At 63.1% G+C, this 56853-nt stretch carries 54 protein-coding genes, 1 tRNA gene, 1 other RNA gene and 3 pseudogenes (1 of these 59 only partly in view); 40 read left to right on the top strand and 19 right to left on the bottom strand.

Going from position 1 to position 56853, the window contains the following annotated elements:
• Positions 1–205, top strand: a pseudogene (locus tag X738_RS86675) (hypothetical protein); the annotation flags it as partial.
• Here the strand turns inward: X738_RS86675 and X738_RS85215 are convergent.
• The 4 genes from X738_RS85215 to X738_RS70965 all read right to left on the bottom strand — a co-directional run bounded on the left by X738_RS85215 (position 195) and on the right by X738_RS70965 (position 2064).
• The gene (locus X738_RS85215) at positions 195–380 is read right to left on the bottom strand and encodes a hypothetical protein (RefSeq protein ID WP_156942673.1); all 186 of its coding nucleotides are present in this window, start codon (positions 378–380) and stop codon (positions 195–197) included. The pseudogene X738_RS86675 and the gene X738_RS85215 sit on opposite strands and share 11 nt — an antisense overlap.
• Positions 367–600, bottom strand: a complete 234-nt coding sequence (locus X738_RS0143195; protein ID WP_031256126.1) for a helix-turn-helix domain-containing protein — start codon at positions 598–600, stop codon at positions 367–369. Before X738_RS0143195 ends, X738_RS85215 begins: the two co-directional genes overlap by 14 nt.
• A gap of 665 nt (positions 601–1265) precedes the next feature.
• Positions 1266–1355, bottom strand: a complete 90-nt coding sequence (locus tag X738_RS89270; RefSeq protein WP_128181921.1) for an excalibur calcium-binding domain-containing protein — start codon at positions 1353–1355, stop codon at positions 1266–1268.
• Between the two features lie 633 nt (positions 1356–1988).
• Positions 1989–2064, bottom strand: a tRNA-Thr gene (locus X738_RS70965).
• 339 nt (positions 2065–2403) lie between these two features.
• Between X738_RS70965 and X738_RS70970 the strand changes: the two genes are divergently transcribed.
• A complete protein-coding gene (locus tag X738_RS70970; RefSeq protein ID WP_023802065.1) occupies positions 2404–3534 on the top strand; it encodes a hypothetical protein in 1131 nt (376 codons plus the stop codon).
• Between the two features lie 106 nt (positions 3535–3640).
• Here the strand turns inward: X738_RS70970 and X738_RS70975 are convergent, their stop codons facing one another.
• The gene (locus X738_RS70975) at positions 3641–5242 is read right to left on the bottom strand and encodes a cisplatin damage response ATP-dependent DNA ligase (protein WP_023802066.1); all 1602 of its coding nucleotides are present in this window, start codon (positions 5240–5242) and stop codon (positions 3641–3643) included.
• A 76-nt stretch (positions 5243–5318) separates the two neighbouring features.
• Positions 5319–6329 (bottom strand): ligase-associated DNA damage response exonuclease, encoded by a 1011-nt coding sequence (locus X738_RS70980; RefSeq protein ID WP_023802067.1) that lies wholly within the window; start codon positions 6327–6329, stop codon positions 5319–5321.
• A 216-nt stretch (positions 6330–6545) separates the two neighbouring features.
• Here X738_RS70980 and X738_RS70985 point away from each other — a divergent pair, with 216 nt between their 5' ends.
• A complete protein-coding gene (locus X738_RS70985) occupies positions 6546–6878 on the top strand; it encodes a hypothetical protein (protein WP_023802068.1) in 333 nt (110 codons plus the stop codon).
• Here X738_RS70985 and X738_RS70990 read toward each other — a convergent pair.
• From X738_RS70990 to X738_RS71020, 7 genes and pseudogenes are all read right to left on the bottom strand, one after another.
• Positions 6875–7816, bottom strand: a complete 942-nt coding sequence (locus X738_RS70990; protein ID WP_023802069.1) for a 2-hydroxyacid dehydrogenase — start codon at positions 7814–7816, stop codon at positions 6875–6877. The genes X738_RS70985 and X738_RS70990 overlap by 4 nt on opposite strands.
• A gap of 32 nt (positions 7817–7848) precedes the next feature.
• Positions 7849–9480 carry an ABC transporter ATP-binding protein gene (locus tag X738_RS70995; protein WP_023802070.1) on the bottom strand — a complete coding sequence of 544 codons (1632 nt, stop codon included), beginning with the start codon at positions 9478–9480 and terminating at the stop codon, positions 7849–7851.
• Positions 9477–10616 carry an ABC transporter permease gene (locus tag X738_RS71000; protein WP_031256127.1) on the bottom strand — a complete coding sequence of 380 codons (1140 nt, stop codon included), beginning with the start codon at positions 10614–10616 and terminating at the stop codon, positions 9477–9479. The genes X738_RS70995 and X738_RS71000 overlap by 4 nt, the downstream gene beginning before the upstream one ends.
• A pseudogene (locus X738_RS83345) lies at positions 10616–11717 on the bottom strand (microcin C ABC transporter permease YejB). Before X738_RS83345 ends, X738_RS71000 begins: the two are co-directional and overlap by 1 nt.
• A gap of 252 nt (positions 11718–11969) precedes the next feature.
• On the bottom strand, positions 11970–13856 hold the full coding sequence (locus tag X738_RS71010) for an extracellular solute-binding protein (RefSeq protein WP_023802073.1): 1887 nt from the start codon (positions 13854–13856) through the stop codon (positions 11970–11972).
• Complete coding sequence (locus X738_RS71015; protein ID WP_023802074.1) at positions 13856–15733, bottom strand: extracellular solute-binding protein; 1878 nt, start codon at positions 15731–15733, stop codon at positions 13856–13858. The genes X738_RS71010 and X738_RS71015 overlap by 1 nt, the downstream gene beginning before the upstream one ends.
• A gap of 158 nt (positions 15734–15891) precedes the next feature.
• On the bottom strand, positions 15892–16566 hold the full coding sequence (locus X738_RS71020; RefSeq protein WP_023802075.1) for a c-type cytochrome: 675 nt from the start codon (positions 16564–16566) through the stop codon (positions 15892–15894).
• 193 nt (positions 16567–16759) lie between these two features.
• Between X738_RS71020 and X738_RS71025 the strand changes: the two genes are divergently transcribed.
• From X738_RS71025 to X738_RS71040, 4 genes are all read left to right on the top strand, one after another.
• The gene (locus X738_RS71025) at positions 16760–17488 is read left to right on the top strand and encodes a 3-deoxy-manno-octulosonate cytidylyltransferase (RefSeq protein ID WP_023802076.1); all 729 of its coding nucleotides are present in this window, start codon (positions 16760–16762) and stop codon (positions 17486–17488) included.
• A gap of 27 nt (positions 17489–17515) precedes the next feature.
• Positions 17516–18379: a prephenate dehydratase gene (locus X738_RS71030; protein WP_023802077.1), complete on the top strand. Its 864-nt coding sequence runs from the start codon at positions 17516–17518 to the stop codon at positions 18377–18379.
• Positions 18380–18423: 44 nt separating this feature from the next.
• On the top strand, positions 18424–19227 hold the full coding sequence (locus tag X738_RS81140) for an alpha/beta hydrolase (RefSeq protein ID WP_051407923.1): 804 nt from the start codon (positions 18424–18426) through the stop codon (positions 19225–19227).
• Positions 19228–19319: 92 nt separating this feature from the next.
• On the top strand, positions 19320–19970 hold the full coding sequence (locus tag X738_RS71040) for a glutathione S-transferase family protein (protein WP_023802079.1): 651 nt from the start codon (positions 19320–19322) through the stop codon (positions 19968–19970).
• A gap of 38 nt (positions 19971–20008) precedes the next feature.
• Here the strand turns inward: X738_RS71040 and X738_RS71045 are convergent, their stop codons facing one another.
• From X738_RS71045 to X738_RS71055, 3 genes are read right to left on the bottom strand one after another with little or no spacing between them, the layout of a single operon-like run.
• Positions 20009–20260, bottom strand: coding sequence for a Dabb family protein (locus X738_RS71045; protein ID WP_051407924.1), 252 nt, complete (start codon positions 20258–20260; stop codon positions 20009–20011).
• 18 nt (positions 20261–20278) lie between these two features.
• Positions 20279–21220, bottom strand: a complete 942-nt coding sequence (gene nudC / locus X738_RS71050) for an NAD(+) diphosphatase (RefSeq protein WP_023802080.1) — start codon at positions 21218–21220, stop codon at positions 20279–20281.
• 34 nt (positions 21221–21254) lie between these two features.
• Positions 21255–21674, bottom strand: coding sequence for an HIT domain-containing protein (locus tag X738_RS71055; RefSeq protein WP_023802081.1), 420 nt, complete (start codon positions 21672–21674; stop codon positions 21255–21257).
• A gap of 365 nt (positions 21675–22039) precedes the next feature.
• Between X738_RS71055 and ffs the strand changes: the two genes are divergently transcribed.
• The 12 genes from ffs (at position 22040) to X738_RS71110 (ending at position 34907) form a co-directional block, all read left to right on the top strand.
• An RNA gene (gene ffs, locus X738_RS81830) (signal recognition particle sRNA small type) lies at positions 22040–22136 on the top strand.
• A gap of 105 nt (positions 22137–22241) precedes the next feature.
• A complete protein-coding gene (locus X738_RS71060; protein ID WP_023802082.1) occupies positions 22242–24083 on the top strand; it encodes a DNA polymerase III subunit gamma/tau in 1842 nt (613 codons plus the stop codon).
• Between the two features lie 94 nt (positions 24084–24177).
• On the top strand, positions 24178–24501 hold the full coding sequence (locus tag X738_RS71065; RefSeq protein ID WP_023802083.1) for a YbaB/EbfC family nucleoid-associated protein: 324 nt from the start codon (positions 24178–24180) through the stop codon (positions 24499–24501).
• Positions 24502–24746: 245 nt separating this feature from the next.
• Positions 24747–25634 (top strand): cell wall hydrolase, encoded by an 888-nt coding sequence (locus X738_RS71070; RefSeq protein ID WP_023802084.1) that lies wholly within the window; start codon positions 24747–24749, stop codon positions 25632–25634.
• 103 nt (positions 25635–25737) lie between these two features.
• Positions 25738–26343 carry a recombination mediator RecR gene (recR, locus tag X738_RS71075; protein WP_023802085.1) on the top strand — a complete coding sequence of 202 codons (606 nt, stop codon included), beginning with the start codon at positions 25738–25740 and terminating at the stop codon, positions 26341–26343.
• Positions 26344–26700: 357 nt separating this feature from the next.
• The gene (locus X738_RS71080) at positions 26701–27927 is read left to right on the top strand and encodes a lytic murein transglycosylase (RefSeq protein ID WP_023802087.1); all 1227 of its coding nucleotides are present in this window, start codon (positions 26701–26703) and stop codon (positions 27925–27927) included.
• A gap of 320 nt (positions 27928–28247) precedes the next feature.
• Positions 28248–29891, top strand: coding sequence for an ABC transporter substrate-binding protein (locus X738_RS71085; protein WP_023802088.1), 1644 nt, complete (start codon positions 28248–28250; stop codon positions 29889–29891).
• Positions 29892–29909: 18 nt separating this feature from the next.
• On the top strand, positions 29910–30977 hold the full coding sequence (locus X738_RS71090) for an ABC transporter permease (RefSeq protein WP_023802089.1): 1068 nt from the start codon (positions 29910–29912) through the stop codon (positions 30975–30977).
• Positions 30974–31894, top strand: coding sequence for a nickel transporter permease (gene nikC, locus X738_RS71095; protein ID WP_023802090.1), 921 nt, complete (start codon positions 30974–30976; stop codon positions 31892–31894). Before X738_RS71090 ends, nikC begins: the two co-directional genes overlap by 4 nt.
• Positions 31891–32724, top strand: a complete 834-nt coding sequence (locus X738_RS71100; protein WP_023802091.1) for an ABC transporter ATP-binding protein — start codon at positions 31891–31893, stop codon at positions 32722–32724. The genes nikC and X738_RS71100 overlap by 4 nt, the downstream gene beginning before the upstream one ends.
• The gene (locus X738_RS71105; RefSeq protein ID WP_023802092.1) at positions 32721–33470 is read left to right on the top strand and encodes an ABC transporter ATP-binding protein; all 750 of its coding nucleotides are present in this window, start codon (positions 32721–32723) and stop codon (positions 33468–33470) included. Before X738_RS71100 ends, X738_RS71105 begins: the two co-directional genes overlap by 4 nt.
• A 159-nt stretch (positions 33471–33629) precedes the next feature.
• Positions 33630–34907, top strand: coding sequence for a 4-aminobutyrate--2-oxoglutarate transaminase (locus tag X738_RS71110; RefSeq protein ID WP_023802093.1), 1278 nt, complete (start codon positions 33630–33632; stop codon positions 34905–34907).
• Positions 34908–34976: 69 nt separating this feature from the next.
• Here X738_RS71110 and X738_RS71115 read toward each other — a convergent pair whose 3' ends face one another.
• Positions 34977–36230, bottom strand: a complete 1254-nt coding sequence (locus X738_RS71115) for an NAD(P)/FAD-dependent oxidoreductase (RefSeq protein WP_023802094.1) — start codon at positions 36228–36230, stop codon at positions 34977–34979.
• Between the two features lie 471 nt (positions 36231–36701).
• On the opposite strand from X738_RS71115, the gene X738_RS71120 reads away from it, so the two are divergent.
• The 17 genes and pseudogenes from X738_RS71120 to X738_RS71200 all read left to right on the top strand — a co-directional run bounded on the left by X738_RS71120 (position 36702) and on the right by X738_RS71200 (position 52911).
• A complete protein-coding gene (locus tag X738_RS71120) occupies positions 36702–37994 on the top strand; it encodes an imelysin family protein (protein ID WP_051407929.1) in 1293 nt (430 codons plus the stop codon).
• A gap of 98 nt (positions 37995–38092) precedes the next feature.
• Positions 38093–38404 carry a (2Fe-2S)-binding protein gene (locus X738_RS71125; protein ID WP_023802096.1) on the top strand — a complete coding sequence of 104 codons (312 nt, stop codon included), beginning with the start codon at positions 38093–38095 and terminating at the stop codon, positions 38402–38404.
• Positions 38370–38855 carry a bacterioferritin gene (gene bfr, locus X738_RS71130; RefSeq protein WP_023802097.1) on the top strand — a complete coding sequence of 162 codons (486 nt, stop codon included), beginning with the start codon at positions 38370–38372 and terminating at the stop codon, positions 38853–38855. Before X738_RS71125 ends, bfr begins: the two co-directional genes overlap by 35 nt.
• Before the next feature lie 12 nt (positions 38856–38867).
• Positions 38868–40475, top strand: a complete 1608-nt coding sequence (locus tag X738_RS71135) for a di-heme oxidoreductase family protein (RefSeq protein ID WP_023802098.1) — start codon at positions 38868–38870, stop codon at positions 40473–40475.
• Complete coding sequence (locus tag X738_RS71140; protein WP_023802099.1) at positions 40475–41554, top strand: imelysin family protein; 1080 nt, start codon at positions 40475–40477, stop codon at positions 41552–41554. Before X738_RS71135 ends, X738_RS71140 begins: the two co-directional genes overlap by 1 nt.
• A 2-nt stretch (positions 41555–41556) precedes the next feature.
• Positions 41557–42663 (top strand): DUF1513 domain-containing protein, encoded by a 1107-nt coding sequence (locus tag X738_RS71145; protein ID WP_023802100.1) that lies wholly within the window; start codon positions 41557–41559, stop codon positions 42661–42663.
• 181 nt (positions 42664–42844) lie between these two features.
• Entirely contained in the window at positions 42845–43534 is a 690-nt protein-coding gene (tsaB, locus tag X738_RS71150) for a tRNA (adenosine(37)-N6)-threonylcarbamoyltransferase complex dimerization subunit type 1 TsaB (RefSeq protein ID WP_023802101.1), read from the top strand.
• On the top strand, positions 43534–44028 hold the full coding sequence (rimI, locus tag X738_RS71155; RefSeq protein WP_023802102.1) for a ribosomal protein S18-alanine N-acetyltransferase: 495 nt from the start codon (positions 43534–43536) through the stop codon (positions 44026–44028). Before tsaB ends, rimI begins: the two co-directional genes overlap by 1 nt.
• A 143-nt stretch (positions 44029–44171) precedes the next feature.
• Positions 44172–44972, top strand: coding sequence for a lysophospholipid acyltransferase family protein (locus X738_RS71160; protein WP_023802103.1), 801 nt, complete (start codon positions 44172–44174; stop codon positions 44970–44972).
• 99 nt (positions 44973–45071) lie between these two features.
• On the top strand, positions 45072–46493 hold the full coding sequence (gene miaB / locus X738_RS71165; protein ID WP_023802104.1) for a tRNA (N6-isopentenyl adenosine(37)-C2)-methylthiotransferase MiaB: 1422 nt from the start codon (positions 45072–45074) through the stop codon (positions 46491–46493).
• An 83-nt stretch (positions 46494–46576) separates the two neighbouring features.
• Positions 46577–47569, top strand: a complete 993-nt coding sequence (locus X738_RS71170; RefSeq protein ID WP_031256135.1) for a PhoH family protein — start codon at positions 46577–46579, stop codon at positions 47567–47569.
• 12 nt (positions 47570–47581) lie between these two features.
• Positions 47582–48088 (top strand): rRNA maturation RNase YbeY, encoded by a 507-nt coding sequence (ybeY, locus tag X738_RS71175; RefSeq protein WP_023802106.1) that lies wholly within the window; start codon positions 47582–47584, stop codon positions 48086–48088.
• Between the two features lie 27 nt (positions 48089–48115).
• The gene (locus X738_RS71180; RefSeq protein ID WP_023802107.1) at positions 48116–49189 is read left to right on the top strand and encodes a hemolysin family protein; all 1074 of its coding nucleotides are present in this window, start codon (positions 48116–48118) and stop codon (positions 49187–49189) included.
• A 17-nt stretch (positions 49190–49206) separates the two neighbouring features.
• Positions 49207–49667: pseudogene (locus tag X738_RS71185) on the top strand (VOC family protein).
• An 86-nt stretch (positions 49668–49753) separates the two neighbouring features.
• Positions 49754–50578 carry an alpha/beta fold hydrolase gene (locus X738_RS71190; protein ID WP_023802108.1) on the top strand — a complete coding sequence of 275 codons (825 nt, stop codon included), beginning with the start codon at positions 49754–49756 and terminating at the stop codon, positions 50576–50578.
• A gap of 180 nt (positions 50579–50758) precedes the next feature.
• A complete protein-coding gene (gene lnt, locus X738_RS71195) occupies positions 50759–52351 on the top strand; it encodes an apolipoprotein N-acyltransferase (RefSeq protein ID WP_023802109.1) in 1593 nt (530 codons plus the stop codon).
• 140 nt (positions 52352–52491) lie between these two features.
• The gene (locus X738_RS71200; RefSeq protein WP_023802110.1) at positions 52492–52911 is read left to right on the top strand and encodes a helix-turn-helix domain-containing protein; all 420 of its coding nucleotides are present in this window, start codon (positions 52492–52494) and stop codon (positions 52909–52911) included.
• Here the strand turns inward: X738_RS71200 and X738_RS71205 are convergent, their stop codons facing one another.
• Entirely contained in the window at positions 52912–53214 is a 303-nt protein-coding gene (locus X738_RS71205; RefSeq protein WP_156942674.1) for a hypothetical protein, read from the bottom strand. It abuts the gene before it with no gap.
• Positions 53215–53240: 26 nt separating this feature from the next.
• Here X738_RS71205 and metK point away from each other — a divergent pair, with 26 nt between their 5' ends.
• Complete coding sequence (gene metK, locus X738_RS71210) at positions 53241–54554, top strand: methionine adenosyltransferase (protein WP_210163894.1); 1314 nt, start codon at positions 53241–53243, stop codon at positions 54552–54554.
• 26 nt (positions 54555–54580) lie between these two features.
• The gene (gene trmB, locus X738_RS71215; RefSeq protein WP_023802113.1) at positions 54581–55282 is read left to right on the top strand and encodes a tRNA (guanine(46)-N(7))-methyltransferase TrmB; all 702 of its coding nucleotides are present in this window, start codon (positions 54581–54583) and stop codon (positions 55280–55282) included.
• Between the two features lie 82 nt (positions 55283–55364).
• Here trmB and X738_RS83355 read toward each other — a convergent pair whose 3' ends face one another.
• Positions 55365–55529, bottom strand: a complete 165-nt coding sequence (locus tag X738_RS83355) for a hypothetical protein (protein WP_023802114.1) — start codon at positions 55527–55529, stop codon at positions 55365–55367.
• Positions 55530–55850: 321 nt separating this feature from the next.
• Here X738_RS83355 and rimP point away from each other — a divergent pair, with 321 nt between their 5' ends.
• Together rimP and nusA are read left to right on the top strand one after the other, a co-directional pair.
• Positions 55851–56507 (top strand): ribosome maturation factor RimP, encoded by a 657-nt coding sequence (rimP, locus tag X738_RS71220; protein WP_023802115.1) that lies wholly within the window; start codon positions 55851–55853, stop codon positions 56505–56507.
• 48 nt (positions 56508–56555) lie between these two features.
• Positions 56556–56853: the beginning of a transcription termination factor NusA gene (gene nusA, locus X738_RS71225; RefSeq protein WP_023802116.1), read on the top strand. The gene runs 1298 nt beyond the window's last position; only the first 298 of its 1596 coding nucleotides appear in the window; the start codon lies at positions 56556–56558; the stop codon falls past the right edge of the window.

Raw genomic sequence — 56853 nt, forward strand, 5'->3', positions numbered from 1 at the left:
CTTCCTGCTGGAAGGACGGGCTCGCGTGACACTGGTTTCAGCGGACGGCAGGGAGATAGCGTATCGCGATGTCGATGGCGCGAACGGGAGGGTGCCCACAAAGGACGAAGCGGTCTTTGGCGTCGAGCGAGCCTATACCCGCCGCGTCGTCAAAGCGGACTGGCGCCCGGCCGGCGCCGCGGGATGGCACCCGTTTAGAGATTAAGATTGATCCCAGAAACGTGGTTTCCGATCCAAATGGGCTGCACTGGGTCGATCTGCTTGGCTCCAAGCGCAGCCATGAGCGCGTCGATGATTTCTTTATCAGTTGGTGCAGGAGCGCGCCTCAGAGACGCATGCATGAAGCGACCGTTGGTCCAGTCCCGATTATCGTTCGGCATTTCCATCCTCCATCATCTCTTTCGCCCCAGGCTTTGCGAGTCGCACGCCGGCGCCGCCGCCATTCTCGGGGATGAATACCACGCCAAGACGCTCTATGGCCTGCACCATAGCTGTGAGATTGTTGGCCACGGGGACGGATCGCCCAGCTTCAAAGTTTCGAACCGTTGATAATCCGACTCTTGCAGCCTTGGCGAGGTCGTCTTGCGAAATATTGGCCAGCCCTCGGGCCTCCGCTGCCCGATGCCGTCCTCATCGACACGCACCACAATCAGCTCGTGCGTCAGGCGCGGCGCCTCCCTTGGCGCAAGGCTGATGCTATCACCAGCCTGACAAGAGCGGAAACGGATTACTGGTTCGCGAAAAGCATTCACGCGAAGTACGTCCTAGAGGACGAGGATCGATCTAGCGTCTATTCTCACAAGCTCATTGCGGCGGACGAGGCGTTTCTTGCAGCGCATCCGATTACGAAGCAACCCCGTAAAAAACGCGCGTTGGGCGACCATCACTGACCCCGGCAAAAACTGCCTAAGCCCGCTGCCTCACGGTGGCGGGCTTTTTGCTGGGGCGGACAGTCCGGCGCAATTAAGGTTCTCTGCGATTTCCAAAACTGAGTCGATCGCGTCTTTAGTAGCCGCCACCGCCAGAACCGCCGGCACTGCCACTACTGCCGCTGCTCCCGCTCGATGTAGACGCGGTTGGCCGTGCGGGTGGAGCCTCGCCGCGTGGGGCTGTCATGCAGGCAGTCAAAAGTAATACCGAAAACAGGATGAAAAGGCGCATATCGATTCTCCCTATGGTAGGTAGAGTGTTCTCTATCGACAACGTCTCAGGTCCATCATTATTCCGCGAAGTTTGATCGGAAGACCCGCTGGTTGCTGGCTCCGCTAACACAGCGTTTCGCACGGGGTCCCGTCGCCATCGCGATCCAGCTTGGAAATGTGCGGAACCGTACGAAGCGGATTGCACGCAACCAACGCGGTGGCCGGGCATTAATTTAGCAAAGCATCAAATAGGAAAGCATCGGGAGGAAGACCATGCTGCACCTTAACATGCCTGGCGAATTTGAGGTCGGCGATGAGGTTGCGCTAGCAGGTACCCTCATCACCATTCTCCCTAGCGGCCGAGCTAGAGTGAGCATTCCATCCTATGATCATCCTTACACGCTAGAGCCGCCACCCAAAGCCCGGGCCGGCGACCGAGTAGTTCTTGTTGGGGACGTCACCCGCATCGATCGCGGAGCGGACAAACTCACCGTGCGGATTGACTGCGGCGGCGTGATTACGGTCGACAGGTCGGCAATCACTCGGCTGAGAAAGCACCGCCGGGCTTCAGCCGGTTGACGCTACGGCGACACAACGGCTGCGCTCGTCGGCATACGGTGACGTTGCTCTTCCTCGCCGTAGGCGTGCCCATGGCCAAGGTTTTGGTGATGTCACATCGCGCGCGAAAGGATCTGAACTTTCCGCAAGTCAGGGCCTGGGGGCAAGAATATTATTTTCGGGGCTGAAAATGCGTCTGGGGGTGCCCCTGCGGTGCCCCGGAATGATTTTCGCGGATGCGGCGAAAACCGGCCATCAACTAAGCAATTGATTTTCCGAAGAGAAAACTGGTGCCGCTTAGGTGACTCGAACACCTGACCCCATCATTACGAATGATGTGCTCTACCAACTGAGCTAAAGCGGCCCGGGAAGCCAAGGCCTCCAAGATGCGCTGGGTGATAGACGCAACCCGCCACAAATTCAAGATGGGACTTGGCAATTCGTGCCGGCTCATCCCGGGCCTATAAGCGACCGCCGCACCGATCGGCCATGCGGTTGTGCGAAGCCTCAACGCCAGGTTGTGCGACGTCGCGTTGGCGCTGCATCGGGAAACCGGCGAAAAATGTTGATTCCTTTACCGAAAACCGTCGAAATCGGCATTGGACGCATCGCCAAGGCAGAATGCGGCCGCTGGCCCGTTGATTGATCGGTCGCCTGCGGCTAACGATCATGACAATGTGACCATACGTGCAGGGGGTCCCCGTTGGACGCGATCGAAAAAGCGATCCGGAATGCCTTCGAGAAAGGCAATGCCGAAGACCGCGCGTTTCGCGAGCGGGTCTACCGATCGGCCTTCGCCGCACTTGACCGTGCCCTGCAGGCCAACCCGAACGTGACGGTGGAAGTCGCCATCAAGCGCCGCCATCGCACGGCCGCTTTCAAGCGTCGTCACCAGNCCGAGGCCGATGCCGAACCGGATGCCGGCGCCGACGCTGAACCGGCGCCGCCGCCTGAGGTCATTGTCGACGGTCCGGCGGGGTCTCCTGCATCGGTCGCGCCTCCTGCTTCCGACGCACCCCCAGCTTCCGATGCGCCGCGCTCGCGTGTCTTGCCGGTCGTTCCCGACATCATGCCCGAAGCGGCTTTTCCCGATGCGCCGGAGATCGACTTGTCGTCCCCCCAATCGGCCGGGGACGGCGACGCAGAGGTGATGCCCGACCGCGACGACAGGCGGGTGAGAGGTCCCCGCCTGCCTCTCACCGCGATCTTCCTCGGCGTGACGCTGCTTGCAGCCGCCGGCATCGGCCTCTATTTCGCTGCCCAGACCGGCGTCTTCAAGTCGGCGGCCGAACTCGACACCGCCCCGCCGCAAACGCCACCGACGGTGGAAGACGATGATTTCACGCCGCCAGGCGACACGGCCCCGCCGCTGAACGCCGGCGAGGCGGATGAGGCGCGCGACTGGATCAATGTGTTTTCACCGAGCGACCCGACGCTTGTCAGCGCGCCTTCGGATGCCAAGGCCGAAGTCATGCAGGACGACAGCGGTTCTTTCCTGCGCATCCGGTCGGGCGCCTCCGGTTCGGCGATCAGCTTCGACGTCGAGCAAGGCGTCTTGGACAAACTCGCCGGCAAGCACGCCACGTTCGACATCATCGCCCGCTCCGAGGAGGGCCAGGAGACGCAGATCTCCGTCGACTGCAATTTCGGCGAACTCGGCGACTGCGGCCGCAAGCGCTACGCGGTCGGCCACGAGCGCAACGAATACCTCTTCGATGTGCGGTTTCCCGACAAGCGTCCGGGCGCTGCAGGCACCATCGCCCTCAATTCCGACTTCGACAAGCAGGGCAAGTCGGTCGACATCTACGAGATCCGCGTCGCGATTGTTCCTTGAGCCTCAACGCATCGGCCCGAAAATCGGAATCGATTTTCGGAAAGCACGATGCGTAGATTATAACGGTTAGAGCGTACTTTGTGCGTCCAATTGGACGCACGTCGCTCTAACTATCGAGCAGCGCCTGCAGCGTCTCGATGCGGTCGGCTTCGGCCGCAGGCTTGTCCCAGCGCAGCCGTGAAATGCGCGGAAAGCGCATGGCGACACCGGATTTGTGCCGTGTCGAGCGGTTAAGCCCTTCGAACGCCACCTCCAGCACTAGGCCTTGTCTGCGGTCGGCCCGCACCGAGCGGACCGGGCCGAAGCGCTCGATCGTGTTGTCGCGGACATATTTGTCGATCTGCCTCAGTTCCTCGTCGGTGAAGCCGAAATAGGCTTTCCCCACCGGCACCAGTTCCTCCGATCCTTCCGGGCCGGACCAGACGCCGAACGTGTAATCGGAATAGAAACTCGAACGCTTGCCATGGCCGCGCTGGGCATACATCAGCACGGCGTCGATTGTGTGCGGATCGCGCTTCCATTTGAACCATGGGCCTTTCGGCCGGCCGGTGAGATAGGGCGAATCCCAGCGCTTCAGCATCACGCCTTCGATGACCGGATGCAGCGGCTTGCGGCGCAATTCCTCCAGCGCCTGCCAGTCGTTGAATTCGACCAGCGGCGAGAGATCGAAGCGGCTCGGATCGAGCGTCTGCACGAAGCCTTCGAGGTGGCCGCGCCGCTCGCGGAAAGCGCGGGTGCGCAAGTCCTCGTCGCCGATCTGAAGCATGTCGTAGCAGCGCATGAAGGCCGGGTATTGCTGCTGGATCTTCGGTGTCACGCTCTTGCGGTTCAGCCGTTGCTGCAGGTCCGAGAACGTGCCGGTCGCCTGCCGGGGATCACCGACCAGAAGCTCGCCGTCGAGGGTGGCGGAGAAATCCATCGCCTCTGCGAGGTCAGGAAAAGCCCCGGAAACATCGTCGCCAGTGCGCGAATAGAGCCGGCGAATGCCGCCTTCCGATACCGCCTGGACGCGGATACCGTCCCACTTCCACTCGGCGGCATAGTCGGCCGGGTCGAGCTTTTCGAGGTCGCCGTCACCGATCGGGTTGGACAGCATCACCGGCCGGAACAGCGCCAGCGCTGTCTTTTTGGGTTTTTCTGCCTTGCCTTCCAGCCACGCGAACAGCTCGGCATAGGGCGGTGTCAGCCCATGCCAGAGTTCTTCGATCTCGGCGACGTCGACCTTGCCGAGATCGGCCAGCGCCTGCTTGGCCAATCGCGCCGAAACGCCGATGCGCAGGCCGCCGGTGACCAGCTTGATGATGGCGAAGCGCGCCGAGATGCTGGCGCTGTCGAGCAGCCGGGCCAGCACCTTCGGCCCGTCGGAACGGCTCGCCGCCTGCAATTTCGCGACGACCTCGGCGAGCGTCGGCTCATGGTTGGCGATATCCGCCGGCGATTGCGGCCAGACCAGCGACACCGTCTCCGCCAGGTCGCCGACATAGTCGTAGGAATAGCCGAACAGCACCGGGTCCATGCGCTCCATGACCAGCGCGCGCAGCATCGCCGGCTTGACCGCCGCGATGGTCAGGTCGCCGGTGATGGCAGCCAGCGCCAGACCGCGATCCGGATCCTCGACGCTGCGGAAATAATCGCTCAACAGCTTCAGCTTGCCGTTGCGCGACGGCGTCAGCACGAGGCGGTCGAGGAGTTCGGCGAAGCGGTTCATAATGCGGGCCGCGCCAATGGGCCAGCCTTGCGTTCTGTCGCGCCGCCGTGAAGCGCTACATCGGCCGTGACCACCATCAATCGCCCTCATCCTCATAGCCGACGAGATGCAGCGGCCTGGCAGCGATGCCTTCGAGTTCGCACCAGCGCACCAGGGCTTCCTCGCGGCCATGCGTCACCCAGATTTCCTCCGCGCCGGTTTCCCTTATCGTGGCGGTCAGTTCGTCCCAGTCGGCATGGTCGGAAACGATCAGCGGCAGCTCGACGCCGCCCTGCTTGGCGCGCTGGCGGATGCGCATCCAGCCGGAGGCAAAGCACGAGATCGGATCGGGAAAGCGCCGCGCCCAGCGGTCGGCGAACGCCGATGGCGGGCCGACGACGATGGCGCCGGTGAAATCCTCCTTGCCACTGCTTTCGACGGTCGCCGGCTCCAGCGCCCCGAGCTCGATGCCCTGGCTCTGATAGTAGTCGCTGAGCTTGGCCAGCGCGCCGTGGATATAGATCGGCCTGTCGTAGCCGGCGTCGCGCAGCAAGCGCATGACGCGCTGCGCCTTGCCGAGCGCATAGGCGCCGACCAGATGCGCGCGTTCGGGAAACTGCGCCGTCGATTTCAGCAGGCGGGCGATCTCTTCGGTATCGGTCGGATGACGGAACACCGGCAGGCCGAAAGTCGCCTCGGTGATGAACACGTCGCACTTGACCGGTTCGAACGGCTCGCAAGTCGCGTCCCTCTGGCGCTTGTAGTCGCCCGAAGCGACGATGCATGAGCCCTGATGCACGACCTCGATCTGCGCCGAGCCCAGTACATGGCCGGCCGGATGGAAGGTTACGGTGACGCCGTTCAGCGCAATCGCCTCGCCAAGTGCTGCCGCTTGCGTCGTCCCGGCAAAACCCTCGCCGTAGCGCAGCCGCATGATGTCCAGCGTCTGTTGTGTAGCCAGCACCGAGCGGTGGCCGGAACGGGCATGGTCGGAATGGCCGTGTGTGATCAGCGCCCGGCTGACCGGCCGCACCGGATCGATGAAGAAATCGCCGGGCGGGCAATAAAGGCCCTCGGGCCGAGGGTGAAGCAGGTCGCTGGCGCGCATGGCTCCAAGATAGTTGCTAATTCCGGCGCGGGAAGCCTGTTGCAAGTGACTGCTGACTCGGCATACAGGCAACTGTCGGCGGGATCTCCATCACGAAATCGCATCAGGCCTTGTCCGGCGACCCTTTTCGTTCACCTGCGCCACACGTGGCGGCGGCTGCGAAAAAGTCCGATTCGCATGCCCGAAAGGGCAGGACACCGACAAGGAGGACGTTGCATGCGCTGGAACTTGGTGGTCTTGGCATCTTGCCTGGCAATAGCCGGTTGCGTCGGCACCTCGATCGCCGAGCGACAGGACGCGAATGTCCAGTCCTCGCTGCAATATGACAGCGTGCCTTGCGATCAATTGGTGGCGCAACGAAACCGGCTGGCGCAGCAATACCGCCTTCCGCAGGATGCCAAGCCGTCCTTCTCCGATCCCGGGGTGGGCCTCGGCCCGTTCACGCCGGATGCCCGTTCCAAGGCCCAGCGCGACGTCGAACAGGCAAGTGGCCGGATCGACGCCATGAACCGGTCGATCGCCCGCCGCGAATGTGGCAAGCCGGGTTAATACCCCGCGTTGCGATCGACGACGTTCTCGAGCTTCTCGCCGCGCTCGAAGGCGGCCATCTGGCGCAGCATGATCGGCACCAGATGCACGGGATCGGAGGTCGCCGCCGCATGCGGCGTCACGAAGACCTTTGGGTGGCTCCATAGCCGGCTGGTCTTCGGCAGCGGCTCGACCTCGAACACGTCGAGGCTTGCTTCCTTGAGTGTGCCGTCCTCCAGCGCACGCAGAATGTCGGCGTCCTTCTGCAACTTGCCGCGCCCGGCATTGATCAGCACCGAGCCGCCTAGGCCGTTGCGTTTCCTCAACTCCTTCAGCACGCCATAGTTGATGATGCCATGCGTCTGCGCAGTGAGTGGCAAAAGCACCACCAGAATGTCGGTGGCGTTGAGGAAGGGGATCAATCCGGCCTCACCCGCATAGGTTGCAACGCCGTCCATCGGCCGCTCGCTGCGCGACCAGCCATTGACCGCAAAGCCGAGCGACAAAAGCACCGACGCTGCCGCGCGGCCAAGCGTGCCGAGCCCCATGATGCCGACGGAGATGTCGCCGGCCGGCCGCTGCGGCGGCTCGTGCCAGATCTTCTTTTGCTGCTGCGACCGGTAGAGCATGCCCTGGCGATGGTGATCGAGCACCCGCCAGACGACATATTCGGTCATGTAGTGGGTCAAATTGTCGGCCACGACCTTGACGATCGGCACGTCGGGCAAGGTGGGATCGGCGAAGATGTGGTCGACGCCGGCGCCGATCGAAAAGACAACGCGCAGATTGGGCAGGGACGACAGAAGGTTCGGCCGCTGCTTCCAAACCACCGCATAGGTGATTGAAGGATCGCTGGCGCCTTCCGGCTCGAGCGCCACCTCGCGTTCGGTCGATAAGAGTTCGCGCCAACGGCCTGGATGGATACCGGTGAGGGCAAGCAGGACGCGGCCTTTTTCCATGGCGGGTTCGTTTTCCTTTATGCGGGTACAGGCTACTCGCTGACGATGCCGACCGGCGCCGTTTCGATCCTGAATGCGGCCGAGATCAGCGCCTTGGTATAGTCGGTCTGCGGCCGTTCGAAAATCTGTTCGGACGGGCCGGCTTCGACGATCCTGCCATTGCGCATGACGATGACGTCGTTGGCAAGCGCACGGATGACCTTCAGATCGTGGCTGATGAACAGATAGGCGAGGTCGTGCTTCGCCTGCAGGCTGCGCAGGAGGTCGACCACCTGCGCCTGGACGCTCATGTCGAGCGCCGAGGTCGGCTCGTCCAGCATGACGAAGCGCGGGTTGAGCACCATGGCGCGGGCGATGGCGATACGCTGGCGCTGGCCGCCGGAAAACTCGTGCGGATAGCGATTGCGCGTGGCGGGATCGAGGCCGACTTCCCCGAGCACATCGACGATGCGCTTGTCGCGCTCATCGGGCGACAGTTTTGGCTCGTGGATCTTCAGCCCTTCCTCGATGATCTCGGAGACCGACATGCGCGGGCTCAACGACCCGAACGGATCCTGGAAGACGATCTGCAGCTCGCGCCGCAGCGGCCGCATGGCGTTGAATGACAGTTCGTTGATATCGCGCCCGTTGAACTGAATGGTCCCGGTCGACGAGATCATCCTGGCCAGCGCCAGACCGAGCGTCGTCTTGCCAGAGCCGGATTCGCCGACGACGCCGAGCGTCTGGCCGGCGCGCACGGTGACGTCGATGCCGTCGACCGCCTTCACATTGTCGACGGTGCGCCGGAAGAAGCCTTTCTTGATAGGAAACCAGACCTTGACGTCCCGGCCCGTCATCACAGGTTTGGCGGCAGCGTTGGCGGCGGGCGGCTTGCCCTTCGGTTCGGCAGCAAGCAGATGCCGCGTATAGCTGTGCTGCGGCTTGGCGAAGATTTCCTTCGTCGGCCCGGTCTCGACGATCTTGCCCTTGGTCATCACGCAGACCCGGTCGGCGATCTTTCTGACGATGCCGAGATCGTGGGTGATGAACAGCATCGACATGCCCTTGCGGCTCTTCAGCTCCGCAAGCAGTTCGAGGATCTGCGCCTGCACGGTGACGTCGAGTGCCGTCGTCGGCTCGTCGGCGATCAGCAGTTCCGGCTCGTTGGCCAGCGCCATGGCGATCATGACGCGCTGGCGCTGGCCGCCGGAAAGCTGGTGCGGATAAGCGTCGAGCCGCTTCTCCGGCTCGCGGATGCCGACCTCGTTGAGCAGTTCCAGCGTGCGCGCCTTGGCTTGGCGGTCACCCAGGCCCTGGTGCAGCGTCAGCACCTCGACGATCTGCTGCTCGATCGTGTGCAGCGGGTTGAGCGAGGTCATCGGCTCCTGGAAGATCATGGTGATCTTGTTGCCGCGCACCCGGCGCAATGCCTTCTCGTCGGCAGCGAGCAGATCGGCGCCTTGGAACAGGATCTTTCCCGACGGATGGCTGGCGGCCGGATAGGGCAGCAGCTTCAGCACCGACAGCGCCGAGACCGACTTGCCGGAGCCGGATTCGCCGACCAGCGCCACCGTTTCGCCCTTGGCGATGTGGAAGGAGATGTGGTCGACGGCCATCGACTGGCGGCCTTCCTGCGCGAAGGCGACGCTGAGATCGCGGACGGAGAGGAGAGGGGCTTGGCTCATCTGAACGTCTTGCGCGGATCGAAGGCGTCGCGGGTCGCCTCGCCGACGAAGACCAGCAGCGACAGCATCAGCGAGATGACGACGAAGCCGGAGATGCCTAGCCACGGTGCGTTGAGGTTGCGCTGCGCCTGCTTGAGGAGCTCGCCCAGCGAGGCCGAGCCGGGCGGCAGGCCGAAGCCAAGGTAGTCGAGCGAGGTCAGCGTCGAGATCGAGCCGCTGAGCAGGAAGGGCAGGAAGGTCAGCGTCGCCACCATGGCGTTGGGCAACAGATGCCGGAACATGATAGTACCGTTGGGTACGCCCAGCGCGCGCGCGGCGTTGACATATTCGAAGTTGCGGGCGCGCAGGAACTCGGCCCGCACCACGCCGACCAGCGCTACCCAGGAGAACAGCAGCATCAGCCCGAGCAGGATGAAGAAGCCGGGCGGCAGGATGGCGGCGACGATGAGGAGCAGATAAAGCACCGGGATCGCCGACCAGATTTCTATGAAGCGCTGGAACAGAAGGTCGGTCCAGCCGCCGAAATAACCCTGCAATGCGCCGGCCGTCACGCCGATCACCGCCGAGCCGGCGGTGAGGATAAGGCCGAACAGCACCGAGACCCTGAATCCGTAGACGACGCGCGCCAGCACGTCGCGGGCCTGGTCGTCGGTTCCCAGCCAGTTCCAGTTGCCGATGACGCAATTGGGGTCGGCGGCACCTTGCGGATACTGGTTGCAACGTGTCTGGACGTCATAGAGCCAGGACGGCTTGGTCGGCGCCGCCTCCGGGATGGCGTTGTTGACGGTCCGGTAGGAGTAGCGGACCGGTGGCCAGATCATCCAGCCATGGGCATTGATCTCGTCCTGGATGACCGGGTCGCGGTAGTCGGTGACCGCATAAAAGCCGCCGAACTTCTCCTCGGGATAAGCGACCACGACCGGAAACAGGATTTCGCCCTTGTAGGAGACGAGGACCGGCTTGTCGTTGGCGATCCATTCGGAAAACAGCGACAGCACGAAAAGCACGAGGAATATCCACAACGACCAGTAGCCGCGCCGGTTGGCCTTGAAATTCTGCTGCCGCCGCTGGTTGAGCGGCGACAGCCAGGGCCGTGCGATCCGCTCCGGCGCCGTTTCGGCTGCGGCCCCGGCCATCAGACGTCCCTCCGCTCGAAGTCGATGCGCGGGTCGACCCAGGTATAGATCAGGTCGGACAGCAGCCCGACGATCAGGCCAAGCAGCGAGAAGATGTAGAGATTGGCGAACACCACCGGATAGTCGCGCTCGACCACCGACCTGAAACCGAGCAGGCCGAGGCCATCGAGCGAAAAGATGTTCTCGATCAGCAGCGAGCCGGTGAAGAAGGCCGAGATGAAGGCGCCGGGAAAGCCGGCGACGACGATCAGCATGGCGTTGCGGAAGACGTGGCCGTAGAGAACCCGCCGTTCCGACAGGCCCTTGGCGCGCGCGGTCACCACATACTGCTTGCGGATTTCCTCGAGGAACGAATTCTTGGTCAGCAGCGTCGTGGTGGCGAAGGCCGACAGCACCAGCGCCGTCNGCCGTCAGCGGCAAGGTCATGTGCCAGAGATAGTCGACGATCCGCGCCGGCCAGGACAACTGGTCCCAATTGTCGGAGGTGATGCCGCGCAGCGGGAACCAGTCGTAGAACGATCCGCCGGCAAACAGCACCATCAGCAGGATGCCAAACAGGAAGCCCGGAATGGCGTAGCCGACAATGACGACGCCGCTGGTCCATACGTCGAATGCCGAGCCGTCCTTGACTGCCTTGCGGATGCCGAGCGGGATCGAGATCAGGTAGGACAGCAGCGTGATCCACAACCCGATCGAGATCGACACCGGCATCTTCTCCAGGATCAGATCGATCACTGAAATGTCGCGGAAATAGCTGTCGCCGAAATCGAACCGGAAATAGTTCCACAGCATCATGCCGAAGCGCTCGAGCGGCGGCTTGTCGAAGCCGAACTGCTTTTCCAGCTTGGCGATGAATTCGGGGTCGAGCCCTTGCGCGCCGCGATATCTCGAACCGGCATCGCCGGCCACGTCGAAATTGCTGGCGCCGGCGTCACCGCCGCCGCCGCCAAGGCGATCGCTGCCGCCCTGGTTGGTCAGCCTGGCGATGACCTGCTCCACCGGCCCGCCCGGCGCGAACTGGATGACGGCGAACGACACCGCCATGATGCCGAACAAGGTCGGGATCATCAGCAGGATGCGGCGCAGGATATAGGCGCCCATCAGAAATGGTCCTCCGTGAGGGAGAGCACCGCTTCAGGCCAATTGTCGACGCCAGCGCCGCCCCTCATTGTCCTACCGGACATTTCTCCCCGTATAGTGACGGGGAGAAAGGGGCCGGCCGCAATCTCGGCGCTTTTACTGCCACGCTTGTGATTGGCGAAACCATCGATGAAAGCGCCCCTCTCCCCGTCGCTATACGGGGAGAGGATGCCGGCAGGCAGGTGAGGGGCGGCGCCGGCGCCCGCAAAAAATTCACCCTTTGCCAATCTTTGCCGCCTTGTCCTTGTCGAACCACCACAGCGCCTCGACCGGAAAGCCGAAATCGGGCTTCTGCTCGGGAAAGCCGAACATGTCCCAATAGGCGACTCGGTGATTCGCGAGATAATATGTTGGAATCCAGTCTAGCCGCGCGCGCAAGACCCGATCGAGCGCTTTGAGCCCCGTGATCAGTTCGACCCGGCTCTGCGCCTTGCCGGCTGCCTCGATCAGTGCATCGATGGCCTTGCTTTCCGTGCCGGGATAATTTCGCATCCCCGGCGTTTTCGACATCCGCGAGTCGTAGAGTATCTCCAGGCCGTCGGCAGTCGGCGTCGCCCCGATCGACCAGGCGAGCAGGGTGAAATCGAAATCGAAATTGCTCTGCCGCTGTTCATATTGCGTCGAATCGACCTGCCGGATCGAAGCGTCGACGCCGATCGTTTTCATGTTCTCGGCCCACGGCGACAAAAGCCGAACGATGCCGTCGTCCTCGGCCAGCATTTCCACCCGCAGTGGCTCGCTCTTTTCATTGACAACGAAATTGCCCGCCCGCTTCCAGCCGGCTTCGGCAAGCAGTCTCGAAGCCGCGCGCAGCAGCTTGCGGTCGTGGCCCGAACCGTCGGAGACAGGCTGCATCACCGCTTCGCCGAAGGTTTCCGGCGGCAACTCGGCTCGGAACGGCTCCAGCAGGGCCAATTCCTCGGGCGAGGGCAGGCCCTCGGCCTTGTAATCCGACCGCTCGAAATTCGATTGCGAGCGCTCGTAGGCGCCGTAAAACAGAACCCGCTTGGTCCATTCGAAATCGAAGCAATTGGCGATCGCGCGTCTGACGCGCACATCGCGGAATTGAGCACGACGCTGGTTCAGCGCGACAGCCTGCATGGATGGCGTTTTCTCGCCGGGAAATTCGCGTTTGACGACCCGGCCGTCCTTCAGTGCCGGAAAGTCGTAACCGGTTGCCCATACCCGCGAGGTAAATTCTTCGCGAAAATGCGTGTCCCCCTTCTTCAGGGCTTCAAACGCTGCCTGGCGATTGATGTAAAAATCGATGCGGATGCGGTCGAAATTATAGACGCCGCGGTTCACGGCCAGATCCCTGCCCCAATAGTCGGCGACGCGCTCATATTCGACGGTCTGTCCGGCCGCCACGCGCCCTATTTTGTAAGGTCCGGAGCCGAGCGGCGGTGTCATCGTCGAGGCATCGAAATCATTGACCGTATAAAAGGCTTTGGACACGATCGGCATGGCGACGATCGCAAGGATGTTCTGCGCGGATTGTTTGCCGTTGAAGGTGAGGTCCACGGTAACCGGATCGGCCGCAACCGCTTCCGTCATATGCCGCAACGCCTGGGAGAGGTTCGGATGGCCCTTGTCCTTGTAAAGCTTCAATGCGAAGGCGACGTCCTCCGCGGTCATTGGCGAGCCGTCGTGGAAGCGTGCTTGCGGTCGCAGGCTGAAGCGGAAGCCATTGCGGTCCGGCGACAAGGTAACCGACTCGGCAAGCCGGCCATAGACCGCATCCGGCTCATCGAGTGCGCTAGCCATCAGCGAATCGAAACAGAGTTCGGTGCGCGGCGGCGATTCCCCTCTCAACACCAGCGAATTCAGCGTGTTGAACGTCAGGAAGCTCTGATTGAAGGTGGAGTTCGGCGGTGCGAAATTCATCTGGCCGCCCTTGGGCGCGTCCGGATTGACATAGTCGAAATGCGTGAAACCTGGGGAATATTTGAGGTCGCCGAAGGCCGACAGACCATGCAGCTTGACCCCCGTCGGGATGGCGGCGAAGGCGCGGCCGGGCAACAGCGCTGCCGTCGTGGCCGCGACGCCCAAGGCCAGAAAGTCGCGGCGGGCCAGCGAGACGCGGCGGGGGAGCGCCGCCATCAATTGCCACTCTTGTATTTTGCCGCCAGCGCCTTTTCCTTGTCCGCATCGATCCACCAGGAATTCTGGTCGACGCCGCTATAGGCCGGCTGCTTTTCCGGGATGCCGAACTTGTTCCAGTACGCTATCCAGACCGCCGACCGATGGTGTTGCGGCACGACATAGTAATTCCACAGCAGCACCCGGTCGAGCGCATGGGTGGCAGCAACCAGATCGTCACGGTCGGTCGCGAAGATGACGCGGTCGACCAGCGCATCGACGACCGGATTCTTGATCCCGGCGTAGTTGCGCGATCCAGGCGTGTCTGCGGACTTGGAACTCCAGAAGTCACGCTGCTCGTTGCCAGGCGAATCCGACTGCCCCAACTGCGATATGGTGACGTCGAAATCGAAATTGTTGAGGCGGTTGATGTATTGGGTCTGGTCGATCAGCCGCAACGTGGCGTCGACGCCGATCTTGCGCAGATTGGCGATGTAGGGACTGGAAAGGACCTGGTCGGTGTCGTTCCAGCCGAGGATTTCGAATTTGAAAGGCTCGCCCGTCTTGGCATTGACCATCTTGCCGCCCTTGATCACCCAGCCCGCCTTGGCGAAGAGATCGACCGCAGTCTTGAGATACTTGCGTTCCGCCTGCGGCGAATCGTAGACCGGCAGCTTGAATTCCTCGGTGAAGACTTCGGGCGGCAGCTTGTCGCGATATGGCTCGAGGATTTCCAGCTCCTTGCCTTGCGGCAGGCCGCTCGATGCCAGTTCGGTGCCTTGGAAGTAACTGCTGGTACGGGTGTTGGAACCGAAGAACAAGGTACGATTCATGGTCTCGAAGTCGAGCGGGTAAGTCAGCGCGGCGCGCACCAGACGATCCCCAAACAGCGGACGCCTTGTGTTGAGCATGAAGGCCTGCATCGGTTCGGGTGAGGCGGTCTTGAATTCCTGCTTGATGACGTCGCCTGCCTGGACCGCCGGGAAATTATAGGCGGTGTTCCAGCGCCTCGAACTGTTTTCCGACCTGATGTCATGCAGTCCGCCCTTGGTGAAGGCCTGCCAGGCGGCATTGTCGTCGAGAAAGTAGCTGAAACGCTGCCTGTCGAAATTTTCTCGGCCGATCTTCACCGGCAGCTTGGCACCCCAGTAGTCCGGAACCCTCTGCCAGATGATTTCAGAGCCCGGCTTGAAGCTGGCGATCTTGTACGCGGCCGACCCCAGCGGCGGCTCCTGCGTCGGCCTGGTGATGTCGCGCTTCTTGCCGGTGGCGTCGGTACCTTCCCACCAGTGCTTTGGCAGCACGACGAGATCGCCGAGAATCTTGGGCAGTTCCCGGTTGCCCTTCTGGTCGAAATGGAATTCCACCTCGCGGTCGGAAACCGCGACCGCATCGGTGACATTCTCGAAATAGCGGCTGTACATCGGGCTATTGGCCTTCAGCACCTGAAACGACCAGATTACATCGTCGGTGGTGATCGGCTTGCCGTCATGCCATTTGGCCCGCGGATCAAGTCGGTAGGTCGCCGACGAATAGTCGTCGGGATGTTTGTAGGCGTCGGCGATCAGCGGATGGCTGACGCTGCCTTCGTCAGTCGCCTGCTCCATCAGCGTGTCGTAGAGCAATCCGCCGCCGAACGGGGCGAAGCCAGCCGCGGCGGAACCCTGGACGATATAGGGATTGAAGCTGTCGAACGTGCCAAGCACCACCGAATTCAGCGAGCCGCCCTTCGGCGCGTTCGGATTGACGTAATCATAGTGCTGGAAGTTGTCGCCATATTTGGAGTCGCCGATCAGCGACGAGGTGGTGCGCCATTCATCCGCCAAGGCTGCCTGCGGGCCGCCGGCAAAAGCCGCCACAACCAGCATCGATCTGAGAAACGTTCGGCCAACCGTCATGCCTTCTCCTCTGTGCGATAGCTGTTAGCGGACAATCTAGTTCATTTGACGCTCATGAAAACCGCGACAGGCCGGCTTTGTCGCCGCACATGCGCTTTTCCAATTGAAAAAGCCGGGCTGAACCCGGCTTTTCTAAGAGTTTGTCCATGACAATTGCGTTATTGCGCTGGAGCTGGTGCGGGAGCAGCAGCGGCCGGAGCTGGTGCGGCCGGTGCCGCACCCTCTGCCGGCTTGGCCGGCGCCGCGCCTTCAGCAGGCGCGGCTGCATTCTCGGCCGAAGCGCCGGGTGTCGGCAGCGGCTTCGGATTGTCCGACAGCGTGCGCAGATAGGCGATGACGTTGGCGCGGTCCTCGTCCTTCGGCAGGCCGGCGAAGCCCATCGCCGTGCCCTTCACCAGCTTCTTCGGCGAAAGCAGAAAGCTATTGAGGTGGTCGTACGTCCATTTTTCCGCGCCGCCCTTGGAAAACTCTTTCATGCCGGCCGAATAGGCGAAGCCCGCATGCTCGGCGATGGGACGGTCGACGATATCCCAGAGATCAGGGCCGACCTTGTTCGGTCCACCTTTTTCGCCGGTGTGGCAGGCCTGGCACTTCTTGAACACGGACGCACCCGCCTCGACATTGGCGTTGGCCAGGAGGTCGGCGATCGGCTTGGCTTCGGCGGGGGCTGCCGGGCCGCCCTCGGCAGGCTCCTCGGTCGCCTCGATGGCGTAGCCGGGTTTTTCCGGTGCTGGGGAGGCGAACAGCGCGTCGGATATGATGCCGACCGAGAAGACGACGAACACGGTTCCGAGCAGGCCGCCGATCAGCTTGTTGATTTCGAAAGAGTCCATACGCCCCAGGCTCCCTTTTCCGGCGGACCGATCCGTCCACTCCGTCCGTCGGTAATCGTGAACCACCCCGCGAGGCGGTCAAATCGGGCGGAAACTAGGTCTTTTGCTCTGGCGTTGCAACACCTATAAGGGCGCTTCCAGTGAGACCTTTTGCCACTTTTCCCTTCCTCTTTTTCGGATGCTTCATCACCCGATGTCCACGCTCATCCTCATCCCGGCCCGCATGGCCTCGACCCGCCTGCCGGGCAAGCCGCTGGCCGACATCGCCGGCGTTCCGATGATCGTCCATGTCGCCCGCCGCGCCGCAGAGGCCGGGCTCGGCCGGGTGGTGGTCGCCACTGATACCCAGAGCGTGGCGGCGGCGGTGCGCACGCACGGTTTCGAGGCGGTGATGACGCGCGTCGGCCATGAATCGGGCTCCGACCGCATCTTCGAGGCGCTAGCCACGCTGGATCCCGGGCGCAAGGTCGAAACGATCGTCAATGTGCAGGGCGACCTGCCGACCATCGATCCCGACATCATCAAGGCCGCGCTAAGGCCTTTCGAGGATGCGACGATCGACATCGCCACGCTTGGCATCGAGATCGTCCGCGACGAGGAAAAGACCAATCCGAATGTCGTCAAGATCGTCGGCTCGCCGCAGTCGGAGACACGGCTGCGGGCGCTCTATTTCACCCGCGCCACCGCACCTTGGGGCGATGGGCCGCTCTATCATCACATCGGCCTCTATGCCTATCGCCGCTCAGCGCTCGAGCGCTTTGTCGCGCTGCAGCCGTCGCCGCTGGAACGGCGCGAGAAGCTCGAGCAGTTGCGGGCGCTGGAGGCCGGCATGCGCATCGACGCCGAGATCGTGCAGTCGGCGCCGTTCGGCGTCGACACGCCGGACGATCTCGAACGCGCCAGAACCATCCTTTCAACCTGAGACATCTGGACACCTGAGACATTTGGCATGCCTGAAAAAACCAACAGAATAGCCTTCCAGGGCGAGCCGGGCGCCAATTCCGACACCGCCTGCCGCAACATGTTCCCTGATATGGAGCCGTTGCCGTGTCCGACCTTCGAGGATGCTTTCAACGCGGTCGAGACCGGCAAGGCCGACCTCGCCATGATCCCGATCGAGAACACGATTGCCGGGCGCGTCGCCGACATCCACCATCTCCTGCCGGAATCGAAGCTGCACATCGTCGGCGAATATTTCCTGCCGATCCATTTCCAGCTGATGGTTCTGCCGGGCGTCAGGCGCGACCAGATCAAGACCGTGCACAGCCACATCCATGCGCTCGGCCAGTGCCGCAAATATATCCGCAAGAACGGCTGGAAGCCGGTGGTCGCCGGCGACACGGCGGGCGCCGCCAAGCTGGTCGCAGAGCTGAAGGACCGCACCATGGCGGCGCTGGCGCCGGCTCTGGCCTCGACGCTCTATGGGCTCGACATCATCGAGCAGAATGTCGAGGACACCGACAGCAACGTCACCCGCTTCGTCGTGCTGACCAGGAACAGGCAGTGGGCCGAACGTCCCTCGGCCGATGCCAGGATGATGACGACGTTCATCTTCCGCGTCCGCAACGTGCCGGCCGCGCTCTACAAGGCGATGGGCGGCTTCGCCACCAACGGCATCAACATGACAAAGCTCGAGAGTTACCAGCTCGGCGCGTTCACCGCGACCCTGTTCTACGCTGATATCGAGGGCCATCCCGACGATCCGCTGGTAAAACTGGCGCTCGACGAGCTTGCCTTCTTCTCGCGCGAAATGCGGATTCTGGGCGTCTACCCGGCCAGCCAGTCGCGTGAGCAGTGGAAGGTGGCGGACTAGCTCAGCGCCTTGCCAGGTGACGAGCATCGGGCGACATTGCTGCGATGTGGCTTCTGAAACTGACGCTCGCGGTCGCTGGATTGTATGCGGTGATTGTTGCGGTCGTTTATGTGCTCCAGTCCTGGCTGATCTTTCCGGCCGGCCTTGCGGCTTTCGGACCCGATCTGCCGGCTGGGGCACGCCATGTCGAACTGGCGACTGAGGATGGCGAGCGCGTCGTTCTGGTCCGCCTGCCGGCAAGGCAGGCGCCGGCCGAGCCGCGCCCCCTGCTGCTGGGGTTCGCCGGCAACGCCTGGAACGCCGACGCACTTGCCTTCATGCTGCACCAGCTATTTCCCGACCATGAGGTCGCTGCGCTGCACTACCGTGGCTATGCGCCGAGCAGCGGCAGCCCATCGGCCGCCGCCCTGCTCGAGGACGCCCGACGCGCCCATGACCAGCTGGCCAGCGATGCCAAAGCAGGCATCCTCGCCATCGGCCTTAGCATCGGCGCTGCGGTTGCGGCCGATCTGGCGACGTCCCGGCCGTTGCGCGGCATCGTCATGGTGACCCCCTTCGATTCGCTGAGAGAACTCGCCGCTCACCACTATCCCTGGCTGCCGGTGCGCCTCTTGCTGCGGCACCGCATGGAGGCAGCGGAATCTCTGCGCGACCTCGATGTGCCCACGGCCGTCATCACCGCCGAGAACGACACCATCGTACCTGCGGCGCGTTCGGCGCCCCTGCGCGAGGCTGCCCGCGACCTGCGCAGCCACATCGCCATAGCGGCTGGCCACAACGACCTCTATGACCATCCCGACTTCGCCGGAGCGCTACGTGCCTCCGTGGCGGCGGTCATGAGCGATTGAAAAACAATTCGCAGATGTCGGAATTCCGGCGCGACATTCGTCCTTTGCTTGCCGCAATCGAAGAAGGGAGACGACGAGATGAAGGCCTGCCCATGACCCCCACCATCACTGCCTTTGAACAGTCGCCCGATCGCGGCAGGGGACTGGCGCGTGACATGCGCGTTCGCTGGGCGCTTGAAGAAGTCGGCCAGCCCTACAGGGTTCGTCTTGTTTCGTTCAAGGCGATGAAGGAATCCGCGCATCTCGCGCTTCATCCTTTCGGGCAGATTCCGACCTTTGAAGAAGGCGATCTCGCGCTGTTCGAGTCGGGGGCGATCGTGTTCCATATCGCCGAGCGCCATGCGGGCCTGCTGCCAGACGAGGCGAATGCCAGGGCGCGCGCAATCTCATGGATGTTTGCCGCGCTAAACACCGTGGAGCCGCCGATCCTTGAACGCCAAACCGCCGTGCTCCTGGAGCGCGACGAGACCTGGCACGAACAGCGCCTGCCTATGGTCGAAGATCGCATCCGTGACCGGCTGGGCGAGCTTTCCGGTCGTCTTGGCGATGCCGACTGGCTCGATGGCGCGTTCAGCGCCGGGGACCTGATGATGGTGCACGTGCTGCTAAGGTTGAGCGGGTCGGGTATACTGGACGAATATCCGAACCTCTCCGCCTATGTCGCCCGCGGCGAAGCCCGGCCCGCCTACAAGCGTTCTTTCGCCGCTCAACTGGCGGTTTTCACCGGCAAGTCACCAACTTAACTCAGCGGCGCGTAGTCGATCTCCAAAAACGCCGCGACTTACGGGATCCATCGGTCGCGGACGAAGGCGACGTGGTCGGGATGGTCGTTGTAGCCGGAATAGGCAGCCTGGTCGGCGAACTCCATCGAGAAGCCGAAGCGATAATCGTTCTTCGGGCTGACCTGCCGCAACTGCTCGAATTTCTCGACGCCCGGTATCGCCGCCAGTATTTTGGCGTCTGCCAGAAATTTTGCCTCCTCGGCCGAGTTCTCCTTGTGCTTCAGCCTGAACACCACTGTATGACGGATCATTTTTGCTTCCCCTGCAGGCTATGCGCTGTCGGCCCAGGCGCGGATGAGGTTGGAGGCGATCGCCCCCTTCGGCGGCGTGACCAAGCCGCCCGGATGCTCGCGGGCCAGCATCGACAGCACCTCGTCGCGAAAGAACCAGCGGCAGTCTTCCAACTCGTTGAGGTCGGCCTGGATGTCGTCGTTGAGCGGCTCGCCGAAGCAGCCGATCATCAGCGAATAGGGAAACGGCCAGGGCTGGCTGGCGTGATAGACGACGCGGCCAAGCCGGATACCGGCTTCCTCCAGCGTTTCACGGCGCACCGCCGCCTCGATCGTCTCGCCCGGCTCGATGAAGCCGGCAAGCGCCGAATACATGCCGGGCGCGAAATGCCGGCCGCGGCCGAGCAGGCATTTTTCACGCGTCGCCGTCAGCATGATCGCCACCGGGTCGGTTCGCGGAAAATGCTCGGTGGCGCAGGCCGGGCAAAGCCGCTTGTAGCCGCCGGCCCGCATCGCGGCTTCAGCGCCGCATTTGCTGCAGAAGCGGTGGCTGGCATGCCAGGCGAGCAGCGCTGCTCCTTGCGCCATCGCGCCGGCCGCCGCCTCGTCGATCAGCCCCTGCATGTAGACCGAGCGATAGTCGATAGCCTTGATCGTATCGGGCAGCTGTTCGGGGTCGATGCCGGCCGGTACGGCGAGCACCGGGCCGCTGTCGGAAAAACCGAGCAGGACGCCACGGTCGAGCGACGCCTCGAGCGGCCGGCTTTCCTCGGCGCCGAACCAGGGGTCGAAGCCGCCACCAATGAGCTTCAGGTAGAGCCGCCCGCCATGCATCAGCAAAAGCCTGGCTGAAGGATCGGCGAGCGCCTTTTCGACGGAATCGTCGGCGCGGTTTTCCGATTGCCGGTCGATCATGTTGCCGGCAAAGCCGACGAACTGGCTCGGCTCGCGCAAGGGCGCGTCAAACAGGCGGAAGCTCATCGAGACTCAACTTCAGGATGGACACGGGACAGGCTTATAGCGCCGCCTTTATCTTCTGCGCAAACCGGCGGAGGTCCGAGCGCTCGTAGGGCTCGCGCATACCGTGCCCCCACACCGGGCCCGGCCAGCCGGGATCGCCTTCCGACCGCGCGATGACATGGACATGCAACTGGCGGACGATGTTGCCAAGTGCACCGCTGTTTATCTTGGTGCAGCCGGTCACGCTTTTCAGCGCCTGCGCCACCATATTGGTCTCGAAGGTCAGCATCGCCTGGTCGAGCGGCGTCAAATCATGGATTTCCTCCGCGCCCGGCCGCTGCGGCACCAGAAGCAGCCACGGCCAGCGGCGGTCGTTCATCACGCGCAACTCGCACAGGCCGAGCCACATCAACTGCTCGCTGTCGGCCTCCAGACGAGCATCCAGCGTGAATCCGGCCTCGAGGCCCGGCGACATCGGCGTTTCCTTCACTTTTGTAGTATTTTTTTACTCCATGGACGCTAGAGCGGCGGCCGTTAGCCCGCAAGAGGGCGGCAAGCGAATCAAGGCCTATCGTGGCGATGATGGTCCGGCGAAGGACTCAGGGTATGGCCTGCCAAGACTTTGGGCTGGAATGAAGTCACCATCTCGCCCCCTCTGGTCTGCCGGCCATGGCTTTCGTTCATCTGTTCTTGCTTTGTGCCGGCCGCTATGCCAGTAGTTTCAGCATGGTGCTTATTCGCGCCAGCGATCCGCCTCCGAGGCGGTTTTTTTATTTTCTGGTTTCGCCGCCTGTCACTGCGCCCTTGCATTTCATCGCCGGATTGCCGATATGGAAAGCGGGAGGTTGGTGGTGGACGGTCCACTCGCCAACCGGGTCAGGTCTGGAAGGAAGCAGCCCTAACGAGCCCGGAACGGGTCATTGTTCCAGCCTCCCACCTCTTCGCCTTTCTCCCGCGACATTGACGGCGCCAAGCCCTGCGGGCGAAACTATGCGCAGGAATCGGCCGCCTTGAGCCGCGGCCCTTGGAGCTTTACGGGCGAATGAGCGAAGCCGGAAATTCGGGAACGGAAAAAGCCGCCGCCTATCGCGTTCTGGCGCGCAAATACCGTCCTGCCAATTTCTCCGAACTGATCGGCCAGGAGCCGATGGTCCGCACCCTCACCAACGCTTTCGCCACCGGCCGCATCGCCCAGGCCTGGATGCTGACCGGCGTGCGCGGTGTCGGCAAGACGACGACGGCGCGCATACTCGCGCGGGCCCTGAACTACAAAACATCGACCGTCGACCAGCCTTCGGTCGATCTTGCCGTGCCGGGCGAGCATTGCCAGGCGATCATGGAAGGCCGCCATGTCGACGTCATCGAGATGGACGCCGCCTCGCACACCGGCATCGACGACATCAGGGACATCATCGAGCGCGTGCGTTACGCGCCGGTGTCGGCGCGCTACAAGGTCTATATCATCGACGAAGTGCACATGCTCTCGACGCAGGCCTTCAACGGCCTGCTGAAGACGCTGGAAGAGCCGCCGCCGCACGTCAAATTCATCTTCGCCACCACCGAAATCAGAAAAGTTCCGATCACCGTTCTGTCGCGCTGCCAGCGCTTCGATCTCAGGCGTATCGATGCCGGCACGTTGGTCGCGCACCTCTCCTCGATCGCCGGAAAAGAAGGCATCGCGGTCGATGACGACGCGCTGGCGATGATCGCCCGTGCGGCCGAGGGCTCGGCGCGCGATTCGCTGTCCATTCTCGACCAGGCGATCGCCCATGGCAGCGGCGCGGTCAGCGCCGAAGCGGTGCGCGCCATGCTCGGGCTGGCCGACCGCGCCCGCATCGTCGACCTGTTCGAACATGTGATGAAGGGCGATGTGGCGGCCGCACTGGCCGAATTCCGCAACCAGTACGACACCGGCGCCGATCCGGCCGCTGTGCTGACCGACCTGGCCGAGTTCAACCATGTCGTCACCCGGCTGCGCTTTGTGCCGACAGCCCTCGAGGACGCCTCGCTGTCAGAGGACGAGCGACGGCGCGGCGCCGATTTCGCCAAGGCGCTGTCGGTCAGGGTGCTGTCGCGGACCTGGCAGATGCTGTTGAAAGGCATTCCCGAGGTGCAGTCCTCCAACCGGCCGGTCAGCGCCGCCGAAATGGTGCTGATCCGGCTGGCGCATGCCGCCGACTTGCCGACACTGGACGAGGCGCTGAAATCGCTGGAGGGCGCAGCGTCGGTGCCGAATGGCGCGCCACGCGCGAATGGTGCACCCGCAACCTCTGCCGCCGCAAATCCCGGCCCGGCAAATCCCGGCCCAGCAAATCCCGGTAATGGCGGCGCCAGCGTGGCGCAGACGCGGATGCCGGCGGCCAATGGCGGCGCCCAGACCATGCGGCTGGTCGAACCCGAGCCGATGCCTGCGCCTTTCGTTCCGGCGCCGGAGCCGGTCGCCGATGCGCCGCCGGTGCCGGTGAAATCGCTGGCCGACATCATCGCCCTTGCCGACGCCCAGCGCGACATCGCCTTCAAGGTGCTGGTCAAGCGCTGCGTGCGCCTGGTGCGCATCGAGCCGGGCCGCATCGACGTCAGCCTGACCGACGACGCGCCGAAGATGCTGCTCAACGATCTGACCGCCAAATTGCGCGCCTGGACCGGACGCAGCTGGCTGGTGTCGCTGTCGAAGGAAGCGGGCGGCCAGACGCTGGCCGAGATGGAATCGACCAAGCGCGAAAACGCCCTCCTTGATGCCAAGAGCGACCCGACCGTGGCCGCCATCCTGGCGCGTTTTCCCGGCGCCAAGATCATCGACGTGCGCATTCCCGACGCACCGGAAGCCGATGCGGTGGAGGCCGAGGTTCCGATCGAGCCGGCCACCGACGAAGACGAAACCTGAGCAACCGAAGGTCAGCGAAGCAAAAAAATGGGAGCCGGTTTTCGGAGACGATCATGCTTAAAAAAGAAACAAATCAATCGTAGAGGACCACGCGATGAAAGATCTTCTCGGCCTGATGGGCAAGGCGAAAGAAATGCAGGCCAAGTTCCAGGCCATGCAGGACGAGATCGCCACGTTGGAAGCCACCGGACAGGCCGGCGGCGGCCTTGTCAGCGTGACGCTGACCGGCAAATTCGAGATGAAGTCCCTGAAAATCGACCCGTCGCTGTTCAAGGAGGACGAGGTCGAGATTCTGGAGGATCTGCTTCTCGCCGCCCACAATGACGCCAGGGCCAAGGTCGAACAGATGATGCAGGAAAAGACCCAGGCACTGACCGCAGGACTGCCGATACCGCCGGGAATGAAGCTGCCGTTCTAAGAGGCTGTATGCCGGTCGAGCGAGACCATGGCTTTGGCCCGGCCGGCCGCTGCGAAGCTGCGACACTCGAAGGCCATGCCGTCACAGGTGGCCGAAGAGCGCAGCGATCAACGCCCACCTGCCGGCCAGCTGTGTCCATTCGGCAACTCTGCTCACTTAATAACGCTTTAGCCATCTTTTTGCCCGAAAGTGTCTCATTCTTGCCGCAACCAGGGGCGGGCTGGCGACAGAATGAGGGGATATCTTTGATCGTGACCCGATGGAAGACGCCGTTGCTGCTCGGCGTCATCACCTCTCCGCTGTTTTTGGCCGCCTGCAGTCAGACCACGCACGGTCTGTCCGTGGCCAGCCTGACCGATACCGTCAGGTCCCGGCCCTACAATCACACAGCGAAGGACAAGGAGTGCCTCCAGCGCGCGATGTTCTTCGAATCCAACCGGTCGAGCCGCGACGGCATGATTGCCGTCGGCACGGTGGTGATGAACCGGCTGCGCTCCGGCAAGCACGGCAACACCATCTGCCAGGTGGTCGGCGAGCGTGGCCAGTTCGCGCCGGGCGTGATGACACGGCCGATGAATTCGAAGGCGATGCCCGATGTCGAGGAAGCCGCCGAGGCGGTGCTCAAGGGCGAGCGCAAGGCCAAGCTGAAGAACTCGATGTTCTTTCACACCGCCGGCCTGCGTTTCCCCTACAAGAACATGCACTACACCATGGTCGCCGGCGGCAACGCCTTCTACGAAAAGCGCGGCCGGAACTGGAAACCGTTGCCGGACGAGCCAACCGTCGCGGTGGCGCAGGCGACGCCGCGGCGGTCGCGCGCCGCACCGGTGACGCTCATGGCCTCTGCGGCGCCGGCCGGCAAGTTAACGGCGACCAAGGCAACCTATGTGACTGCAGTCGCATCGCAACCGGCAAAGGCTGTTCCAGGGAAGGCAACGCCGGAGAAGGTGACCTTTGTGGCGATGCAGGAGCCGGACGCCGCCCGTTTCGGCGGAACCGCCGGTGCGCAACCGGTCACGTCATTCCCGGCGGCGTCGGCCGAGCCGACGATGTCGTTTGAATCGACACCCGAGAACACCGATGCCATCGGTGCGATGATCGCCGGCCAGGGCAGGCCGCTGGAAGCCTACTGAGCTCTTGATAGTCGACGTAGGCAGCGCAAACCTCAGCGATTGTTCGCAACAGCCGCGCCGCTGCGGTGTTCCAAAACCCGTTGAAAAATCCTAAACCGATGCGATGTCGAAGCGAATCGCCGGTCCCGAGATCGAACGCCTGATCCAACTCCTGGCCAAGGTGCCGGGGCTTGGGCCCCGTTCGGCCAGGCGGGCAGCGCTTCACCTCATCAAGAAGAAGGAGCAGTTGCTGTCGCCGCTCGCCGCCGCCATGAGCGAGGCGGTCGACAAGGTGCGCATCTGCTCGACCTGCGGCAATGTCGATACGTCCGACCCCTGCATGATCTGCACCGATCCGCGCCGCGACGCCGGCACGCTCATCGTCGTCGAGGACGTGGCCGACCTGTGGGCGCTGGAGCGGGCGGCCGCCATGAATGTCCGCTATCACGTGCTCGGCGGCTCGCTGTCGCCGCTCGACGGCATCGGCCCCGAGCAGCTCAACATCCGCTCGCTGGTCGACCGCGTCGCCGGCGGCGAGGTCAAGGAGGTGATCCTTGCCGTCAACGCCACCGTCGAGGGTCAGACCACCGCGCATTATCTCACCGATCAATTGTCCGGCTTCGATATCAAGGTGACGCGGCTGGCGCATGGCGTCCCGGTCGGCGGCGAACTCGACTATCTCGACGAAGGCACGCTGGCCGCCGCGCTGCGCTCGCGGACGGCGTTTTGAGGAAGGGGGGCCTATTGAGATGATTGCATTCCGTCGCGCCCCCCTCTGTCCTGCCGGACATCTCCCCCACGAGGGGGGAGATTGGCTGTCGCGCCTGTTTTCGCCAGTCTTCAATGTTGCAAGATTGGCGACAAAATCAAAGCTGCGAATCTCCCCCCAAGTGGGGGAGATGTCCGGCAGGACAGAGGGGGGCGCGACAGAACGCGGACTTTGCAGATTGGCTGCTTTTTTTCTCGCCGCACTGACTGCATTCCTCCTCGNACTCGACTATCTCGACGAAGGCACGCTGGCCGCCGCGCTGCGCTCGCGGACGGCGTTTTGAGGAAGGGGGGCGCGACAGAACGCGGACTTTGCAGATTGGCTGCTTTTTTTCTCGCCGCACTGACTGCATTCCTCCTCGCCACCCCCGCCTCCGCCACAAAACTCGACACCCAGTTCCGTGCCTGGCTCAAAAACGACATCTGGCCCGAAGCCAACGCCAACGGCATCTCCAGAAAAACCTTCGACGCCGCCTTCGACGGCATCAAACCGAACCTCAAACTGCCCGACCTGGTAATGCCGGGCAAAAAGGCGACGACGCCGCAAAAGCAGCATCAGGCGGAGTTCGGTTCGCCCGGCGCCTATTTCGCCGAAAAGACGGTTCGCGCCGTGACCGCTGGTGGGCGCACCCGCAAGGCGGCCAATGCCAGGACCATTGCTGCGATCGAGAAGCGCTACGGCGTGCCGGGCGAGGTGCTGCTGGCGATCTGGGGCCGCGAGAGCGGCTTTGGCGCGGCGAAAATGCCTTACGACGCCTTCGAAGTGCTGGGGACCAAGGCCTTCATGGCGACCAGGAAGGATTTCTTCCGCACCGAGCTTATGGCAGCGCTCGAGACCGTCGAGCGCGGGCTGGCCCCGGTCGGCGCGATGAAATCGTCATGGGCCGGCGCACTCGGCCAGCCGCAGTTCATGCCGAGTTCGTTCCTCAAACATGCCGTCGACTTCGATGGCGACGGTCGGGTCGACATTTGGAACTCGGTGCCGGACACGCTGGCCTCGATCGCCAACTACCTCGTCCATTATGGCTGGGTGAAGGGCCGCGGCTGGGGTTTTGAGGTGACGGTGCCGGAAGCGGTCTCCTGTTCGCTCGAAGGCCCGGACCAGGGCAAGAGGATTTCCGAGTGGGCTGATCTGGGCATCAAGCGCATCGCGGCAAGACCGTTCCCGGCGCGCGAATTGAAGGCCGAAGGCTTTCTTCTGATGCCGGCCGGGCGCAGCGGTCCAGCCTTCATCGTCACGCCCAATTTCTACGTGCTGAAGCAATACAACACCAGCGATCTCTACGCCCTGTTCATCGGCCACGGCGCTGACCGCATCGCCAACGGCGACAGCAATTTTTCGGGGCGCTGGGGTGCGGTCGGCGGGCTCCACAGGTCCGACATCGCCGACTTGCAGCGGGCGCTGGAGGCCGATGGCCACGATGTCGGCAGCGCCGACGGCCTGCCCGGTTTCAAGACGCGCCGGTCGATCGGCAAATGGCAGGCGAAGAACGGTCGCGCCGCCACCTGTTTTCCCGACGCCGACCTGGTCACCGCGTTGAAATAGGGCGACTGCGGGTGTCGATTCCGGCGGCGGCGTCTGGCTGATCCTGGCCCAACAAACAGCTTTGCAAATGCTCGTTGCCGCGCCTGAAACCGCCGGATATGGTGAGGCGGAACTGGATAAAAATCACCAGGACGACCGGTTCAGGGTCACCGTTCGATTAGAGCGCCGCGCGTCCGTTGGACGCGCAAAGGACGCTCTAAGACTTTGAACTACACATCGTGCTTTCCGAAAATCGATTCCGATTTTCGGGCCGATGTGTCAAGTGAATGCCAAACCCTGAGCCGGGAACTCAGGTCAACAAAAACAGGGAACAGTCAAAAATGATGATGGAAAAGTTTGCTCTACGCTCCCGCGTCCTGCTCGCCGGCGCAGCCATGTCCGCACTGCTTCTGGCCGGTGCTCCTGCCCTTGCTGTCACGCCGGCCGACACGCTGGTCGAGGGTTTCGCCATCGACGACATCATCTCCATGGATCCGGGCGAGGCGTTCGAGCTGTCGACCGCCGAGGTCACCGGCAACACCTACGACCTGCTTGTCCGCCTCGACTTGACCGACACCTCCAAGGTCAAGGGCGATCTCGCCGAAAGCTGGACTGTCTCCGACGACGGATTGACCTACACTTTCAAGCTCAAGTCCGGGCTGAAATTTGCCTCGGGCAATCCGATCACCGCGGCTGATGTCGCCTATTCGTTCGAGCGCGCCATCAAGCTCGACAAGAGCCCGGCCTTCATCATCGGCCAGTTCGGCATCAATGGCGACAACGTCACCGAGAAGGCCAAGGCCGTCGACGATACGACGTTCCAGTTCACCGTCGACAAGGCCTATGCGCCGAGCTTCGTCCTGAACTGCCTGTCGGCAACCGTCGCCTCGGTAGTCGACAGCAAGCTGGTCAAGGAGCATGCCGCCGCGGTGACGCCCAGCGATGACTACAAATACGACAACGACTTCGGCAACGCCTGGCTGAAGACCGGCTATGCCGGCTCCGGCGCCTTCAAGCTGCGCGAATGGCGGGCCAACGAGGTCGTCGTCATGGAGCGCAATGACAATTATCACGGCGAAAAGGCCAAGCTTGCCCGCGTTATCTACCGCAACATGAAGGAAAGCTCGGGCCAGCGCCTGGCGCTGGAAGCCGGCGACATCGATGTTGCCCGCAATCTCGAGCCGAACGACCTCGACGCCATCGCCAAGAACGCCGATCTCACCACCACCAGCGCGCCGAAGGGCACGGTCTTCTACATCAGCCTCAATCAGAAGAACCCGAACCTCGCCAAGCCGGAGGTTCGCCAGGCCTTCAAATATCTCGTCGACTATGATGCCTTGAGCTCGACCATCCTCAAGGGCATCGGCGAGATCCACCAGACCTTCCTGCCAAAAGGCGTGCTTGGCGAGCTGGACGAAAATCCGTTCAAATTCGACCTCGCCAAGGCCAAGGAACTGCTCGCCAAGGCCGGCTTGGCCGACGGCTTCAGCGTCACCATGGACGTACGCAACACCCAGCCGGTGACCGGCATGGCGGAATCGTTCCAGCAGACGCTCGGCCAGGCCGGCGTCAAGCTGGAGATCATTCCCGGCGACGGCAAGCAGACGCTGACCAAATACCGCGCTCGCAATCACGACATCTATATCGGCCAGTGGGGCCAGGATTATTTCGATCCGAACTCCAACGCCCAGACCTTCGCCAGCAACCCCGACAATTCGGATGAAGGCAAGACCAAGACCTTGGCCTGGCGCAACGCCTGGGATATTCCGGAATTGACCAAGCAGACGGAAGCGGCCCTGCTCGAGAAGGATCCGGCCAAGCGCGCCGCAATGTACCAGGATCTGCAGAGGAAGATTCTCGAAACCAGTCCTTTCATCATCGTTCACCAGCAGCTGGAAGTCGCCGGCCTGCGCAAGAACCTCAAGGGTTTTGCGCTCGGCCCGAGCTTCGACACCAATTTCGTCAGCCAGATCTCCAAGGAGTGACGCTGGCGGACGCGCCGCATGAGTACTGTTGAAAGCGAAGCGACCGCAGGGCGCGGCAGCGCCCGTGCTGTCGCTGTCGCCTCGTCGATCGCCCGTTTCCTGGTCATCGCGATAACCACCTATCTCGGACTTCTCGCGGTAACCTTCTTCATCGGCCGGGTCATCCCGATCGACCCGGTGCTGGCGGTGCTCGGCGACCGGGCGCCGGCCAATGTCGTCGAGCGCACCCGCCGCGAGATGGGGCTCGACCTGCCCCTGATCGAGCAGTTCTACATCTATGTGAAGAATGCCCTGAACGGCAATTTCGGCACCTCGGTGCTGACCACCAATCCGGTGATGACCGACATCCGCCGCGCCTTTCCGGCGACGATCGAGCTGGCGACGCTGGGAACGCTGATCGGTGCTTTGCTTGGTGTGCCGCTCGGCGTGCTGGCCGCGGTCCGGCGCGGCAGCATCATCGACCAGATCGTGCGGATCATCGGCTTGGTCGGCTACTCCGTGCCGATCTTCTGGCTGGGACTGCTGGCGCTCGTGCTGTTCTACGCCAGGCTGCAATGGGTGGCTTTTCCCGGCCGCCTCGATATCGTCTACGAATACACCTTCACCCCGATCACCGGCTTTTATCTCCTGGATGCGCTGTGGCAGCGACAGTGGGATGTGTTTCGCGATGCCTTCCGCCACATCATCCTGCCGGCCTCGCTGCTTGGCTATTTCTCGCTCGCCTATATCAGCCGGATGACGCGATCGTTCATGCTGAACGAGCTTGCCCAGGAATATATCGTCGCGGCGCGCGCCAAGGGCCTGTCGGAAACACGCATCATCTGGGGCCACGCGCTGCGCAACGCCGCCGTGCCGATGGTCACCGTGATCGCGCTCTCCTATGCCGGTCTGCTCGAAGGCTCGGTGCTCACCGAGACCGTGTTTTCCTGGCCGGGTATCGGCCTCTACATCACCAATTCCCTGCAGAACGCCGACATGAACGCCGTGCTCGGCGGCACCATCATCATCGGCTCGGTGTTCATCGGCATCAATCTCCTGTCCGACCTGCTCTACCGGGTGCTCGACCCAAGGACCAAGGTACGATGAGCGCTGAAGCAATCCAGAGCCGCCGCGACTGGCTGCTCAGCGAGCGGCCGGCGTCGCGCATGCAGGCCAGGCTCGGCCGCGCCTATGTCGCGTGGCGGCGCTTTTCAGCCAACCGGCTGGCGTTTCTCGGCCTGCTCATCATCATCGCTTTGCTGGTGGTCGCCGCCTTTGCCAATGTGCTGGCGCCCTATTCGCCGACATTCGGCGACCTCAAGGGCTCGCGGCTGCTGGCGCCAAGTGCCGAGCACTGGTTCGGCACTGACGACCTTGGCCGCGACATCCTTTCGCGCGTCATCTTCGGCTCGCGATGGACGCTTTACGTCGTCATTCTCGTCGCAGTCATCGCCGCTCCTATCGGCCTGCTGGTCGGCACCGTCGCCGGTTATGCCGGCGGCTGGATCGATGCGATCCTGATGCGTATCACCGACATCTTTCTCGCCTTTCCGAAGCTGATCCTGGCGCTGGCCTTCGTCGCCGCACTCGGCCCCGGCATCGAGAATGCGGTGCTCGCTATCGCCGTCACCTCATGGCCGCCCTACGCCCGTATCGCGCGTGCCGAAACGCTCACCGTGCGCAATTCGGATTACATCAAGGCGGTGCAATTGATGGGCGCCTCGCCGTTCCGCATCGTGCTGCGCCACATCATGCCGCTCTGCATCTCCTCGCTGATCGTCAGGGTGACGCTCGACATGGCCGGCATCATCCTGACCGCCGCCGGTCTCGGCTTCCTCGGCCTCGGCGCGCAACCGCCGCTGCCGGAATGGGGCGCGATGATCGCGTCGGGCCGCCGCTTCGTGCTCGACCAATGGTGGGTGGCCGGTGCACCGGGCTTTGCCATCCTCTTCGTCAGCCTCGGCTTCAACCTGCTCGGCGACGGCCTGCGCGACGCGCTCGACCCCCGCAGTGGTGACCAATGAGCACGCTTCTCGAGGTCGACGATCTGCGCGTCACCTTCCCGACGCGCACCGGCCGGATCGAGGCGGTGCGCGGCGTCTCCTTCTCGCTCGGCCGCGAACGGCTCGGCATCGTCGGCGAGAGCGGTTCCGGCAAGTCGCAGACCGGCCGCGCCATCATGGGCGTGACCCCGCCGCAGGCCGAGGTCACGGCCAGGAAACTTGCCTTCGACGGCACCGACCTGCTCGCGGCCTCGCCCCGCGACCGCCGGGCGCTGCGCGGCAAGCGCATCGCCATGATCCTCCAGGATCCAAAATACTCGCTCGACCCGGTGATGAGCATCGGCCGCCAGATTGTCGAGACGCTGCGCACGCATGAGAAGGTCGGCAAGGCGGAGGCCCGCGACCGGGCGCTCGCCATGCTGGAGGCGGTGCAGATCCGCGATCCCGCCCGTGTCTTCGACCTGCATCCGCACGAGGTGTCGGGCGGCATGGGCCAGCGCGCCATGATCGCCATGATGCTGATTGCCGGGCCGGAGATGATGATCGCCGACGAGCCGACCTCGGCGCTCGACGTCACCGTTCAGCTCGACGTGCTCGGCATCCTCGACAGGCTGGTCAGCGAGCGCGGCATGGGCCTGATCTTCATCTCGCACGATCTGCGCCTGGTCTCGTCGTTCTGCGATCGGGTGATCGTCATGTATGCCGGCAAGGTGGTCGAGCAGCTCAAGGCGTCGGAGCTCGGCCGCGCCCAGCATCCCTATACGCGCGGCCTGCTCAACTGCATGCCCAAGATCGGCGCCGACCGCCACCCGCTGCCGGTGCTCGACCGCAAGCCGGAGTGGGCGGCATGACGGCAGCACTTTCTGTCGACAGGCTGGAGGTGGTCTTCGACCGCTTTCGCGCGCTGAAGGGTATCAGCCTCGAAGTGCAATCCGGCGAATCCTTCGGCCTGGTCGGCGAATCCGGCTCCGGCAAATCGACGCTGCTGCGGGCGATCGCCGGCCTCGCGCCGGCCGCTTCGGGCAGCATCACCGTCAACGGAAAAAAACTCGGCAAGCGCCGCGACAAGGCCTTCTATCGCGAGGTGCAGATGGTCTTCCAGGACCCCTACGGCTCGCTGCATCCGCGCCAAACCGTCGACCGACTGCTGCAGGAGCCGCTCGCCATCCACGGCTTTGCCGATGGCGAGAAACGCATCCAGCGGGCGCTCGACGAGGTCGGGCTCGGCACCGGCTTCCGCTTCCGCTATTCGCATCAATTGTCGGGTGGCCAGCGCCAGCGGGTGGCGATTGCGCGGGCGCTGATCCTCGAACCGGCGATCCTGCTGCTCGACGAGCCGACCTCGGCGCTCGACGCTTCCGTGCAGGCGGAGGTGCTCAACCTGTTGGAAGACATCCGGCGGCGGCGCAAGCTGACCTTCCTGATGGTCAGCCACGACCTCGCCATCATCACCCATATGTGCGAGCGGCTGATGGTGATGCAGAACGGCGAGGCGGTCGAGCATCTCACCGCTGATGACCTCGTCGAGCGCCGCGTCAGCAAGGATTATACGCGCAATTTGCTCAGGGCGAGCGACGGGTTTGTGCGGACTGCGTGAGTCAAATCAGCTGTCCGCGTCGCGAAGGAATGCGACCTTAGCGGCGGCAGGCCCAATGACCCGGCGACGGTGCCAACTTGAGGAAAACATGAAATAACGCCAGAACAAATCTGAACCACCACCAACCGAGAACGGGCGCCGGCCCGGTGAGGGAACATCATGAAGAACTCAGCCATCTCCGAACGCAAGAACCAGTCGATCTCGCGCGGCGTCGGCATGACCACGCAGATTTATGCCGACCGCGCCGAGAACTCGGAAATCTGGGATGTCGAGGGCCGTCGCTACATCGATTTCTCGTCCGGCATCGCCGTCGTCAACACCGGCCACCGCCATCCCAAGGTGATCGAGGCGGTCAAGGCGCAGCTCGACCGCTTCACCCATACCTGCCACCAGGTGGTGCCCTATGAGAGCTATGTCAGGCTGGCCGAACGGCTGAACGGCTTGCTGCCGGGCAAATTCGACAAGAAGACGATTTTCGTCACCACCGGTGCCGAAGCGGTGGAGAACGCCATCAAGATCGCCCGCAACGCAACCGGCCGTCCGGCGGTCATTGCCTTTGCCGGCGGCTTCCATGGCCGCACCTTCATGGGCATGGCGCTGACCGGCAAGGTTGTGCCCTACAAGGTCGGCTTCGGCGCCATGCCGGCCGATGTTTTCCACGCGCCGTTCCCGGTGGCGCTGCATGGGATCACGGTCGCCGATTCGCTGGCCGCGCTCGACCGGCTGTTCAAGGCCGATGTCGATCCGGCCCGCGTCGCCGCCATCATCGTCGAGCCGGTGCAGGGCGAGGGCGGATTTTACGAGGCGCCGCGCGACTTCATGACCGCGCTGCGCAAGATCTGCGACCAGTACGGCATGCTGTTGATCGCCGACGAGGTGCAGACCGGTTTTGCCCGCACCGGAAAGATGTTCGCCATGGATCATCACGAGGTGGCGCCCGACATCACCACCATGGCCAAGAGCCTTGCCGGCGGCTTCCCGCTGTCGGCGGTCACCGGCCGCGCCGAGATTATGGATGCGCCCAGCCCCGGCGGGCTCGGCGGCACCTATGGCGGCAGCCCGATCGGCGTTGCCGCGGCGCATGCCGTGCTCGACGTGATCGAAGAGGAAAAGCTCTGCGACCGCGCCAACACGCTGGGCAACCGGCTGAAGCAGCGGCTGCAATCGATCCGCGACGACACCCCGGAGATCGTCGATATCAGAGGCCCGGGCTTCATGAACGCTGTCGAGTTCAACGATGTGAAGAAGGGCCTGCCGTCGGCCGAGATCGCCAATGCGGTCCGGCTGAAGGCGCTCGACAAGGGCCTGATCCTGCTCACCTGCGGCGTCTACGGCAACGTCATCCGCTTCCTCGCGCCAATCACCATCCAGGACGGCGTCATGAACGAAGCGCTCGACATCCTGGAAAGCTCGATCCGCGAGGTCCGCGCCGCCTGAGCGGATCTTTCTTCCCTTGTTGTGGGAGATCAGCGCAGAAAACCGCCGTTCGCCGGCATCAACACATCCTTATTCGGCGGCGCGGACGGGCTCTACCTGCTGGAAAGCGGCGAGCGCCGCCTTCAATCCGTCCGGTCCCGTCGCAACCGTCTGCGGCGTCGGCGAAAAGCCGGCGCCGAGCATCTTGCGGCCAAGCATGTGGTCGCCAGGCCGGTTGACCGATTCGATGCCGAGCAGACGATTCCCAGCATAGTGGTAGATGGAGAACCGGTTCTCGTTGACGTCGCCCAGCACGACATGGCTGTCGCCGCCCGAAATCAGGCCGACCATCTGCAGCTTGATGTCACCGATATCGGACCAGAACCACGGCACCGCCGCAAAGGCGTCCGCATGGCCGACAACGGTGCGTGCTGCAAGACGCGCCTGGTCGGTCGCATTCTGCAGCGATTCCAGCCGCACATCGCCGCCGGTGAGCCAGTGCCGGTAGGAGGCGGCATCGCCGATGGCGAGGATTTCGGGCACCGACGTGCGCATCTGCTGGTCGACGCGGATGCCGTTGGCGATAGTGATGCCGGCGGCTTGCGCCAGTTCGACATTCGGCACGACGCCGATGCCGATGATGACCATCTGCGCCGGCAGCCGCTCGCCGGATGCGGTGATTGCCGCCGAGACATGGCCGTTCTCGGCTTCGAGCCGTGCAATCGTGGTGCCGCTGAGAATGCGCACGCCGGTCGCTTCCAGCCGCTGCCGCACATGGCGCGCGATGATCGGCGCCACCGCCCGGCCGAGCAGCCGGTCGACCGCCTCGACCACGATGACCTTGCGGCCGGCCGCTGTGAGCGTCGCGGCGATCTCCAGCCCGATGAAGCCGCCGCCGAGGATGACGACATCCTCGCTCTGCGCGCTCAATTCGCGGATCAGGCGCGCGTCGGCGAGTGAGCGCAGCGACACCACGCCCGAAAAATCCGAACCCGGCAGCGACAGCATGCGCGGCCGCGAACCGGTCGCCAGGATCAGCCGGTCGAACGGCAGTGTGCCGCCATCCGATAGCTCCAGCCTGCGGCCGCCAGCATCGATGCGATCGATGCGGACGCCCGGCCGGTAGTCGATCGCGCTGCCGGTATAAAAAGCCTCGCCGCGCAGCGGCTGCGGTCTGGCCTCCTGATCCTTGATGAAGGTCTTCGACAGCGGCGGCTTGTGGTAGGGCAGTTCGTCCTCATCGCTGATGAGGATCACGGGTTCGTCGTAGCCGTCCTCGCGCAGGCTGGCGGCCGCTTGCACGCCCGCATGACCCGCACCGACAATGACCACACCGTTTTTCATCGCAGCCCCAATTCCTCATCTCTCCTAGGCGTTATCCAAGTCTAGGACGTCTCGCCAAGTGGCGATTGTCTGACGCCGCCGCAAGACCACCCTTGCGGGTCGCACCCGGAATGGCGGCCTGTCAATCGTTCGTTCGACGGCGGCGCGGCAAATACGGCTAAAGTTGATACTTGCAGTTTAGAATAATTCTAAACTGTTGTTTCAATTGGCTTTTCGGTCTGAAATTGGTTGACTTCCGGCACCTTCATCGCTTTATGGAAGCGTGCGCGTCAAGCGCATCCCTTTGATGTCTGGGCCTTGAACCCTTTCGATTGGAGGCATTTCGATGTCTTTCTTCCGCAAACCGCGCTATGCCGCGGCCTGTATCTCGCTCAATGGCATGGACCTGCCTTGGCGCCGATTGCCTGCCGACGCGCCTTTGGCGCCGGCATTTTCACTGAATTCCCGAGGGAGATGACAATCATGAGAGCGATGATCACGGCGCGATATGGCAGCAGGCTTGCAGCGATCGGCGCCACGGTGGCCTTGACGGCGGCGATATTCGTGCTGCCGGCCAAGGCGGAAACCGATGCCAAGGCGGTCATCAAGACCTATTCCGATATTGCGCTCGCCAAATATGAGGATTCGCTGACCGCGGCGCAGGCGCTCGGCAAGGCCGTCGACGCGCTGCTCGCCAAGCCTTCGGTGGAAACGCTCACCGCCGCCCGCGAGGCCTGGAAAGCGTCGCGCGTTCCCTATCAGCAGACCGAAGTCTATCGCTTCGGCAACGCCAGCGTCGACGACTGGGAAGGCAAGGTGAACGCCTGGCCGCTGGACGAGGGCCTGATCGATTATGTCGCCGAGAACTACGGCACCGAGTCGGACGCGAATGCGCTCTACACCGCCAATGTGATCGCCAACAAGTCGATCGAGATCGACGGCAAGAAGATCGACGCCACCAATCTTACTCCCGAGTTCCTCTCCGGCACGCTGCAGGAAGCCGGCGGCATCGAGGCCAATGTGGCGACTGGTTATCACGCCATCGAATTCCTGCTGTGGGGCCAGGACCTGCACGGCACCGGCCCGGGCGCCGGCGAACGGCCCTATACCGACTACGACCTCGCCAACTGCACCGGCGGCAATTGCGATCGTCGCGCGCAGTACCTGAAGTCGGCGAGCGAGCTTCTGGTTTCCGATCTGCAGGACATGGTCAACGACTGGAAGGAAAGCGGCGCCGCGCGCAAGAACCTTGTCGATGGCGAGCCGAAGGCCGGCGTCTCGGCCATCCTCACCGGCATGGGCTCGCTGTCCTACGGCGAACTCGCCGGCGAGCGCATGAAGCTCGGCCTGCTGCTGCACGACCCGGAAGAGGAGCATGACTGCTTCTCCGACAACACCTACGATTCCCATCTCTACGATGCCGTCGGCATTCACGCCGCCTATAAGGGCAACTACACCCGCCTCGACGGCACCGTCGTCGAAGGACCGTCGGTATCCGACATGGTCAAGGAGGCCGATCCGGCGGTCGACAAGGAACTGTCGGACAAGCTTGATGTCACCGTCGCCAAGATGGAAGCCATCAAGGCGCGAGCGCTTGGCGGCGAGGCCTATGACCAGCAGATCGGCGAAGGCAATACGCAAGGCAACGCCACCGTGCAGGCGGCGATCGACGCGCTGGTCGACCAGACCAAGTCGATCGAACGCGCCGTCGGCACCCTGAAACTCAATGCCATAGCCTTCGAGGGCTCGGACAGCCTCGATGCGCCGGACAAGGTGTTTCAGTAAGGCGTCGATGCCCGGAGCCCGAACCGAAAGTCCAGGCTCCACTAAGAAAATAAGCCACATGGCGCCGAGCACGCGCCGTCAGCCACACAGAGCAAATAATGCTGATCTGCCATTGCAACATCATCACCGAGAAGGAGATTGAGCAGACGATCGTCGGGCTGCTGGATCAGGATCCCTGGCAGCTTATCGTGCCGGCGAAGATCTATCATGCCATGCAGAAGCGTGGTCGCTGTTGCGGCTGCTTCCCAAATGTGGTCGAAACGATCATTCGGGTAACCGAAAATTACCACGCCCGCTCGGAGGCGAGCGGCGTGGACGTCGTTTCACACCTGGATCGCGTCAGAGGCCTGCGCGTCCAATACGGGAGCAGAACCCATGAAAGGCGAACAACAGATCATAGAGCGGCTTAACGAAGCTCTGTTTCTGGAACTTGGAGCAGTCAATCAGTACTGGGTGCATTTCCGGCTGCTGGAGGACTGGGGATACGCCAAGCTGGCAAAGAAGGAACGCGCGGAATCGATCGAGGAGATGCACCATGCCGACCGGCTCGTGGCCCGCATCATCTTCCTTGAAGGCCATCCGAACCTGCAGTCGGTAGCGCCGCTGCGCATCGGCCAGAATGTCAAGGAAGTGCTCGAATCGGATCTTGCCGGCGAGTATGACGCGCGCACTGCCTACAAACGGTCGCGCGAGATTTGTGACGAAGCAGGTGACTATGTGACGATGAAGCTGTTCGAGGATTTGTTGTCCGACGAGGAAGGTCACATCGACTTCCTCGAGACGCAACTCGACCTGCTCGCCTCGATCGGCGAGGAAAAATACGGCCAGCTCAACGCCGCATCGGCCGACGAGGCGGATTAGGGACATGCGGGAATGCGGCGCCGCTTAGACTACTTGCGCCGCTTGCGGCGGGCCGAGGATTGCGGCCTGCCGTCCCAGCACAACCCGCGATACGGCTGGCTTCGCCGGCTTTCGCCTGCCGTAGTGGTCGCGCTGACCGCCTCGGCGCTGGCCGGCGCGCCCGAACCGGCGGGTCTCGCCACCAGCCGTGCCGATCTGACGCCGAAGGATCTGGCGCGCGTCATTGCCATCGCCAGGCCGACCAGGGATTTCTCCAAGCCCGAGCAGTTCGAGCCGATGCAGGGCGGCGCCGGCACGTCGCGGAAAGGCGCCAACAAGGACGCTTTCTCGCAATCTTCCGCCAATATCACTTTCGAGGAACAAGGCACCTTCAAGCTCGGCAATGCTCTTTTCCGCAAGAACTGGGTGTCGTCGCCCTCGTCGACGCAGGCATCGGACGGGCTTGGTCCGCTGTTCAACGAGCGGGCGTGCCAGAATTGCCATCTGAAGGACGGTCGCGGTCATCCGCCGCAAGCCGACAGCGGCACCACCTCGATGTTCCTGCGGCTGGCGCGGCAGGCGAGCACCGAGGAGGAGAAAGCAGCGCTCGCCGCCGGCAAGGTGCTCAACTTCCCTGATCCGGTCTACGGCTCGCAATTGCAGGAACTGGCCGTTCCGGGCCTTCGCGGCGAAGGCAGGATGCGTGTCGTCTATCAAGAGCAAAAAGTCACCCTGCCGGACGGCACCGTGGTTTGGCTGCGCAAGCCGAGCTATTCGGTCGATGATCTTGCCAACGGGCCGCTCGATCAGCACACCACGCTTTCGCCGCGCTTGACGCCGCCGATGATCGGCCTCGGCCTGGTCGAGCAAATCGCGCCGGCCGACATTCTCGCCAGTGCCGATCCGGACGATCGCAACAGTGACGGCATCTCCGGCAAGCCCAACATCGTGCGCGACAGCCACAGCGGCGAGCCGACGCTCGGCCGCTTTGGCTGGAAGGCGCAGACCCCTTCGATCCGCCAGCAAGCGGCGGACGCATTTGCCGGCGACATCGGCATTTCGACGCCGGAAGTGCCGAACCACTGGGGCGATTGCACCGCGGCCGAAAAGAACTGCCTTGCCATGGCCAACGGCGTCCAGAAGCGCCTCGGCCCGGTCGAGGCGCCGCCGCCGGTCATGGACCTGGTCACCTTCTATTCGCAAAACCTCGCCGTGCCGGCGCGGCGCGATCTCGACAAGCCCGATGTGCTGGCCGGCAAGAAGCTGTTCTACGACATGGGCTGCATTTCCTGCCATACGCCGAAATTCGTCACCCGCCGCGGCACGCCCAACAAGGCACAGGCCTTCCAGCTGATCTGGCCCTATTCCGATTTTCTGCTGCACGACTTGGGGCCGGGCCTCGCCGACGGGCAAGCGGTGGGCGATGCCAGCGGGAGCGAATGGCGCACGCCGCCGCTGTGGGGCATCGGTCTTACCCAGACCGTCAACGGCAACAACTTCTTCCTGCACGACGGGCGGGCGCGCACGCTGACCGAGGCGATCCTGTGGCATGGCGGCGAGGGGCAGAAGGCGCGCGACCGCTTTGCCGCCGCCGCCGCGCCCGATCGCGCCGCATTGGTCAAATTCCTGGAGTCGTTGTGATGTCGAAGCGTCTGGCGTTTGTCCTGGTTCTCCCGCTGGTCCTCGCCGGCGCATTGCCGGCGTCCGCAGCGGTGAAGGCTTCCGACGTGATCCAGCGAGCGATCGACGGCTTTGTCCGCCCGGCCTATGCACGCCTGCAAGACCATGCCGACAGCCTGAGCAAGGCAGTGCGCACGCTGTGCGACGCGCCTTCGCAGGACCATCTCGATGCGGCGCGCGCCGAATTCTCCGGCACCGTGGATGCCTGGTCGGTCGTCGAGATCATCCGCATCGGACCGATCACGCAGAACAACCGGCTGGAACGCATGCTGTTTTGGCCGGACCGCAAGAGCATCGGCCTGAGGCAGGTGCAGGCGGCGTTGGCCAGTAAAGACCGGACCGCCGCCGATCCGGCCCACCTGGCGACAAAGAGCGTCGCCATGCAAGGGCTCGGCGCGCTGGAATTCGTGCTTTACGGCGATGGCGCCGAGCGGCTCGCCGGCAAGGACGATCCCTATCGCTGCGCTTACGGCGCGGCCGTCGCCGGCAACATCGAAACGATTGTCGCCGAGGTCAGCGACGCCTGGAACAAGCCCGACGGCTTTGCAGCACTTTGGGCCAATCCGGGGCCGCAAAACGCACTCTACCGCGACGGCACGGAAGCGGTGACCGAATTGGTCGGCGTCTTCATCAACGAACTGGAGATGGTCCGTGACGTGCGCCTGAAAGGTTTTCTGGGCAGTAGCCCGCAGGCCGACAAGCCGAAACAGGCGATCTACTGGCGTTCACAAAACACCGCGCGTTCGCTGACCGGAAATCTTTCGGGCATGGACGCTCTGTTCCAGGCTTCGCAGCTTGGCGACGCGCTGTCGCCCGATGCGCGCTGGATGGCGGAATCGATCCACATCCAGCTCGTCAACGGCGCCGCCGACGCCACCGCCATCAGAGGCCCGATCGACAAGGCGCTTGCCGATCCGGCGCTGCGCCAGAAGCTCGACCACTTCTCGCTTGTGACATCCAGCCTGTCGACCCTCATCGGCACCAGGCTAACCGCCGAATTCGGCCTGACCGCCGGGTTCTCGTCGCTCGACGGAGACTGATTCTGAAAACGTCGCTGATCGACCGCCGCGACTTCCTGAGGGCTGCCGGGGCAGGCTTTGTTGCCGCGATGTCGCCGTCGGCATGGGCGAAGACGCTTGCCGCCGACGCCGTCTTCGCCACCGCTTTCGTCAAGCGCGACGGCAGCTATGGCGCGGCGATCATGTCCGAGGCCGGCAAGGTGCTGCATGCCATCGACCTGCCCGCCCGCGGTCACGACGTCACCTTCGATCCGCTGTCGAAACGCTCGGTGGTCTTTGCCAGGCAGCCCGGCACTTTCGCGGTTGTGTTCGACCATACCGGCCGCGACGAGCCGCTGACCATTGCCAGCATCAGTGGCCGGCATTTCTTCGGCCACGGCGTGTTTTCGACCGACGGTGCGCTGCTCTACGCCACCGAGAACGATTTCGACAATGCCGCCGGCGTGGTCGGCGTCTATGACACGCGTGCGAAATTCAAGCGCGTTGGCGAGTTCCCGACCTATGGCATGGGTCCGCACGAGCTGCTGCTGCTCGGCGATGGCAGGACGATTGCCGTCGCCAATGGCGGCATCGAGACGCATCCCGATTATGGCCGCGCCGAGCTCAACATCGCGACGATGAAGCCATCTTATGTGCTGGTCGACCGCCTTACCGGCGACCTTGTCGAAAAGCACGAATTGCCGCCGGCGCTGCACCAGCTTTCGATCCGGCATATGGATACCGACAAATCCGGCGCGGTCTGGTTCGGCTGCCAGTACAGGGGGCCGGGCGGCGATCGTCCGTTGCTGGTCGGCCGCGCCGCGCGCGGCAAGGCTCTGCAACTGCTCGACATGCCGCAGGACGTGCTGTCCGGCTTCAGGAATTACATCGGCTCGGTCGCCGCCAACCCTGCTGCCGGTACCGTCGCGGTGTCCTCGCCGGAAGGCAACTCGCTTGCCATCATCGATGCGGCCAGCGGCCGGATCGTCGCCACCAGCGCACTGGCCGAGGTCTGCGGCGTGGCGCCCGACGGGGCGAGCTTCATGGCGACGACCGGCACGGGGCAGATAGCCCAAGCCGGCGGCGCGACACGGTCCGAGCCGGACTATGTCTGGGACAATCACATGCTGCGCATCGACCAGGCCGCATAGTGCGGCACTGGTTCATTGACGGTTGTGGTCGCCGAGAGTTACCTCTTTTTGGGCGAGGTCGAAGCGAAGCCGCCAAACGATTTATGCATTATCCCCTTGCAGGGACGAGCCATGGCAGGCACAGGGAAATTGTCTTTCGAACCCCCTGTGCCCCAAGCGGGCGCTGCCAACCGGCCGTCTCATGAAGTTGCTTGCCATCGATTGTGCCGCCAATCTCTGCGCCGCCTGTGTCTACGACGCGGCGGCCGGGAAGGAACTCGGCCGCTCGGTGCTCGATCTCGGCAAGGGCCATGCCGAACATCTGATGGCTGTGATCGAAGAGGCGTTGACGACCGGCGGCACCGACTATGCCGGTCTTGGCGCCATCGCTGTCTCCACCGGCCCGGGCTCCTTCACCGGCCTGCGCGTCGGCGTCTCGGCGGCGCGGGGCCTGGCGCTGGCGCTGAAAATCCCGGCAATCGGGGTGACGACGCTGGAAGCGCTGGCGGCGCAGGCGAAAGAGACATTTCCCGGCCGCGCCGTGCTGGCCGCGCTCGACGCCGGCCGCGAGGAGATCCATGCAGCGCTTTACGACGAAGCATCCGTTTTGATTTATGGTCCCGCGGTGGCCACGCTTTCGCAAGCCGCCGCCATGGCGGTTGACGGGTTTCCGGTTCTGGCCGGCACCGCGGCCACGCAAATTGCTGCATCGGCCGGGCGCGCCTTCGACGTCGGCCCGACAAGCGCCACTACGGATATCGCAATCTATGCCCGGCTGGCCGCTACCAAGAGTGAAGGCGAAAAGCCGAAACCGCTTTATCTGCGCGGAGCTGACGCCAAGCCGCAGGCCGGGTTTATCCTGTCCAGGAAGAAAGCCGGGAAGAAAAACTGATGCGCATTCCTTTCCTCCAGCCGCGCCGCAGGGACTTTGCGCTCGAGCCGCTGACGGTCGCCGACAGTGCGGCCCTGTCGGTGCTGCATCGCGAGGATTTCGTTCGGCCGTGGAGTGATGACGAATTCGCCGCGCTGATCGAGCAGGACACGGTGTTCGGCTATGCCGCGCGCGAGACCGGCCAGGGTGCCAAGCCGCCGGTCGGTTTCGTGCTGGCGCGCCTGGCGGCCGGCGAAGGCGAGGTCCTGACTGTCGCGGTGGCGCGCTCCCATCGCCGCCAGGGCCTTGGCTGGCAACTGATGGATGCGGTGCTGCGCGAACTGCATGCGCAACGCGCCGAGGCGCTTTTCCTCGAGGTCGACGAGACCAACGTCGCCGCGATCGCGCTCTATCGGCGACTGGGATTCCGCGAGGTCGGCAAACGTGCCAACTACTACAGATCGCCCGAGCACGGCCCGACCGGAGCGCTTGTCATGCGCCGCGATCTTCGCTAGCGCATCGGCCCGCAAATCGGAACCGATTCTCGGAAAGCACGATGCGCAGGTTGAGATGCGCAGATTAAAAAGCGCTAGAGCGTGCTTGGACGTCCAGTTGGACGCGTCGCTCTAGCCAGAACTCGGGACAGGGCCAAGAGCGAATGATCGGAAAAATCAGGATTTTCCTGGCGCTGGGCCTCGTTGTCGCAGGCTCGTTGATCCTCGTGCCGTTGCAGATCCTGTCGATGAAGACCGGCCTGTGGCGCGAGACGTTCATCCTGAAGATCTGGCACCGGCTCATCATCCGGGCGCTCGGCATGCGCATCCACGTCAAGGGGACCTTGTCCAATCAGCGCCCGTTACTGGTTGCGTCGAACCACGTTTCATGGACCGACATCATGGTGCTGGGGTCGATGGCCGACGTGACGTTCATCGCCAGGGCCGACATGGCCGGCTGGCCGTTGATCGGCATGTTGTCGAAGCTGCAGCGCACCGTTTTCATCGAGCGCGAGCGCAAACGTTCGTCGGGCGACCAGGCGAGCGAGATCGCCAGCCGCATGGCCAAGGGCGACGCCATGGTGCTGTTTGCCGAAGGTTCGACCAGCGACGGCAACATGATCTTGCCGTTCAAGAGCACGCTGTTCGGCGCCGCCTCGATGGCGATTTCGGAAGGGGCGGCCGAAACGGTCTTCATCCAGCCGGTGGCGATCGTCTATACGCGCCTGCACGGCGTGCCGCTCGGCCGCAGGCACCGGCCGATTGCCGCCTGGATCGGCGACGAGGATTTGATGCCGCATCTCAAGGTGCTGATGGCGGAGGGCGGGCTCGATGTCGAAGTGCATTTCGGCGAGCCGGTCGCCTTCTCCAAGGGCTCCAGGCGCAAGGAAACGGCCAGGCTGATGGAAAGTCAGGTGCGTGATATGGTGCAGGCGGCGCTCGCCGATCCGCGCCCGAGCCGGTAAGCCGGAAAAGCTCCAGCGCTTTGCGCGTCCAAAGGAGGCGCGGCGCTGTAAGGCAGAATCGTCTGTTTTTTGTCGGGGAAAGGCGTTAGAAGCCGCCAGATGGAATTGAACACGATCGAACGGGACGACATCGATACTGCGACCGAAACTGCGGTCGCGCCGCCTGCCGCGAGCCGGAAGGTCTTCGTCAAGACCTATGGCTGCCAGATGAACGTCTACGATTCGCAGCGCATGACCGACGCGCTGGCCGCCGACGGCTATACTGCGACGGATGCGATCGGCGAGGCCGATCTGGTGCTGCTCAACACCTGCCATATCCGCGAGAAAGCCGCCGAAAAGGTCTATTCCGAACTCGGCCGCATTCGTGAGATGAAGGCCGAACGGGCTCGGGCCGGCCGCGAGATGCTGGTCGGCGTCGCCGGCTGCGTGGCGCAGGCCGAGGGCTCCGAGATCATCCGCCGCTCGCCTTCTGTCGATCTGGTCATCGGCCCGCAGACCTATCATCGGCTGCCCGACGTGCTGGCACGGGTGCGCGGCGGCGAAAAGATCGTCGAGACGGACTACGCCATCGAAGACAAGTTCGAGCATCTGCCGCAGCCGAAGCGCGCCGAGATCATCAGGCGCGGCGTCACCGCGTTCCTGACGGTGCAGGAAGGCTGCGACAAGTTCTGCACCTTCTGCGTGGTGCCCTATACCAGAGGCTCGGAAGTGTCGCGGCCGGTGGCGCAGATCGTCGCCGAGGCCGAGCGGCTGGCGCAAGCCGGCGTGCGCGAGGTGACGCTGCTTGGACAGAACGTCAATGCCTGGCACGGCGAAGGCGAAGCCAAAGGGGGCAAGACCGTGGAATGGGGTCTTGGCCGCCTGCTGTTCCGGCTGGCCGAGATTCCCGGGCTGGCGCGGTTGCGCTACACCACCAGCCACCCGCGCGACATGGACGACGAATTGATCGCCGCTCACCGTGACTTGCCGGCGCTGATGCCCTATCTGCATTTGCCTGTGCAATCCGGCTCCGACCGCATCCTCAAGGCGATGAACCGCAGGCATACGGCAAAAGATTATTTGACGCTGCTCGACCGGATCCGCGCCGCACGGAGCGATATCGCTCTTTCGGGCGACTTCATTGTCGGCTTTCCCGGCGAGACGGATGCGGATTTCGAGGCGACGATGGACCTTGTCCACCAGGTGAACTATGCCTCGGCCTTCTCGTTCAAATATTCGCCGCGCCCCGGCACGCCGGGCGCGGAAATGGCCGATCATGTGCCGGAAGCTGTCAAGGACGAGCGCCTGCAGCGACTGCAGGCGCTGTTGCTGACCCAGCAGCAGGAGTTCGGCGCCAGCCTGGTCGGCAGCACCATCGACACGCTGATCGAGAAGCCGGGCCGCCAGGCTGGCCAGAAGGTCGGCCGCTCACCGTGGCTGCAGCCGGTTATTGTTGATGAAAAGTCCGGCGAAATCGGTGAGATTATCCAGGTACGAATCACGAAGACGGGTTACAACAGCCTGTTCGCCGAATTGGCCTGAAGGTCTCGGCAGATGAGGAGAGACGGTTGAGCGCTGCGGAAGTGAAGAACCTGCCCCAGAACCTACCATCGGGGGCTTCGGATATGGCGCACATCGTTCTGACTTTCGACAACAACAAGCTTGCCAGCGCCCTTTATGGCCAGTTCGACGAGAATCTGGCCAGGCTCGAGCAGAAGCTTGGCGTCGATATCCGCTCGCGCGGCAACCAGTTGGCCATCAAGGGCTCCGCCTCGGCCGCCGAGCAGGCGCGCCGCGCCCTGGATAATCTCTACGGCATTCTCCAGAAAGGCGCTGACATCGGCCAGTCGGACGTCGACGGCGCCGTGCGCATGGCGATCGCCGCCGACGACCAGCTGACGCTGCCGACGCTGGAGCGCAAGGGCAAGGTGTCAGCCGCCCAGATATCGACGCGCAAGAAGACGATCTATGCCCGCTCGCTCAACCAGGACGCCTATATGCGCGCGCTGGAGCGGTCCGAGCTCGTCTTCGGCATCGGCCCGGCTGGCACTGGAAAAACCTTCCTGGCGGTGGCGCATGCGGCGATGCTGCTCGAACGTGGCATGGTCGAGCGCATCGTGCTGTCGCGGCCTGCCGTCGAGGCCGGCGAGCGGCTCGGCTTCCTGCCCGGCGACATGAAGGAGAAGGTCGATCCCTATCTGCGGCCGCTCTATGACGCGCTTTACGAGATGATGCCGGCCGACAAGGTCGAGCGGGCGATTGCCGCCGAGGTGATCGAGATCGCGCCGCTGGCCTTCATGCGCGGCCGCACGCTGGCGCACTCCGCCGTCATCCTCGACGAGGCGCAGAACACCACGCCGATGCAGATGAAGATGTTCCTGACCCGTCTCGGCGAGAATTCGCGCATGATCGTCACCGGCGATCCGACCCAGATCGACCTGCCGCAAAACACCAAATCCGGTCTGGTCGAGGCGCTCAGGATCCTCGACGGCGTCACCGGCATGGTGACGGTGCGCTTCAACGAAGGCGACGTCGTCAGGCATCCGCTGGTCGCCGAGATCGTCAAGGCCTACGACCGCGACGGCAAGCTGGCCCGGGGCCTGGGCGCCGAAGGCTGAAGATGCAGCCTTATGGCTGAGGACAAAAAATCTGTAGGCGGGGATCTTCCGGTCCCCGTCGACATCGATATAGCAGTCGAAGCGGGCGACTGGCCCGATGAGGCCGCGCTGACGCGGCTGGTCGGTCGCGCCGTTGCCGCCGCGTTTGCCGAAACCGGCGCGGCCGGCCGTTCCGAGCTCAGCATCGTTTTTTCTGACGATGCCCACATCCGCAGTCTCAATGCGGGATGGCGCGGCAAGGACAAACCGACCAACGTCCTGTCTTTCCCGGCTTTTCCGCTCGCCAAGGGCCGTCCGCTGCCGCCCATGCTCGGCGACATTGTGCTGGCCGCCGAGACGGTCGCGCGGGAAGCCGCACTGGAAGACAAGCCTGTCGACAACCATATCACCCATCTCGTCATCCATGGCCTGCTGCATTTGCTGGGCTACGATCACGAGACCGACGCCGAGGCCGAAGAAATGGAAGCCATCGAACGCGCAGCACTTGCAAGGCTTGCCATTCCCGATCCCTACGCGTAACTAAAAAGATCAAATGACCGGACGACGATGAACGACAAACCAGAGACTGCCGCCCACCCAGACGCCGGCAGTGCGACCAAGCCATCCGAACAGACGGAAGAGGACTCTAGTCCGAGTACCACGACCGGCAGCTTCGCCAGCGAGCCATCGCCTGCCGGTCCTTCCCTGTTCGATCGCGTGCTCGGCCTGTTCAGGCAGCGCAACGGCACCAGCCTGCGCGAGGAGATCGCCGACGCGCTTGCCGAAACGGCGAGCGATGCCGGCGCCTTTTCGCCCGGCGAACGGGCCATGCTTAACAACATTCTGCGCCTGCGCGAGGTTCGCGTCGAGGATGTCATGGTGCCGCGCGCCGACATCGAGGCGGTCGAGATCACGACGAACCTGGGCGATCTTCTGGGACTGTTCGAGCAGTCCGGCCATTCCCGCATGCCGGTCTATTCGGAGACGCTCGACGACCCGCGTGGCATGGTCCACATCCGCGACGTGCTCGCTCACATCACCAAGCTGGCCCGCGTCAGAAAGAGCAGGACGACCAGGAAAGCCGCCCCTGCCACGCTTCTCGATCTCGCCAAGGTCGATCTCACGCGCACCATCGGCGATCTGACCCTGATCCGCCCGGTGCTTTTCGTGCCGCCGTCGATGCTCGCCTCCGACCTGATGGGGCGCATGCAGGCGATGCGCACCCAGATGGCGCTGGTCATCGACGAATATGGCGGCACCGATGGTCTGGTCTCGCTCGAGGATATCGTCGAGATGGTGGTCGGCGACATCGAGGACGAGCACGACGAGGACGAGCCGATGATCACCCAGACCGGCGAGGGCGTGTTCGTCGTCGACGGCAAGGCCGAGATCGACGATGTCGCCAAGATGATCGGCGAGGATTTTGCCGCCGGCGAGCATGGCGAATATGTCGACACGATCGGCGGCATGATCTTCAACACGCTTGGCCGGGTCCCTGCACGCGGCGAAGTGGTGCAGGCCATCCCCGGCTTCGAATTCCATGTGCTCGACGCCGATCCACGCCGCGTCAAGCGTGTGCGCATCGTGGAGACCCAGAAAAGCGAGCGCCGGCGGCGCGCCGTCCGCGCCGAGCAGGCTTGAAAGACGCCGCTCGCCCGATGATGGTCGACGATCCGTTCAAGCGCTCAACCTTGGGCTCCGGCATATTCTACAGGAATCCGCGCGCCGCCTTGATCTGGCTTGAAAAGGCTTTTGGCTTCGAGCCGAGCATGGTGGTCAGCGACGCTGATGACAGGCTCGTTCATTCCGAGATGCGGTTCGGTGACGGCTATATGATCGTCGATTCCGAATGGGCCGACCATGTAGCCAGTCCCGCGTCGGTCGCCGGCAAGAACACGCAGTCGGTCTATGTGCGCCTCAAGGACGGCCTACGGCGGGAGCCGAGATCGTCCAGGAGCCGGCTGACCAGTTTTACGGTGAACGGCAGTGCAGGGCGTGCGATCCTGAAGGTCACGTCTGGACATTTTCCCAGACCGTACGCGTTGTTCCATGCGAGGAGGCTGAACGGCTGGGCGATCTGCAGATTGAAGGCTGGCACCGACTAGAATCCTCGGGCTGAATTTCAGCAATGGGTGGGAAGCGGTCTCGAACTACATGGTTTGCGAACCAATTCGGACGCTGTCCTGAGTACTAGGAGAATGTCTGATGTCGTGGAAACTCGATGAGACCGTGGAAACATCCGCGGGCGCTGTGGCAGCGGGTCAATTTGGTAGTGGACCCGCGCTTGTGCTGGCTCACGGCTGGCCGTGGTCTTCGTTCTCATGGCATCGGATTATTCCAGATCTTGCAAGGCGGTATCGTGTCCACTGGTACGATATGCCCGGATATGGGCGATCCGACAAACGCGCGGAGCAGCGCACCTCACTCGATGTGCAAGGAGAAGTATTCGCCGAGATGCTCGCGCATTGGGACCTTGAGCAGCCCACCGTTGTTGCCCATGATTTCGGCGGAGCGACGACGCTACGGGCGCATTTGCTGCATGGCTGCGACTTCGAGCGGTATGTCCTGATGAATGTCGTCGCCATGCGCCCTTGGGGATCGGAGTTCTTCGATCATGTCGGTCGCCATGTGGATGCCTTTCTGGGCCTGCCGCCGCATATCCACAGAGCGCTCGTGGAAGCATATATCAAGGGGGCGATCGTAAATGACATCGCGCCCGGAGATTTCGAGAAACTTGTCGAGCCGTGGCTTGCCGAGGAGGGACGGGGAAGCTTCTATCGGCAATTCGCGCAAGCCGACGAAAAATATACCGCCGAAGTCGAGCCGGCGTTCGGTGATATCAGGTGTCCGGTAAAGATAATTTGGGGCAAGGACGATCCATGGATCCCGCTGGAGCGAGGCAAAGCGCTTCATACGCTGATCCCGCAGGCATCGTTCGAAACATTACCTGGCGTCGGTCACTTGCCTCAGCTCGAAGCCCCGGATCTCGTGCTGGAGCGGCTGAACGCATTTCTATCACGCGCATTATAGTGATACACCGGCACGTGCGGTCTGCGCGACAATTCACATGCGACACTTATCTTGCCGGCGTCAGTCGCCCCACCTATCCAGCAGACCTAATCCGGCAGTCTGGCTGAAGCATGGCCGTTTGGAGCGTGGACTGCGGCCTGATAAATCTTCTGCCGTGATTCGCACGACTCGGAAGCATCGATGAAGCGCCTGGCCGGCCGGATAATTCTGCTGTGGGGCTGGCGCCGCGCGCTTGTGGCGTTTCTTGCCGGTGCGCTGGCGGTTCTTGCCCAGGCGCCTTATGATTTCTTCGCCGTCTGTTTCGTTTCGTTTCCGCTGCTGGTCTGGCTCCTCGACGGCGCAACTGGCGAAGCCTCCGATGGCTGGTTCCGGCATTTGCGGCCGGCCTTCGCCGTCGGCTGGTGGTTCGGCTTCGGCTATTTTCTCGCCGGATTGTGGTGGATCGGCTCAGCACTCCTAGTCGAGGCCGACAGTTTCGCCTGGGCGCTTCCCTTCGCAGTGGTCGGAATTCCGCTGGCGCTCGCCTTTTTCTATGGCTTCGCGACAGCGGTTGCCCGGCTGCTGTGGAGCAACGACATCGGCCGCATCGCCGCCCTTGCCTTCGGCTTCGGCTTGGCGGAATGGCTGCGCGACTTTCTGTTCACCGGCTTTCCCTGGAATGCCGTCGGCTACGCGGCGATGCCGGTGCCCTTGCTTATGCAGAGCGTGTCGGTGACCGGCATGGTCGGCATCAACGCGCTGGCGGTCTTCGTCTTTGCCTTGCCGGCCCTGCTTGCGGCGCGCCGGCATATCCGCCTTGGGGGTGCACTGGCTGCCGTTCTCGTCGCGGCCCATGTCGGCTTCGGCTATGTCAGGCTTGCTGCCAAGGTCGAACCCGCAACCCGCGCAATCGACGTCCGCATCGTGCAGCCGGCCGTCGACCTCAGCGAAAAGTGGGACCCTTCAGTGCCCGACCGGATTTTCGCTACACTGATGGGGCTTTCGGCCAAGGCGCCAGAGACTGGTCATGCCAAGCCGCAATTGATCCTGTGGCCGGAAACTTCCGTGCCGTTTTTTTTCGCCGAACGTCCCGATGCGCTGACCGCGCTGGGAGAGATGCTTGGCGACGGCCAGACGCTGATCGCCGGCGTCGTCCGGGAGGAAGGCGGGTCGGCGGATGATGCCGACAGGCGGTACTACAATTCGGTGGTGGCGATCGACGACAACGGTCAAATCGCCGATGCAGTCGACAAGGTTCATCTGGTGCCCTTTGGCGAATATCTGCCTTTTGCCGACCTGCTTGGCCGCTTGGGGCTCAAACAACTCGTCGCCGGGCCGACAACCTACGCGGCGGGCAATGAGCGGCACCCGATCGCGTTGCCCGGCGGCATCCGCGTGCTTCCGTTCATTTGCTACGAAGTCATCTTTCCCGATCTGGTGGCGGTTGACGCAACGTCAGCTGAGCTTATTGTGAATGTCACGAACGACGCGTGGTTCGGTGACACGCCGGGTCCGTACCAGCATTTCAGGCAGGCGCAGATTCGTGCGGTGGAGAACGGGGTGCCATTGTTGCGTGCAGCCAATAACGGCATTTCCGCTGTCGTCGATCCGCGCGGACACATCCTCGACGCGCTGGCGATCGACGCCCGCGGAGCCATCGATGTCCACGTGCCGATTTCCAATCGAGCCATCGTTTCTTCCAGCCAAAGACGCATTAATGGACTGATGATCATGTTGCTGTTCGCTCTCGCCGCTTTCACAATGAATGTAAGGCAACGGCTACGGGCGAATTGACAGTCGACACATTAGAAACTCATACTGTAACCGCCTGAAATTTCTCGAAGTCAGCACGTCGGTTCTGTTGGGGCACTGGCCGCCGGCTTCGTTTTGGGCAGAAAAAACACAAAAGGCCGGAAAAATTCGGCGAGGAAAAAATGGCAGAAGAAAACAAGAAGAAGCCGAATCCTATCGACATCCATGTCGGAAGTCGCATCAGGCTTCGTCGCAATATGTTGGGAATGAGCCAGGAAAAGCTGGGCGAGAACCTCGGTATAACGTTTCAGCAGATACAGAAATACGAAAAGGGTACCAATCGCGTTGGCGCCAGCCGTTTGCAGGCAATCGCCTCGATACTGGGTGTGCCTGTCGCTTTCTTTTTCGAGGACGCGCCGGGCCAGGAGGCCGTGGGCAACCGCGGATTTGCCGAGGATGCATCAATGGCTTCTGCCGTCGAATTCTGCGGCAGTCCTGAAGGTCTTCAACTGAACCGGGCCTTCGTCAAGATCACCGACGTGAAGATACGCCGCAAGGTTATCGAGCTTGTGAAGGCCCTTTCCTCCGACGCAGTCGATTGATTACGCAGATTGGTCTGGGTCGATTGATTGGGTAGCCGTTGAAAAGTCGAAGATAGCGAAGCCGTCATTGCGGGCAGGCAATTTCTTGCGATTCTCGCGCATCGTGGAATTTACATCCCGCAGGCGTGCAGGAGGGCGGATCGATTTTGCTCGACAGCCATGCTCAAAGTCTTTCTCCATCAACGTGTTGAAGCTAAAGCACGTGCTGGAGCCAAGCAGGCTGGCGGCATCCTGCCGGCGGTCAAAGTGGTACAAGATAATGGTGCCCACCGCTTGACGAGCGCTGCCCGGCACAGCTAACACGTGGCGCGCCAATCGGCAGCGTGCCGATGATTTTTCAAGAGGGGACACCCGTGACGCGGCAAAACTATCTATTCACCTCGGAATCCGTTGCCGAGGGTCATCCCGACAAGGTCTGCGACCGTATCTCCGACGAGATCGTCGATCTGGTCTATCGCGAGGCCAGAAAGACCGGCATGGACCCCTGGAAGGTCCGCGTCGCCTGCGAAACGCTGGCGACCACGAATCGCGTCGTCATCGCCGGCGAGGTGCGCGTCCCCGAGACCCTGCTCAAGAAGGACAAGGCCGGCAACATCCTGATGGATGCCGCCGGTCATCCGCTCGTCAATCCGGCCAAGTTCAAGTCGGCCGCCCGCAAGGCGATCCGCGAAATCGGCTATGAACAGGCTGGTTTCCACTGGAAGACGGCAAAGATCGAGGTTCTGCTGCATGGCCAGTCGCCGGATATCGGCCAGGGCGTCGACAATGCCTCCGACCGGCAAGGCGAGGAAGGGGCCGGCGACCAGGGCATCATGTTCGGCTATGCCTGCCGCGAGACCCCGGATCTGATGCCGGCGCCGATCTACTACAGCCACAAGATCCTCGAACTGCTGGCCGCCGCGCGCCATGAAGGCAACGGCGATGCCGGCCGGCTCGGGCCGGACGCCAAGAGCCAGGTCACCGTCCGCTATATCGACGGCAAGGCGGCGGAAGTGACGCAAATCGTGTTGTCCACCCAGCACCTCGACGCCAGCTGGGATTCGAAGAAGGTTCGCAACGTCGTCGAACCCTATATTCGCGAGGCGCTGGGCGACCTGAAGATCGCCGACAGCTGCAACTGGTACATCAACCCGACAGGCAAGTTCGTCATCGGCGGGCCCGACGGCGACGCCGGCCTGACCGGGCGCAAGATCATCGTCGACACTTACGGCGGTGCTGCGCCTCATGGCGGCGGGGCTTTTTCCGGCAAGGACACCACCAAGGTCGACCGTTCCGCGGCCTATGCGGCCCGCTACCTCGCCAAGAACGTGGTGGCGGCGAAGCTCGCCGATCGCTGCACCATCCAGCTTTCCTACGCCATAGGCGTGGCCCAGCCGCTGTCGGTCTATGTCGACCTGCACGGCACCGGCAGGGTCGATGAGGCAAAGCTCGAGCAGGCGCTGCGCACCGTGATGGATCTGTCGCCGTCCGGCATCCGCCGCCATCTCGATCTCAACAAGCCGATTTATGCCAAGACGTCGTCTTATGGTCATTTCGGCCGCAAGGCCGGCCGCGACGGGTCCTTCTCCTGGGAAAAGACCGACCTCGCCAAGGCTCTCAAGGACGCACTCGCCGAAGCGCCTGCCGAAGCAGTCGCGGCCTAGCCGCGGCGTCCATAGATCCGGAAGACATGGATCCGAAAGACCGGCCAAGCCGTGCGACCGAAGCATTTTTCGGTCGCCGGCGCGGCAAGGCCATCCGTCCGCAGCAGGCAGCGGCACTGGAAAGCGGTTTCAGCACCTACCGGCTTGATCTGACGGCCGGACCGCCGGCCGACTTGCACAGCCTGTTCGAAGCCGATGTCCGCGCCATTCATCTCGAAATTGGTTTTGGTGGCGGCGAGCACCTGCTGCATCGGGCGACGGCGGCTCCTGAGACCGGTTTTGTCGGCGTCGAGCCTTTCGTCAACGGCATGGCCAAGATGATGATGGCGGTCAGGGAACGGCCGCTTGCCAATCTTCGGGTCTATGACGACGACGCCACGCGCCTGCTCGACTGGCTCCCGCAAGCCTCGCTCGGCGGCATCGACCTTCTCTATCCCGATCCCTGGCCGAAGAAGAAACACTGGAAGCGCCGCTTCGTCAGTCCGGTCAATCTCGACCGTTTCGCGCGCGTGCTGACGTCAGGCGGAACATTCCGCTTTGCGTCCGATATCGATAGCTATGTGAACTGGACGCTGCTGCACTGCCGGGCACATGAAGCGTTTGCGTGGCAGGCTGAAGAGGCAGCCGACTGGCAGCGGCCTTATAAGGGTTGGCCGGGTACACGCTACGAGGCGAAGGCCGTTCGCGAAGGCCGGCGGCCAGCCTACCTCACCTTCGTCCGAAGATAGTCCTGTTCAAAGCGCGCCTAGGTGCGCTTTGACGTCGATGAGGACCAGAGATGTCCTCGTCCATGCGTCGCCGGACTTAGACTTAGAAGCGGCCGATCTTGTTGAAGGCGGCCGGATCCATGCCGAGATTGCGCAGATCGCGTGCGCGCGGCTTGCGGCCGGCTTCGACGGCGTGCGAAGCGGCGACGGCGCTGCCGAAGACGGTGAAGAAATCGCCGATGGCCGAGAAAACCTTGTGGTTGGTCATGATTATGCCCTTTCGCCTGCTGCAATGCGTGATTGATTTTGTGCAACGCAGCATAGATAGGCGCGTACTGCCTGATATCACAGGGACGTTGGCGCATGGCCGCCATGCGCCCTGTGCAACGCTGCCGCCCCCAACAGTTTCGCCCACCCTGCATGCGGACAATTCATCTGCTTACCGACACGGACTGCATGCGGACTTGAAACGACGGCTGCGATCGTCTATATCAGGCTCAAATTCTTGGTCGGTATGGCGAAGAGTGGGTCCACCCGGTCCCGCTCTTTTTTGTTACCTTCCGGCCGCCGACGAAGCGACAGGAATAGAATGACGGCAACGGTACCCGACAGCGACGACCGCATCATCCGCGAAAGCGGCATCGATGCGCGCATCGCGCTGATCGTGCAGCCGGTTCTGCGTGCCATTGGCTTCCGCCTTGTCAGGGTGCATCTGACGGGCCAGAACGGGCTGACGCTGCAGATCATGGCCGAACGCGAGGACGGCACCATGACCGTCGAGGATTGCGAAGAGGTCAGCCGGGCAGTGTCGCCGGCGCTCGATGTCGATGATCCGATCGAAAAGGCGTATCATCTCGAAGTGTCGTCGCCGGGAATCGACCGGCCGCTGGTCCGCAAGTCGGATTTCGCGACCTGGACGGGCCATCTGGTGAAGATGGAAACCTCGGTCCTCGTCGCCGACCGCAAGCGCTTCAAGGGCAAGATCGCCGAGAGCGACGCGGACGGCGTGCTGATCGAGCGCGACAAGGCGGCCTATGGCGAACAGCCGACGGTGCGTGTGCCCTACGATTCGATTGCCGAAGCACGGCTGATCCTGACCGACGACCTTATCCGCGACGCACTGTCGAAGGACAACAGGGCGCGCAAGGAAGCCAAGAAGCGCCGCGGCGAGCCCGAAGACGCGCCAGAGGGCGTGGAAGCGGACGTAGAAGCGGGCGCGGAAGATGAAACCGAACAGGAAATGTGATTGGGCTGCCGGGCGCAAAGGCTCGGCAACAAGCTCGGGAGAAAAAAGATGGTTGTAAGCGCAAACAGGCTTGAACTGCTGCAGATCGCCGATGCGGTCGCGCGTGAGAAGTCGATCGACAAGTCGATCGTCATCGCCGCCATGGCCGATGCGATCCAGAAGGCGGCGCGCTCGCGCTATGGCCAGGAAACCAACATCCGTGCCGACATCAATCCGAATACCGGCGAGATGAAGCTGCAGCGGCTGATGGAAGTGGTGGAGAAGGTCGACGACTATGCGACGCAGATCGCCATATCCTCGGCGCGTGAGCGCAATCCCGACGCCCAGCTCGGCGACTTCATTGCCG

Source organism: Mesorhizobium sp. L48C026A00 (genome assembly GCF_000502375.1).
GTDB classification, from domain to species: domain Bacteria; phylum Pseudomonadota; class Alphaproteobacteria; order Rhizobiales; family Rhizobiaceae; genus Mesorhizobium; species Mesorhizobium muleiense.

Coding starts and splice junctions, on each gene's coding strand:
- X738_RS71020 (WP_023802075.1), bottom strand. CDS start 16,566: ATGGACTCTTTCGAAATCAACAAGCTGATCGGCGGCCTGCTCGGAACC.
- X738_RS71200 (WP_023802110.1), top strand. CDS start 52,492: ATGGCAGAAGAAAACAAGAAGAAGCCGAATCCTATCGACATCCATGTC.
- bfr (WP_023802097.1), top strand. CDS start 38,370: ATGAAAGGCGAACAACAGATCATAGAGCGGCTTAACGAAGCTCTGTTT.
- X738_RS71090 (WP_023802089.1), top strand. CDS start 29,910: ATGAGTACTGTTGAAAGCGAAGCGACCGCAGGGCGCGGCAGCGCCCGT.
- X738_RS71045 (WP_051407924.1), bottom strand. CDS start 20,260: ATGATCCGTCATACAGTGGTGTTCAGGCTGAAGCACAAGGAGAACTCG.
- X738_RS71115 (WP_023802094.1), bottom strand. CDS start 36,230: ATGAAAAACGGTGTGGTCATTGTCGGTGCGGGTCATGCGGGCGTGCAA.
- X738_RS71040 (WP_023802079.1), top strand. CDS start 19,320: ATGACCCCCACCATCACTGCCTTTGAACAGTCGCCCGATCGCGGCAGG.
- recR (WP_023802085.1), top strand. CDS start 25,738: ATGTCGAAGCGAATCGCCGGTCCCGAGATCGAACGCCTGATCCAACTC.
- metK (WP_210163894.1), top strand. CDS start 53,241: ATGATTTTTCAAGAGGGGACACCCGTGACGCGGCAAAACTATCTATTC.
- nudC (WP_023802080.1), bottom strand. CDS start 21,220: ATGAGCTTCCGCCTGTTTGACGCGCCCTTGCGCGAGCCGAGCCAGTTC.
- X738_RS71170 (WP_031256135.1), top strand. CDS start 46,577: ATGGCGCACATCGTTCTGACTTTCGACAACAACAAGCTTGCCAGCGCC.
- X738_RS70985 (WP_023802068.1), top strand. CDS start 6,546: ATGCGCTGGAACTTGGTGGTCTTGGCATCTTGCCTGGCAATAGCCGGT.
- X738_RS71085 (WP_023802088.1), top strand. CDS start 28,248: ATGATGATGGAAAAGTTTGCTCTACGCTCCCGCGTCCTGCTCGCCGGC.
- X738_RS71060 (WP_023802082.1), top strand. CDS start 22,242: ATGAGCGAAGCCGGAAATTCGGGAACGGAAAAAGCCGCCGCCTATCGC.
- X738_RS70995 (WP_023802070.1), bottom strand. CDS start 9,480: ATGAGCCAAGCCCCTCTCCTCTCCGTCCGCGATCTCAGCGTCGCCTTC.
- X738_RS71140 (WP_023802099.1), top strand. CDS start 40,475: ATGTCGAAGCGTCTGGCGTTTGTCCTGGTTCTCCCGCTGGTCCTCGCC.
- X738_RS70975 (WP_023802066.1), bottom strand. CDS start 5,242: ATGAACCGCTTCGCCGAACTCCTCGACCGCCTCGTGCTGACGCCGTCG.
- tsaB (WP_023802101.1), top strand. CDS start 42,845: ATGAAGTTGCTTGCCATCGATTGTGCCGCCAATCTCTGCGCCGCCTGT.
- X738_RS71110 (WP_023802093.1), top strand. CDS start 33,630: ATGAAGAACTCAGCCATCTCCGAACGCAAGAACCAGTCGATCTCGCGC.
- X738_RS71100 (WP_023802091.1), top strand. CDS start 31,891: ATGAGCACGCTTCTCGAGGTCGACGATCTGCGCGTCACCTTCCCGACG.
- X738_RS71015 (WP_023802074.1), bottom strand. CDS start 15,733: ATGACGGTTGGCCGAACGTTTCTCAGATCGATGCTGGTTGTGGCGGCT.
- X738_RS71120 (WP_051407929.1), top strand. CDS start 36,702: ATGATCACGGCGCGATATGGCAGCAGGCTTGCAGCGATCGGCGCCACG.
- X738_RS83355 (WP_023802114.1), bottom strand. CDS start 55,529: ATGACCAACCACAAGGTTTTCTCGGCCATCGGCGATTTCTTCACCGTC.
- ybeY (WP_023802106.1), top strand. CDS start 47,582: ATGGCTGAGGACAAAAAATCTGTAGGCGGGGATCTTCCGGTCCCCGTC.
- X738_RS85215 (WP_156942673.1), bottom strand. CDS start 380: ATGCCGAACGATAATCGGGACTGGACCAACGGTCGCTTCATGCATGCG.
- X738_RS71055 (WP_023802081.1), bottom strand. CDS start 21,674: ATGTCGCCGGGCCTCGAGGCCGGATTCACGCTGGATGCTCGTCTGGAG.
- X738_RS71065 (WP_023802083.1), top strand. CDS start 24,178: ATGAAAGATCTTCTCGGCCTGATGGGCAAGGCGAAAGAAATGCAGGCC.
- X738_RS70980 (WP_023802067.1), bottom strand. CDS start 6,329: ATGCGCGCCAGCGACCTGCTTCACCCTCGGCCCGAGGGCCTTTATTGC.
- rimI (WP_023802102.1), top strand. CDS start 43,534: ATGCGCATTCCTTTCCTCCAGCCGCGCCGCAGGGACTTTGCGCTCGAG.
- X738_RS71000 (WP_031256127.1), bottom strand. CDS start 10,616: ATGGCCGGGGCCGCAGCCGAAACGGCGCCGGAGCGGATCGCACGGCCC.
- rimP (WP_023802115.1), top strand. CDS start 55,851: ATGACGGCAACGGTACCCGACAGCGACGACCGCATCATCCGCGAAAGC.
- X738_RS70990 (WP_023802069.1), bottom strand. CDS start 7,816: ATGGAAAAAGGCCGCGTCCTGCTTGCCCTCACCGGTATCCATCCAGGC.
- X738_RS71125 (WP_023802096.1), top strand. CDS start 38,093: ATGCTGATCTGCCATTGCAACATCATCACCGAGAAGGAGATTGAGCAG.
- X738_RS71025 (WP_023802076.1), top strand. CDS start 16,760: ATGTCCACGCTCATCCTCATCCCGGCCCGCATGGCCTCGACCCGCCTG.
- X738_RS71105 (WP_023802092.1), top strand. CDS start 32,721: ATGACGGCAGCACTTTCTGTCGACAGGCTGGAGGTGGTCTTCGACCGC.
- miaB (WP_023802104.1), top strand. CDS start 45,072: ATGGAATTGAACACGATCGAACGGGACGACATCGATACTGCGACCGAA.
- X738_RS71190 (WP_023802108.1), top strand. CDS start 49,754: ATGTCGTGGAAACTCGATGAGACCGTGGAAACATCCGCGGGCGCTGTG.
- X738_RS71010 (WP_023802073.1), bottom strand. CDS start 13,856: ATGGCGGCGCTCCCCCGCCGCGTCTCGCTGGCCCGCCGCGACTTTCTG.
- X738_RS71135 (WP_023802098.1), top strand. CDS start 38,868: ATGCGGCGCCGCTTAGACTACTTGCGCCGCTTGCGGCGGGCCGAGGAT.
- trmB (WP_023802113.1), top strand. CDS start 54,581: ATGGATCCGAAAGACCGGCCAAGCCGTGCGACCGAAGCATTTTTCGGT.
- X738_RS71030 (WP_023802077.1), top strand. CDS start 17,516: ATGCCTGAAAAAACCAACAGAATAGCCTTCCAGGGCGAGCCGGGCGCC.
- nikC (WP_023802090.1), top strand. CDS start 30,974: ATGAGCGCTGAAGCAATCCAGAGCCGCCGCGACTGGCTGCTCAGCGAG.
- X738_RS71180 (WP_023802107.1), top strand. CDS start 48,116: ATGAACGACAAACCAGAGACTGCCGCCCACCCAGACGCCGGCAGTGCG.
- lnt (WP_023802109.1), top strand. CDS start 50,759: ATGAAGCGCCTGGCCGGCCGGATAATTCTGCTGTGGGGCTGGCGCCGC.
- X738_RS71160 (WP_023802103.1), top strand. CDS start 44,172: ATGATCGGAAAAATCAGGATTTTCCTGGCGCTGGGCCTCGTTGTCGCA.
- X738_RS81140 (WP_051407923.1), top strand. CDS start 18,424: ATGTGGCTTCTGAAACTGACGCTCGCGGTCGCTGGATTGTATGCGGTG.